The sequence below is a fragment of the Romboutsia sp. 1001285H_161024_C4 genome (genome assembly GCF_015550185.1).
In the GTDB taxonomy this organism is placed as follows: domain Bacteria; phylum Bacillota; class Clostridia; order Peptostreptococcales; family Peptostreptococcaceae; genus Romboutsia_C; species Romboutsia_C hominis.
Genome location: NZ_JADNAJ010000012.1, coordinates 1 through 49,971 on the forward strand (window position 1 = coordinate 1; position 49,971 = coordinate 49,971).

A 49,971-nucleotide genomic window follows, 5' to 3' on the forward strand; every position below is an offset into this window, starting at 1 on the left:
AATTTTAGATTTTCTTCATGATTTTTATTTATCTTACCATCGTAATGATTTAAACATTTATCTACAAATAAACATATATGACCATCTAAATTATTATTCTTTACACTATCCCAATTAGTTCCCTTACCATATCCATTTGATCTATTGTTAATTTCTTTCCTAAACGGTTCATCATCTCTTCCCGCATGACCTACCATAAAAGAAGATGCTATGAAACTTCTCCCATTCTCAAATAGAATTATTACTGGTCTAGTCTTTCCCCTTCCATCTTTTACCGCCTTTTTCATATTTTCTGTAGATTGAGCATCCACAGGCTCTATATCTGCATGATTACCTCCACCCATTCTACTTACTACGAAGTATCTGCCAGAGTAATAGTCAATTATTATTATATTTTCATCGTATCCAAACATATCATCAAATGTTTCCCATTGAACTACTTCAGACTGCGAAATTAAAGTTTCTCTTTGATAATCATTTATTTTATAATCTTCACTTGCAAATGAAGTGGTAGGAACTGATAGCATTAGTGTTATAAGTAGTATACTTATAATTTTTTTACAATACTTTATAGCTATTTGTATTAATTTCATAATCTACCTCCTCCTTTATAAAAAAGCTATTATTAAAGCTACGACAAGCGATAAACTAATCCATTTGGTTGTATCTTTAAAACCTATAAATTTTAGAATTATTAATATTGTAAGGATAACTAGCAAAACATCAGGTGCAATTCCTTGCATCTTATCTACTAAAAAACTAGGATCCGTAAAGCAATTTGTTATAAATTTAAAAATCGAAGAACATCCTCTAAAAAAACTACTTATCATATTATATAAACTATTCCAGTTATCTAACGCTAGTTGTACACCCTCTAATTTCTTTTCTGGCATACTTCCCATTGTGCTCTCTATAACGTTTTTAGCATCTTCTAGAGTCTTAGGGTTTATAAATAACATCTTAGTTACCCCCTAGCGTAAATATTAAATCTATAGCTTTAGGTAAAAACTTTATCATTAATCCAAAACTTATATATTTTACTGCTACTTTACCTAACTGGTCTACTGTTCCAGATACAACACATTTAATACCTTCTGTTGCTGCCCCTAATAAGCAAATTACATAACATGCACTTTTTAAATATCTATATATCTCTAAACCTACTCCGATTATGCTATCATTAGCAAATACTTGTAATGTTGTGCTAGGTATTAATAAAGCTAATAGTGTAACTAATCTAATGTAACATCTTTTATTTCTTTTTATATGTCCTATAAATTTATCTAAAGTTTTAAATTCTTCTATCTCTACTTGCTTTCTTCTTAACTCTAGTTTCTCTGTAATTGTATATCCATTTATTAATAATTTCATGTATAAACCCCTCCCTATTAGGTAATAATATTCTTATAATTTTTATCTTTGGAGGTATTTGCTATGTCTCAATGTGCTATACACTTCCTAAAAATGATTGGTTGGCTAGGATGCGCCTGGTTGATTAAACAATTACCTTAAAGTTTAAAGGAATGTGTAATTTAATATAGAATATATCAGAGAATTATATTTTTATAATTCTTCTATCTTTTGAGCTGTACGGTTGTGGCGACCTGCAGCTCTTTTATTTATTCTTTATTTCTCTTTTTCATGTCTTCTAATATAAGCATCTTTATATATGTGCTTATTCCAATTTCGTCTTTTATTACATTTACTAAAAAGTTATATATCTCTAAATCTCGTATATTTTCTTTAAAAGATAGCGCTAATTTTAATGACTGTTTTTTACTCATAAATATATACACCTCCATACATCTTCATATCTCTTATTAATTTCTTAATACAATGTATGAAGAAATTAATAAGAACTTGCCTGTCCTAATAAAATTTTTTAATATTGTAGTAGGTATTTTTAATTTTTGTAAGTATTTTTAATAAGCTATCTCTAGCAACATCAATATCTAAAAACCTTTTAATATGTATTGGAGAAATATGAGGAGAGTAACATAAAACCCTACAGTAGTTATAATTAAATTAGTCAAATATATCATGTATAAACTGGAGGTGATATGTTTGACTAAATATAAAACTACTACAATTAGATTGAAACAAACTGATTATAATATATTAAAAGATGATGCCGTAAAAGAGGAGAGAAGTGTAAATTATATAATCAATCGGATTTTAACAGAATATATTAAATACGGTGTAGTTACAAATGAAAAAACTCTAATAATAGATGATATCTTTTAATTTCTCATTAATACATTATATATCTTAAATGTAAAAATATTGTATAATTATATTTACGATATAAAAAGGGAAGTATTGGAGGTATCAGATATAATGAACAAAGATTTTTATGTATACGATGGAGTAAATGAGTACAATCAAATCGAATGGGTTAAAGAAAAAATTGAAAATATATTAAATGATATTTTAATAGAACTAAAATATGGATCAAATGAATACAAAAATAAGTCTAATTATAATGGTGAAGGGTTACGTGAAGCTTTCTTTGATACACTTAAATTATATGCATTCTTTAATCAAATAAAATTGAATGATGATATTTACAGATTCATATATGATTATAACTTAGATGGATTAGATCATGTTAAGTACATCTTAGGTATTTCAAATAAGAAAGATATTTTTACAGTTAAAATTGAATGTAGAAAAGAAGTTTTAGGGTTTATAAGTGAATATAATCATAGGACTGAGCTTCATAATATTATACAAAGGTATAAATCAAAGTACCCTAATTTTATTAATCAGGATAAATGGTTTAACACTATATATGATGACTTAGAAGATGTATCGAATGGTGAAAAAGCGTGGAGTTGGTTTTATAATAAGCATAAAAATGATCATAAGGATAATAAATTATTTAATATACCAACTTTAGAAAGTGTCATTTCAATCGAAAAGACTAGAGATTAATCTAGTCTTTTTATTTTAAATATTTATTCATTAATTTTTTAACGTAAAATGGCATATATAATAACCAGATACAGAAAGCTATATTAGCAATACAAAAAATAATTATTTGAAACTTAGTATAAATAAAAATCACCTCTATCTAGTCTATTGACTAATCAGAAGTGATTTATACTCTAAGATTTATTTTTAACCGTAATTCTAACATATTTACTACAATGTAATTGGGCATCTTTAGTTATGCAGTAAACTTTACATAATTCTTTACATTCATTACAAGTTCCGGATATATACAGTTTTTCATCTAATTCTTCGAAATATAATTGTATTCCCTGCATAGCATCCCCCCCCTAATTTATTACTTTTTTATAACTTTCAAACAACATCTTTGCTTTTTCAGAGCCTAAATCTATATTATGTTTATTTAATAGAGATACAAATTTATTAAAATCTCTATCATAAATTATTGTAGTTTTATTCATTATTATACTTCCTCCTTGAATTTCATATCCAAATGAAGTATAATCTTACTTGCGAAGGTAAGGGCATACTCCATTATTGGATGTGCTCTTTTTTTATTTAATTTTATTGAGCTAAGTATCCTATAGCATTTGCATAGAATTGCTTATCATCTTTAATTTTTATTTCATTACTTATTTCATTCTTTATCATACGGTTGAAAGTCTTATATCCACCGCCAACACCTATAACAACATATCTGTCTAATTGTCCAAACTTATTAGTTATCTTATTTAACATACTATTTGTAGTCGGAACTATAGTTTGAAGATAATCAGCTAGTCTATATTCAGTGTCTTTATATTCTATATGGTCTAAGTTATTTTTTAATACTTGATCTATGTTATCTTTGGTAACATCTGCGCTATTCTTTTCATTGAAATATGCTGCTATTTCTTCACAGAAATCAATTACTCCTGTTGGTATTGTATCAACTTCATCAGGATAGTACATTCTATCTTCATAATCATATTTATAACTACATAAGTCAGTAGTACCTCCACCAACATCTATACTTAATAAATCTTGTTTAGTATCTATATCATCTACAACTGATACAAAACCACTGTATCCTTCTACAAAGACTTCAACACTATTGAAATCAACTTTCTTAGATACTCCATTGATAGAGAATTCGAATCTTTCATTTACTGGGAATAAATTTTTAAATTCATTTAGATACGCATCGTTAAAATATTGCTTCGGAGGTAATCCAAGTCTTAAATCTACAGATAATTCTGCATCATCTGGATATAATTCATTTATCATAACTAGTACTTGATCTAATAAGTTCTTTCTTGTATGCTTTAAAATATTGTTATTTAAGTCTCCCACACCTAAATATATTGTTTGATTATTTCTAACTATCACTCTAGCTTTAGGATTTATAGTTTTATTGTATTGTAATTTGTTAGGTAACTTCTTTAAGACTAATTTACCATCTACGAAAGTTGCACCTTTTAGCATACTATTTCCTAAGTCTACGGCTGCTTTAACTATTTTCATACTACACTCTCCCTTATTTTAAATATTACTTACGTCCAAAACCTCCAACTTTTTTAGCATTATTTATTAATTTATCTTCATCATTACTAGATTTGTCAGTAGTGTTGGAGATTTTAGATATCATATTACTTATTTCTGAGAACTTACTTTCAATAAGTTGCTCTAAATGTGATAAATCAACATTGTTATTGCTCGCATTATCTTTATTTTGTTCATAAAATCTAACCGCATCACATAGATAATCTGTTATTTTAACCTTATCTGATTTCTTAAGTTCATCTAAATGCGCTTGTACATCTTTGTTCTTTTTTGAAAATGTTAGAGTATATCCACCACCTTGTTTAACAGCTGGCACAATTATCACCTCTCTTTATACCTAAATTATACCTAAATTGTAAATATAAGTCAATAGTATTTATACCTAAAATATACCTAAATTATATTTTTATACCTATAACTTAGGTATATTCAAATTTATAGATAATTTGCTATTTAAAAATTTACTTTTAGCATTATATCTCCATATCTTATATATCCCTAGAAAGTCATAGATTACCATTTATAGCTTTTAAAATCATATCTTAGTATATTTTATCATTTGATGTATGATTTTATCTCTAAGAGGATTTAAAACCCTCTTAGTTCTTGTATTTTTTTATTTATTTCATCTGCCCAGTATTTATCATTAGGATTAACAGTCAAAACAGTTTCTGCTTGTAATATTTCTATAGCTTTTTCCCTTAAGTCTATATAGTTGTTCTCATGCGTTTTGTCTGTTCCAAATTTAGCTACTTGACTTTTAGCTATAATTTCATCAAGTTCTTCAATTGAATAATTATCCATACTTTGACTGAAGTTATGAAAATTTGTTTTAGGATATCCTTCACTACTTGTATTTTTAGATTTCTTACTAGCTTGTCTAAATTGTTTTCCATATTCTATCAGAGATTCTTTATATGCATCTAGTGTATAAATACCTTTTTTTATTTGTATTTTTATAGTTTTTTCTAACCATGCTTTTGGATCAGATTTACTATTAGATTTTTCTTTTAGTGTTTCAAATAATTCATGTGTTATATTTTTTCCTTCGCTAGAAGTACATACATACATAGAATATAAGTTATTAGTAGATGTATTTATTGGACATTTTTGTCCAGTAGTAACTGGTGGACATTTTTGTCCAGTAATTGGTGGACATTTTTGTCCAGTAGTAACTGGAGAATTATCCACAGGGTTATCAACAGTTTTTTCATCGGTATTTGTATAGATTCCATAAGAGTCAGATACTAAAAATTTAAAAGTTAGACTATTTACACAAAGATAAACTTTAGAGTCAATTTTACTTTGACCTTTAGGGTTGATAGTTTTTTCTCTATCTATATCTCTAGTTATTACCTTATTTAAATTTCCACTTAACATTCTTTGTAATTTTTTCTTACATGCGTTTATCCAATTTTTATTAAGTTTTTTCTTCTCATCAACTGAAAGTGTAGAATAATTTTCATTAGACATATGCGGTGGAGTTGAAAATAATATAGGAAGTTCTTTGATCACATATTTGTAGCTAACCCAGTATCCCATATCATTTATATTAGGAATGTATTTCTTTTGCATATCACTAGTTTCTTTGAAATCTATGAACCATCTTAAAAAAACTAAATCCTCTGTATTTAAATTCATCGCTATTGCGTTTCTTTGATTAAAACCTTCTATAGTGTATTTCATTTTTATTTATCCTCCTGTTAATTAAAAAACCTTGATATTTTTATATATCAAGGTTTAGAGGACAAATTTATGTACAAAAACTTATTATATGTATTGAAATATCAGAGCATATATGCTAGAATATTTACATATAATAAATATTGTAAAAAACAAGTCTACAAACTACTTGATATCTCATCCATATCATGTGGTGGTTAAACTAAGAGTTGGCGCTCTTACTTAACCAGTAGGCTTTTTTTATTTTCAATTTTAAGATAATGATAAACTTAAAAATCGTTTTTGTCAATTATAAAAAGAGACTAGGTAAATTAAATACCTAGCCAATTATAAATATCTTTGATATTAGTCCTATCCATCAGATAGTCTACACTCACATTAAAAAAGTCAGCTATATCATTTAAAAGCTGTTCATCAGGAAAGGTTTCACCCGTTTCTAACCTAGATAATGATCTCTGTGTTATAGATAAAATTTCACCCAGTTGAGACTGAGATAAGTTTTTTTCTTTTCGTAATGCAACTAATCTGTCCTTAAACATAATTCCCTCTCATCTTTATTCCTTAAATTAAGTTTATAATAAAAAAAGTGGAAAATGGGAAAAAATGGGAAAATAGACGTTATACGTCTAAATGGTATATGTGCCATATTTTTTAAAATATACAAATATAGTCTGAAATATATTGTAACAAAGCGATTAATAGAAAAAAGTCGAAAAAGGTCGGATGATTTCAAAAACATTCGTTCGTAAAAATATTGAAAAGTAAAACGTTTGAGTGTAAAATGGGAGTAAAGATTTCTTATTTATTAAGGGGGATTTATCGTGAAAAGTGAAGTAAATGAAATAATAATAAAGTTAAAAGAAATTAGAAAAAATGATACGGTAAAATTTAAGAAATTAAAGCATAAATTACTTGAACTAAAAAATAACGAGTAGATTATCCTACTCGTTATCTAAATCACTTAACATTAAATCTTTATATTTTTGGCGTTTTTCAATAGGTAACTCCAAATACAATTTAGCTAGTTCCTTTAACTCAGCATCTAAATCAAAATCTTCTAATAGATCCTTATTCATTTCCCCATTACCAGTTATAAACCAATCTTCATTAATTCCAAACTTATCGCAAACTTCTTTAACAGTTCTTTCTGGTATATTTCTATGACCTGTCTCATAACTTCCAATTTGACCTTGACTTATGTTCAATCTATCACCAAATGCTTTCTGAGACAATTTTCTTGATTTACGAACTTCCTTAATTCGCTTAACTAATTGTTTCTGGAATTCTTTATCTGAATAATCAATCATAGTTTTAAAACTCCTTTCTAAACTCTTATATAAAGAGTATAGTATGTTTTTAATCGCAATGCAATAATAATATGGGATTTTTATCGCACTTTAAAAATTTTCAAAAACTTATTGCATTGCGATATTTTTTAACCTATAATTAAATTAAGATAATCGCAATGCGATATACATAAGAAAAAGGGGGACATGATATGAGTGAAGCTGAAGAAAAAAAAGACCTATTAGAATTTATTCAAGCAGCAGAAATATTAAGAAAAAATGACATTCTAAAATTCGAAAGGTATAAGGGGAGACTAGAAGAAGCAGTGAGTATATATGAAGAAAGAAAAACAATCTAAGAAAGAGGGAGATTAAATGATTTCATTATACCCACATCAAAAAGACGTACTAGATAAAACAGAAGATAAAAATAGAGTAGCTTATTACTTGGACATGGGATTAGGTAAAACATTCGTCGGCTCTGAAAAGTTAAAAGCATTAAATGAATCAGCAAACATACTAATATGTCAAAAGTCAAAAATAGATGATTGGTACAAGCACTTTAAAACTTACTACCCAGAATATGAGGTAATTAAGTATAACAAGAAAATAGAAATACCTAATAAATCTATTATCATTATAAACTATGACTTGGTTTGGAGAAGACCGGAGTTAAGTGGTTTGGAAGGTTTTACATTAATGTTGGACGAGTCAAGTATGATAAAAAATACTACGGCCGAAAGAACTAAATTCATACTAAAGTTAAAAGCTAAGAATGTAATACTCCTAAGTGGTACACCCGTAGGTGGTAAATACGAAGAGTTATATAGTCAATGTAAGCTATTAGGTTGGAACATCACTAAGAAAGCATTTTGGAATACATATGTAGACTTTGTAAACATGAATATAGGTGGTTTTCCGATGAAAAAAGTAATTGGTTATAAAAATATAGATAGGTTAAAACAAAAGCTTAGAGATCATGGAGCAATATTTATGAAAACTGAGGAAGTTATAAACCTTCCTGAACAAAACTTCATAGATATAAAAGTTCCAATAACTTCAGAGTATAAGAAGTTTAGAAGAAATAGAGTTATAACTATCAATGATACAGAATTGGTTGGCGACACTTCACTAACTAAATTACTTTATTTGAGACAACTAGCAGGACAATATAATAAGCATAAATTAGCAGCACTTAAAGATTTATTAGAATCTACAAATGACAGAATTATCATATTCTATAACTTTAAAGCAGAGTATGAAGCGATACAAAGCATCTGTAACAAATTAGAACGACCAATAAGTGCAGTGAATGGTGATTTAAAGGATTTAACTGCTTATGAGGAACAAGATAACAGCGTTACATTAGTTCAGTACCAAGCAGGAGCTATGGGGATTAACTTACAAAAGTCTAATAAGTTAGTTTATTACACATTACCTCTTAGCTCAGAGTTATTTGAACAAAGTAAAAAAAGGATACATCGTCTAGGACAAGCTAACAGTTGTTTTTACTATTATATGCTAACTGAAAATAGTATAGAACAAGATATTTTAGAAGTTTTAAATACTAGAAGAGATTTCACAGATAAACTATTTGAAGAAATTGAAGGGGGATTATTTTAGATGAAATGCAAGTACTTTGAAAAAACTAAAGATGGAGTTTGTGTAAACTACACAGGAAACTCAAAGCTTAAAGAGAGTTGTTCTTATAAGTGCAAAAAGATAGAAAATAAAGGAACAATTCCTAAAGATAGTATGGAGCTCATAGTGGAGTAAAGTGAGATGCGAATGATTAATATAAGGGGGAATTAAAAATGAAAGTGGCTATAAATTCAAGTTTGTTTAATGACTTTGTTAAGCAATCTAAAATAGTATCAGATACATTTGAAGGGATATTAATAGATGCTACAAATGAGAATGTAGAGTTAGTTAAATGTGACTTAGATAATCAAATAACAACTAAGATGCAAGCAGACATAGAAGAACCAGGAAGTGTGATTTTACCTAAAGAGGTGTTTCCCCTGGTAAAGGACAATTCGCTAATGACAATACTAGATGATAGATTGATAATCGGATCTAGAGTAATTAAATTGGACCTTAAGAGTGGGAAAAATTATCCAACTATAAACGGTGATTTTGAACATGAAATATTTGAAATGTCACATAAAGAGTTAAAACAACTTTTACAAGTTGAACATGCAATATCTAAAGATGCAACTAAACCAATTCTAAATGGAATTAGAATAGATAAAGATAGATTTATAGCCATAGATGGATATAAATTAGCTGAAAGAACTGGAAATTTTAAATCAGATATACCAATTACAATTAGTAATTATAAGATGTTGAAAGCATTAAAAGGTAATATAAAAGCTACAGCTAGTACTAAATATATAAAGTATCAAGTTGGAGAATATAACTTCTATAACAGGCTCATAGAGGGTGATTTCATAGAAGTAGATTACTTGAAACCTAAAGAATATAATACTAAATTTAAGATAAATAAAAAAGATATATTAGAAATACTGAAAAGTATGGAGAAAATATCAGCAACTCATAAAAATCAACTAGTCATGTTTACTATAACAAATAATGTAATACATATAAGCGCTAAAGATGACAAGATATCACTTGAAGATAGTGTCATATGTGAAACTGAAGAGCATCTAGAGGATGTGAGCATGGGATTTAATTGTAAATATTTGATAGATTCAATTAAAAATATGGATGATGTATTCTCAGTAGAGCTTACAACTAATGTTAATCCAATAATTTTAAAATCACCTGGGAAGTACGATTTAATATTACCAGTAAGGGTGGCGAAGATATGATTAAGATAATGACTAGTAAGAAATATGAGGAATTAATGAATGCTAAAGAGGTCGAACATGCTAGAGCATTAAAAGAGTTATCAGATAAGTATGAAGAGTGTATAAATAGAGTAAGTGATGATAATTTTGACTTAAGAATGGAAATTAACTCTTTGAAAAGAGATTTAAATAGTTTAGATAACGATAAAGTTAGATATTTGAAAATGATAGAAAATAAGCGATATAAGGGGAAAAGACTTAGAAAAAAACAATATGATAAGTTAATAAAAACAATAAATATATTATTTGGAGGGGAATTTAATGAAATTTAATGAGTTTACTAAGGTTGAGTTTTTAGAAGAATACTCACATGATAGTTGTCCTAATGAAGTTGGCTTACCAATATTACCAATCTGTAAAGAAGGAGATTTATCTGAAGAATGTAAAAAATGCTGGGAACTTGCTACACAAAAGGTAGAGTTTAAAAATCCAATAGAGGTGTTTAGAGAGAAGAATATATCCGTATTAGACGATCTTAGAATAGTTGAAGAACAGTATAACATGTTAAAAGAAGGTAGAGAAAAGCTTAAAGAAGATATATTAAAGCAAATGGAGTTGTATGGAATAGAAAAGTTTGAAAATGATAATATGAGTATCACTTATGTAAAAGGTAGTACGGGTACTAAATTTGATTCTACTAAGTTTAAGAAGGAACAACCTGAGTTATTTGGAGCATACCAAGTACCAGCTATTAGAGCAGCAAGTATAAGGTTTAAGGTGAAGTAATGGCTGCTGAAAAAGACTTTGAAAATAAAATTAAGAGATACTTAGATAAATTGCCAAAGTGTTGGTACTTTAAAGTATGGGCAGGACCTTATAGTAAAAGTGGCATTCCAGATATTATAGCATTGATAAATGGTAAATTCGTGGCGATAGAAGTTAAAGCTCCAAATGGTAAAGCATCGGAGTTACAAAAGAGGAATATAGATTTGATAAACAAGTGTGGGGGATATGGAGTCATATTATATCCTAAAAATTTTGAGGAATTCAAAAGGGAGATTGAAAAAATATGTGGATTCGAACACAAGATAAAAAAGAGTTAATAAATACTGAACATATTGCAGTTGAAAAGAAAAGAATATGCTCTCAACATACGACTTTAGGAGAATATGAATCAGAGCAAAGAGCCATAGAAGTACTGGATGAAATACAAAAAGAATTATTTCATGGAATAAAGTTAGATTATATAACGTCAGGTGGAGTACGACATTATAGAGATAAAATATTTGAAATGCCGACAGAATAGGGGGTGTAAGTTGTGGACGTAAAAGAAAGAATAGACAGGAAGATAGATAACATATTAGATATAAAAGATAAGATGGAAATATTACAAATGGAGTTAGACAGTGAAAAAGAGACACTACTTCAAATTATGAAGTCAAATAATTTATGGGAGTGTCAATCTGAATATGGATCAGCTAAGATAATAGCATTTGATAGAGAGAGTCTAATTAAAGATGATGTATTAGTAACTATAGATAAAGTAAATAGAGGGCTTCAAAAGGAAAGAATAAACGTAAATAAACTAATGAAAAAGAGTAAGGTATGCTTCGTATTAGTTAGGGGGTTAGAGTAATGAAAGGTTTACTAATAACAACTAAAGATAAATTCAAAATAGTAGAAGTTGATAAGTTAGAAACCCTAGTAGATGGAAATATTGAGGTTGTAAGACCTACTGCAGGATATACAGATAAGTTACTACTTAAAGATAATATATTCGTTTGCGATGAGGAGGGGCATTGTAAAGAAAAGAAAAACAATTATTTTGGAACACTGTTATATAACGGATTATATGGTCCAAAGACTATATATCCAATAGCAGGTGACATCGTAATAATAGGAGAAACTGAAGAAGATTTTAGAGGACTCACCGAGGATGAAATATCATACTACACTCAAATTTTAAGGTTACTTAGATTAAAAGAGGTAGGTGATTAAAATACAAGCCTCATATAGTAGAATAAGTTGTTTTAAACACTGTAAACAGCAATACAAATACAGGTACATTGATAAATTAAAACTAATACAAGATGCTACTCCTGACAACGCATTGATTGTAGGAAATACAGTTCATTTAGCCATGGAAACTAATATAGAGGAAGCTAGAGAGTTTTATTATTCACAATATCCTATCATTACAGATAGACACATTGAAGAAATGATGAAGATAGAAATAGTAATACCTAAAGTCAAAGATATTCTAAAAGACTTAAACATATACTCAAATGAACTTAGAATATCCAATCGTAGGTTCATAGGTATAGTAGACTTAATAATAAGAAATGACGATGGAACAGTTGATGTATTTGACTTTAAATACTCAAACAATATAAAAAACTACTTGGAATCAGGACAACTTCATATCTATAAATACTTTCTAGAGCAAATGGGATTTAAAGTTAGAAAATTAGGATTTATATTTGTACCTAAATGTAACATAAGACAAAAGAAAACCGAAACATTATATCAATTCAGACAAAGACTAATCGAAGAAACTAATAAGTTAGAAGTTAAAATAGCAGAAATAAAATATGATCCAAATAAGGTTATAGAATTCCTTAGTGACATCATAGATGTTACAGAATGTAAAGAATATGAAAAAAATATTACTAAATTATGTGATTGGTGTGATTACCAAAATTACTGTTTAAAAGGAGAAGATTATATGATATTACCAAGTTCAGAACGTAGAGAATTAGCGAAAGTTAGTAAGAGAAAAATATGGATATATGGACCTTCATTTAGTGGAAAAACAACAATGCTTGATGATGCTCCAAATCCTTTAAACTTAAATACAGATGGAAATATCGAGTTTGTAACAATGCCATATGTTCCAATAAAGGATGAAGTTACAGTTGAAGGTAGAGTTACTAGAAGGAAATTAGCTTGGGAAGTATTTAAAGATACTATATCTGAGTTAGAGAAAAAACAAAATGATTTTAAAACTATAATAATTGATTTATTAGAAGATACTAGAGAAATGTGTAGGGTCTACAAATACGATGAACTAGGTATACAACATGAATCAGATAGTGGATTCGGTAAAGGTTGGGACATAATAAAAACTGAGTATTTATCTACAATGAGAAGATTCTTTAACTTAGATTATGAAAACATAGTAGTTATATCACATGAAGATGTATCTAAAGATATAACTAAAAAGAATGGTCAAAATATAACTAGAATAGCTCCAAATATACAAGAAGCTATAGCTACGAAGATTGCAGGAATGGTTGATATAGTAGCTAGAGTCGTAGTTGAAGACGATGGAACTAGAACACTTAATTTTAAGACTAATGAGGTTGTGTTTGGTGGTGGTAGATTAAAAGGAATAAAGACAAATACAATACCTCTATCATGGGATGAACTAATGAAAGTATACGATGAAGCTAATAAAGGCAAAGTAGAAAAGAAAATAGAAGAAATCGAAGATGAACCTAAAAAAGAAGAAGTAAAGGAAGAAGCTGTAGAAGGTAAACCTAAAGAGGAAACTACACAAGAAGAAGCTGAAAAAAATACTCGTAGACGTAGAAAGAAAAGTGAGTAATATGAAGGTTGAGATAAACAATATAGATGAATTATTTCAAGCAATCGGAAATTATAATGTTCCGACTAATGTGGTTCTGGATGTTAATAGTAGAATAAAAGATTGGTTAGTATCAGGTGGAAATGAAAGTGATAACTACATACTGAATCAATGTAAGTATGTTGAAAAAATAATAAATAAAATGTTAGGAGAGATGTAAATATGGCAGATATATGGGATAAGTTCGATAACACAGTGGATGTAGAAGGATTAAAAAAAGATCTAAAAGATGCTGAAGAAAATGGCGGAGGAAACTATAAGGAAGTTCCAGTAGGTACTTATGAGGTTGAAGTTGATAAACTAGAGTTAAAAGAAACGAAAAAAGGTGATCCAATGCTTAGTTGTTGGATGAAAGTGTTAGAAGGTGAGTTTAAAGGTTCAATAATATTCTATAATCAAGTATTAACAACGGGATATGGAATACATAATGCTAATGAATTTTTAAGAAGTTTAGATTCGGGAGTTGAAGTTGACTTCGAAAATTTCAAACAATACAATTCAGTATTGCTAGATGTATATGAAGCGATAAATGGAAAATTAGCATATGCATTAGAGTATGGAAAAAATAATAAAGACTTTAATACTTATAAAATAGTTGATGTATTTGAAGAATAATTTCCTAGTGGGAAGGGAAATTTTTAGAGTGGGGGAATTAAAACCCTACTCTAACTAATAGGGGGGGATGATAATTGACTAACACTGAAAAGCAGATATGTTATAGAATATCAAGTTCAATAAAAGAAAGTTTTGAAGAAAGTGGTTTTTTAAGAAAAGATGAACTTTTAGATTATATAAAGCAAACAGTTGATCTTGAGGTATCATATAAACCACGTGATATGAGAACTGAAATAGTAAATTTTATATATGAATCAATTTTAAAAAATAAACTTTATAAAGAGTTTTTAAGTGGAAAAACATTAATGTGTAGTAAATGCATTAGTATAAAACCAATGAGTAGATTTAACACTTATAAACATAATGGAGAAACAATAAAAAAAACTATTTGCAAAAAGTGTGAGTACGATAATCATAAAACCTGGATTAAAAATAATAAAGAGAAACAAAAAGAATATGATAAGAAAAAATATATCAAGAATAGACAACGATATTTAGATAATTATAAAATTTGGCAAAAGAATAATAAAAGTACTCATAATTTATATAACAGACAATATAAAGCGCGATTATATGTAATTAAAAAGATAGGTAGAGATTTAAGTGATAAGGAGCATAAGTTAATAAATAACTTAGTTAAAAACGAAGGTTTAACAGGTTTAAAAATATATAAAAGTGGAGTGATAAGTTGATGTTAGATGAGTTAAAAAGTATATTGGGGAACCTTTTTGAACAACATGGACTTACAGATGATATTTTAAGACTATCGCAAGTTATAGATAATTTATTAGGGGAAGTGAAGTAAATTGAAAAATTATTTAAGTTTAAATGAAAGAAATACATGGTTATTATCAATGACATTGGCAATTTACAATGAAGATATAATAGACACTTGGGGAAAGAATTTAACTAAAGAAGAAAGTAAGAAACTTAAGACATCAATAACGATGACTAAAAATGCTTTGAAAAGCATGTCAGATAGAATGCCGCCAAATGAAAGAAAACGAATATTAAAGCATTCAAGAGATTTTGAAGTTAGGGTACTGAATCAAACCAGTGCGAGGGTAATTGAGAATAGAGCAGATAAAGATAATGAAACAGTTGAAATAGATAGATTGGAATTTGAAAAAGTTATAAATGAATTTATGAAAGTTAAATGTGCTAATTGTACTACTAATTGTAATGAATGTAGCATATATGACTTCTTAATAGATACATCAGTTCCTAGATATGAATTAATAGAAAATTGTCCGTATGCATTCAGACATAAAACTTATGATGATGTTAAGAAAAAAACTAGAAAAGAAAAAAAGACTAAAAATAGATTTGACGATGAAGGTAATGATTATGAGTATAATTTTAAACCTTCCAATAAAAAGAAGGTGGTATAAATGTTATTTTATGACTTTGAAGTATTTAAATACGACTGGCTAGTAGTTATAAAAGATACTGATACTAAAATTACAACAACTATAGTAAATGATCCAGAACATTTGAAAAGATTTTATGAAGCACACAAAAATGACATATGGGCGGGATATAATTCTCGCTCGTACGATGCATATATACTAAAAGCTATACTATGTGACTTTAATCCTAAAGAAGTAAATGATTATATAATTGTAAAGAAAATGGGAGGATGGCAATATTCTAGCTTATTTCATAAAATACAGTTTTACAATTATGATGTAATGGTAAATAAAGCATATGGATTAAAGCAACTGGAAGGATTCATGGGGAATGACATAAGAGAAACAACTGTATCATTTAACATAGATAGAAAGCTCACTAGTAAAGAGCTAGAAGAAGTAATTTTTTACTGTAATCACGATGTAGAACAAACAATGCAAGTCTTTTTAAATCAGATAGAAGAATTTAATGCACACCTGGGGTTAATAAAAACATTCGACTTACCACTTAAATATATAAATAAGACAAAAGCTCAATTAAGTGCAATAATACTTGGAGCTAGTAAAAAAGAATACGATGATGAATTTGATTACCAAATAGTAGATACTATAAAGATTGATAAATACAAATATATTTTAGAATGGTATAAAAATCCACTAAACAAAGATTACAATAAAAAACTAGAAATAGATATATCAGGTGTACCTCATGTATTCGCTTGGGGTGGCTTGCATGGAGCAATTCCAAAATATGTAGGTGAAGGTATATTCGTAAACTCAGATGTAGGTAGTTTTTATCCGAGTTTGATGTTAGAGTATGACTTCCAATCTAGGAGTATAAGAGATAAATTAAAGTACCAAAACATCTATGATACTAGAATGAAACTTAAACATGAAGGTAAGAAGAAAGAGCAGCAACCATTAAAAATCGTACTTAACGCTACTTTTGGTGCTATGAAAGATAAATACAATCCTTTATGCGACCCAAGACAGGCCAACAATGTATGTATCAATGGTCAGCTTATGTTACTTGATTTAATAGAAAAATTAGAAGAAAAATATACATTAATTCAAAGTAATACAGATGGTGTAATGTTCAAGCTTAATAGTCTGGATGACCTAGTAGACTATGAGAAAATATGCGATGAATGGTGTAAAAGAACAAGAATGACATTAGAGCATGACATAATTAAAAAAGTAGTTCAAAAGGATGTAAACAACTACTTAATAGTTATGGACAATGGAAAAGTAAAATCTAAAGGTGCATATGTGAAAGAGCTTAATGATCTTGATAATGATTTAGCTATAGTCAATAAAGCAGTTAAAGATTATTTTACAAAGGATATACCAGTTGAAGAAACTATATTAAACTGTAATGATTTAAAAGAATTTCAGAAAGTATCAAAGGTTTCTAGTAAATATAGTTATGCGTTACATGGAGATAAGAAACTATCTGAAAAGGTCCTAAGAGTATTTGCATCTAGGTCCAGGTTGGACAAGGGAGTATTTAAAGTTAAAACTGAAGATAGAGTTGAAAAGATATCAAATACTCCGGAGAAGTGCTTTATAGAAAATGGAAATATAGACAATAAGAAGGTACCTAGAAAGCTAGACAAACAATGGTATATAGACTTAGCAAATAAGAGAATAAGTGATTTTATAGGAGATTATAATTAATGAGTATATTTGGAATGGAACAAGAAATAGAATGGGTCAAAAATAAATTAAAAAACTTAAGAATTGAAGTTGATGAAATAGATAACTATGATTTAACATCAGCATTTGAAGAATTTGATAGTTCATTAGATGATTTAATAGAAGAATGCGAAGATACAATTTCAAGTGTTCGAGATTTATAGGAGGGGAAACAATGTATAAACATTACATGGATGCTATAAAAGTAGATAAGGATTTATGTTCATTAATAACGATGGAGGAGTGTTCTGAGCTAACTAAAGCAGTGAGTAAGGCTAAGAGGGGTAAGTTAGACAAAGATAATATGGCTGAAGAAATAGCAGACGTATTAATAGGTATTAATTGGATTAAAAAAATATATGGAATAACAAATGAAGAAATTGATATATGGAAAAAGATGAAAAGTAATAGAGTTGTAGATAGATTAAATTCAAATGAGTTTAAGTAAGTTAGGGGGAAATTATGAAGTGTAAAATACAAGTAGAAACAACAAGCGGAGGATATTACATATATGTTGCTTATATTGGAGACGGAAGGGTTATACACAGAGATTTAATAAAAAAATATGAAGCCTATCCAAGACCAGAGCCAGCAATTAGAGATGTTACAAGAAATATATTTAAATATAAATCTCTAGGGATTGGTGTTGAGGTTGACAAAAGTAGAGATATAAATAATATGTGTAATTTAGATAAACTATTGGAAGCATTACAATTTTAAAAAAGATAAAATAATGATTTGAGGTGAGTATATAAATGAAAAATACATTAGGGGATTTAAATAACCACCTATTTGCGCAATTAGAAAGATTAAGTGATGAAGATGTGAAAGGTGAGGAGTTAAAAGAGGAAATAGAAAGAGCAAGGACAGTATCTTTAGTAGCTAAGCAAATAGTGGAAAATGCTTCACTTGTATTAGAAAGTCAAAAGTTTGCTACTGAATACATAAAAGAAACTCCTAAGATGCTAGAGGGATAATCATGGCTGGTAGACCAAAAGGAACAAAAAATAGTGAACTTCATATATGGAGTAGTGAAGAAAAAGAATACTTAAGTGAAATTACACCAGGTAGAAGTCATAAAGAGATACTCGAACTTATGAATAGTAAGTTTGAGTATCAATTCTCACTCAATCAAATAAAGGGAGCGATAAAAAGATATAAGTTAAACACAGGGAGAACGGGACAATTTGAAAAGGGGCAAGCATCGTGGAATAAGGGTACAAAAGGGCTAACTAAAGCAAATAAAACATCATTCAAAAAAGGTAATAGACCATCTAATTATAAGCCTGTAGGTAGTGAGAGGGTAAATATTGAAGGATATGTTGAGATAAAAGTAGCGGAACCTAGGAAATGGAAGTTAAAGCATAGAGTTGTTTGGGAAGAACATAATGGACAAATTCCTAAGGGTTATAATGTTATATTTGCAGATGGAGACAAGAGTAATATATGTATAGAAAATTTATTATTAGTAACTAGAAAGCAGTTATTGACGTTAAATCAATATGGATTAATAAAACAAGATCCAGAGCTAACTAAGACAGGGATTAATATTGCAAATGTAATTGGTAAAATAAATGAAGTTAAAAAGCGAAAGTAAAAGATGGGTTTTAATAGATAAATATAATTTTTTATTTAGAAAAGGAGATAGAATATGAAATTAATAGAAACAGTAGAAATGATGAATAGTGCAGACTATAAAGAGAGATTTAGAGCAGAATATTTTCAATTAAAAATAAGAATTGAAGGTTTAGATGCAATGTTAAAAAAATATAAAGAAGGAACATTATCATTTACACCATCATGTAGTTATGACTTGTTGAACAATCAACTGATTGCCATGGAAACATACCGCAATTACTTAACAGAGAGAGCAGAGATTGAAAATATTTGCTTAATAATGAAATAATTTATTTATTGAGGTTAAAAGAGGAGTTTTATGTGATGGAGGATAGAGAAAAATTAGAAAACCTAAAAAGAATGCTAGATACATTGATAAGTACTTGTGAAAGTGAAATATCAATAATAGATAAAATATTATCTAAAACTAGGAACACTAAAGAAATAAGCAAGTTGCAAAAAGAGAAAGCATTTTGGCAAGGTAAATTAGAAGTAGCAAAGTATTCAAGATATTTTGCAGAATAAATAGGTGATGTAGATTTGAAAGAAAATATAAAAGGATTTTGGAATTTACTGTGGTTAATAGTAAGTTGTCAAATATGTATAGCAATACCTGGAGAAATATTAAGTCTATTAGTAAAAGAAGAATATTTATTAAGTATCCTAATTTTAGCATTAGGAACATGGGCTTTCTGTATAGGGATAGATACTTATGGAGAAATAAAAACTCAATTTAAAAAATAGGTGGTGGAGATTATGAATAAAAAAACTTATAAGGCTGGGGAACTAATAGTAAATGAGAAAGATTTTGAAATAGAAACTGTGCTAACTAAGACTAAAAAAACAATTAAAGCAGGAGATAAGGCTGTTGTAACAAGTAAAGGACACATTCAATATATAACAGGAGAAGCAATAGGCATGAGGCAAGCACTAGGGATAGAAGTTAAAGGATATGACCACAGAAGTATATCTAAAAGGATATTACAAAGGCTTAATGATGTATATGGTTTAGAGGATTTTATAGAAGATGAAGAAATTAGTATTTCTGAACTGCTTGATGAAATGGAAGATGTACTAATGGATATATTATAAAACCATATGGCCGAGGTCAGCAAAATGGTATTGGCCAATAAAAATCGGATTTTAAATTATAAATGAGGCGGAACAAATGAATGGAAAAATAGAGAATATAAAAAATTTACTTAAAGGTCTTAATGAAGAGGTAGAAAATGGTGCATGTTTTACAGATAAAGAAAAAATGGAATATGTGTATGATATAGCACAGGAATTGGCAAATGAGCTTGAACCTGATTATTGGTTTTGGTTAAAGCAAGATAAGGAAAATAGGAATATAGAATAAAAATTGTATTTTAATTGAATGAAGGTGATGATATGAAATCTAATATGTCAAGTGATGAAAAAATGCTGCTAGGAATAATATTGCCATTTGTCGCATTTTTCGGGATGATACTATTAAATATATTTGCAATGTGGTTTATAAGTAGATAAAAAACATATTTTAAAATGATGAGGTGACTAAATTATGAAGGTTGATGTATACGAAGGTAATAGAAGATGGATAAATGCAGATGGCGTACAAGTACAATGTGAGAAAATATACAGTTGGTTTTGCCCTAATTGTAATCATTATAATGCGCATGATTATAAATTTAAAGACGTGGATATCGAATGTGAAATTTGCAATGAAATGTTTATTGCCAACTACAAATAAAAGGTACATTTATTAAGCAGGGTAGCCTAGAGTTACCCTGATAAATTAGGAGGGTAATTATGAGGAAATTTAGAATATGGGATAAAAATAATAAAGAAATGATAACACCTGATGATATGGGGTTAAGTAAATACCAAATAGCCCTAACTATGAATGGAAACATAGTAGTATACCATAAGTTATTCAAGAATATTCCTCAAATTATGGATAATGTGGAAGTTAATTTTTACACAGGAGTTATGGACATAAATGGTAAGGAAATATGTGAAAATGATATATGTATCCATAGAAGAGGAGATGAAATACTAAGATATGTAAAAATAGTATACAGTCTAGGCAAATTTGTTGGATGTAACCTTGAGTACAACGACTCTAAAGCACATTTAGGACATCTGTTACAAGGTGAATGTACATTAGAAGTTGTAAACAACATTTACGAAGATGAAATTGAAGATAATGAAATTATAAAAAGAATAGATAAGATTGTTTTAGATGATGAGTTTAGATTAAAAGGTATTACGTTAGAAGAATTTAAGAAAAGAAGAAGGGAAGGGGTTTTATATGGTATTTAAAATAATATGTAGTAAATGTGGTAATGAGGATATTATAGACGAAGAATATAGATGTGAAAAAGAAACTAAGTTTGATTTTGATACTCTTGATACAGATATTTTTATCGAATGTAAAGAGTGTCACAAGGAAATTAGAGTTTAAAAAGGAGATTTAGATTGAATAAAAGTACACTTGATTTATTTATTGAAGTAAAAGAAAGTTGGATAAAACTTATTTTAATTATTGGAGAAAAGTTAAGATTAGATAAACTTATAAGATTTATAGATAAAAAAGTTAGTAAATAAAACAATAATTTTAGGATATGAAAAGTGTTAACAAATGTTAGTACCAAAAATAGATGATAAAATGTTGTTAACATGTGTATTTTACTAGTGTTAACAGAGGTTAATATAGCTTATTAATATACAAATTCTGTTAACAGAATTTTAGGGGATGATATAGCATTGATAAATTGGAATAGATGTATAAGGTGCGGATCAGTTGTAGAGAAAGATAAACAATATTGTAAGAAATGTGAAGGAATACTAAAGAGAAGAAAAAAATCTAAAAATATGAGAAATAAAAGCATAACTAATGATAAATAATTTCCTAGTAGTTATAATATAAGGGAGGAGGGGTTATTATGTTTAAAGGATATATACCAACAGATGGGAAAAAACCAACGGAAGAATATAAGAATAGAACTGAATTTTATCAATTATCAGATGTAGAAAGATTAAATAGCTATGGTGGAGTATTAAACGATGACATAATACAAATTGATATAGATGATTATGAGCAATCTGAAATACTTTTAAATATAATACAGGGTGAAAATATAAAATGTAATATATTAAAAACGTCTAGGGGGAAACATTTTTATTTTATAAACACAAACATAGAAAGAAGAAAGCAAGGGTATACAACAGCATTAGGAGTTAAGGTAGACGTTGGACTAGGTTCACAAAATGCCGTAATACCTCTTAAAGTTGATGGCGAAGTAAGAGAGTGGTTAAATGAGGTTGATGATTTAGACTATCTCCCTCCATTCTTAATACCATTAGATAAAAAATCAATAAGCTTTACTAAGATGGAAGAGGGAGACGGGAGAAATCAAACATTATTCAATTATATATTAAGACTTCAAGCTGCAGGTTTATCCAAGGAACAAATAAAAGAGTCTATAAGAATAATTAATAAATATGTATTAAAGCAACCATTAGCGGATAATGAAATAAACACTATATTACGAGACGAAGCATTTTTAAAAGAATCATTCTATATAAAAGGAAAGCTTCAATATGAGAAGTTAGCTAAGTATCTTATAAATAATGAAAACATAATAAAGATAAATAACAATTTACATATATACAAAGATGGTTATTATTCGGATGAAATAATAGACATAGAAAAGATATTATTAAAGTATATACAAAACTCTACAAAGACACCTAGAGGGGAAGTTATAAGATATTTGGAGTTATTAACTAATAATTCAAAGTCATCTAATACTAAATATATAGTAGTTAACAATGGAGTGTTAGATTTAGAAACTAAGGAAATAGTAGACTTTTCTCCAAAGTTTATTATTAAGAATAAGATACCTGTTAATTATAATCCAGCCGCATATGATCCATTAATGGATAAGACTTTAGATAAAATATGTTGTCACGACAAAAGGCTAAGATATGTAATAGAAGAAATGATAGGTTATTGCTTATTAAGACGTAATGAGTTAGGTAAATCATTCATACTTACTGGAAATGGAGCTAATGGTAAATCAACATTATTAGAGTTAATCCAGGAGTTAATAGGAGAAGATAATATATCATCAGTTGCATTAAAAGAATTATCAGATAGGTTTAAGACTTTCCAATTAGATGGAAAGTTAGCTAATATCGGTGATGATATATCTAATGAATATATACCAGATAACTCTACATTTAAAAAATTAGTTACAGGTGAAAAAGTCAATGTAGAGCGTAAAGGTAAGGACCCATTTGATTTTAAAAACTATTCTAAACTTATATTTAGTGCTAATGAGCTGCCACGTATAAATGACTTATCAGGTGGACTTAAGAGACGTTTGGTATTTATACCATTCAATGCAACGTTTAGTAAATATGACGATGACTATGATCCATTTATAAAAGATAAGCTAACTACACCAGGAGCTATGGAATATCTTTTAAAATTAGCTTTAGAGGGATTATATAGGATATTGGAAAATAATAGCATAACTTACTGTAAAGCATGTGATGACGTATGGTCAGAATACGAGGCCGTAAACAATCCAGTAGTGGCATTCGTTGATGAATATAAGGTAGAAAATGAACCTGTTAACGATGTATATAGAAAATATAGTGTTTGGTGTGCTGAGTCAGGCCTAAAGCCATTATCAAAAATAGTATTTGGAAAAGAAGTAAGAAAGCAAGGCTACGATAGTAGCAAGACAGTAAAAATAGAAGGTAAAGTAACTAAAATATATACGTTAATCTAAGGTATATGAATATATACAATTAAAAGGTAACTGAAAGTAACTAAAATTTTTAAATTTGGTTACCTATTGAATCACAGTAATAGCAATAGTTGTATTGGTTTAGGTAACTAAAAAACTGAAAATAAATTTATTAGAATATTAAAGTAAAAATATAACTTATATATTATATATAAAGAAATTATATATAATAGTTACCGTTTTTAGTTACCTTTTACATTATTAAAGTATTAAAATTAAGCCATTTATAAAGGTAACCGAAATATTTTAAAAGTAGTTACTTTTTAGTTACCGAAATCATTAAAATAGGGGTGAGTATATGACTGATTTCGAAAAAGTAGAAAAATTACTTGAAGAATATCGCAATATTAACATAGATATTAAAGGTATTGAGTTAGATATAAAGGAACAAGGACTAAAAGGTGCATCATATAGTGACATGCCAGGTGCGCCATTACCTAGTAATATTTCAGTAGTAGAGATGTCACAATTAAAAATAGAAAAGTTAAAGAGTGAAAAAATAGCTTTAGAAATAAAAAAGGAAAAGATAGATAATATGCTACATGCTTTAAATAATATTGAACTTAAAATAATTAAGTATAGATATATAGATAAGCTTATATTTAAAGAGATAGGATATAAAGTAAATATGAATTCAGACTACTTAGTTACAAAAAATAAAAGTATTATAGAAAAGTTAGTACCTTATGCGATAAGATTTAAATTAATATAAGGAATATATAATATAAATCTTAGAAACATGTTAGATTGACCTTAGATTTTATATGTTAATATATTATTATAGAGATAGTATAGATAAGTGATATTTAATTGTATCACTTATTTTTTATGTGTAAGTGTATAAGGAGGTGTGAGTGACGTGAGTAATCTACCAGATATATTAACTAGAGAACAAAATGATATGATAACATACATCATAAATGGCGAAAGTATAACGGATATAGCTAAGATTTTAAATGTAAATAGAAAGACAATATATAACTGGTTAAATAAGGATTATGTTAAGGTTGAGTTGGACAAACGTCGCCAAGAACTCACACGCCAGGGAAATGCTATCATATTAAAAGATTTAGCTACTTATATAAGAAACATTCAAGCATTGGCCAATGATCCAAGTGATAAGAGAACGGCATTAGCTGCTAACCAGTATTTAATAAATAGAATATATGGTAATCCAAAAGATCAAATAGATGTTGGACAAGATAATGATGATAATAAATCAGAAGATGTAAATATATTATCTATTAAGTTAAGTAAGTATAGAAAAAAATAGGTAGTGCCATAATTTTAAAATTGACACCACTTAATTTAATGTAGTATAATCAATATATAGAGAAGTGTCATAAATAGGTGACATAAATATTGATTAAAAATAAGGGGTGTTTAATATGATTTATGGATATGCACGTGTTAGTACTAAGAGTCAAGAGGATAATACAAGTTTAAATAGTCAAATTGAATTATTAAAGCAAAATGGATGTGGTGAAGTATACCATGAAGTATTTACAGGCGCTACTATGGATAGACCGAAGTTTAATGAGTTATTATCTGTATTAAAAGAAGGAGATACATTAGTAGTAACTAAATTAGATAGATTTACTAGAAGTACTCAGGAAGGTATTAAAGCTATTAAAGATCTAACTGATAAAGGAATAAAAGTAAATATATTAAACATGGGTATAGTGGATTTAAGTAATGCTATGGGTAACATGATGTTTACTATATTAACAGCATTTGCAGAATACGAAAGAAACTGCATAAATGAAAGAACTAAAGAAGGCAAGCAAATTAAGATGTCTAAAGATGAAGATGCAACAATGGGAAGACCAAAGAAATATAAAAGAGCTCAAAGAGAAATGGCACTGAAATTATTAAGCGAAGGTAAAAGCTATAATCAAGTTGCAGACATGACTGGGATAAGTAGACGTACTCTAATAAGATATAAGAAAGAACAAGAACAACAAGACTAGTATTCATACTAGTCTTTTTTATGTGTCTAATACACTTTACTACTTAATTATCCAGTAAGACGAGTGTCGATGTAGTAGGGGTACCTTCTATTTTAGAAGGTGTCGATAATCGCGAAAATGAGTAACACAATTTTTTATAAAATTTTTAATAACCAGGATTTGAAAGTATAAAAATATCAATGATAAAAATAAAAAATTTTGCCATGGTCCTCCTCTCATAAATCATTGATATTTTTATATCTTCAAGTCTTAATTTAAAGGGGTGAAGATATATTGAAACAAACGGAACATGATAATCTTGAATTATTATTTAAATACTTAGTATCTCAGTTTATAAAAGAGGGCGCGGATGAAGAAGAAGCCGAAAAAGAAGCAGAAATTGTGATATTAGAAAACTCAAATAATTTATTCGGAGAGCATGGCCTAGCTTATCAATTAGGAGCTATAAATTTCGAGTATTTCTGTATGTATTTCCTCCAGGATACATTTGTACCTAAAGAAAATAATGCGGCTCGTGAATTATCAGTGTCACATCGTAAATTATGGAATACCCTTAGTAAAATGTTTATTGAAGATGAGTTTGATAAGTTGACACTGGTTGCTCCTCGTGGATGGGCTAAGACTACTGTTTGTGACTTTGCTTTGACAATGTGGTTACATTGTTATAAAAAATCAGTTTATACTCTAGTATGTGGACGTACTGAGTCAGATGCAACTGAATTTATTGCGCAGATGAGACAAAACTTCGAAGAAAATGAGTTTATTATATCCGCATTTGGTAATTTACTAGATATTAAAAATTTTACTGTTAATAAACTTGAGTTAGAATTAACTAATAGAACTAAAATACAGGCGATATCATCCACTTCATCAATGAGAGGTAAAAAATACAATGGATCAAGACCATCGTGTATAATAGCGGATGACTATCAAGGTAAAGCTGACATAATAACTGAGGAAGCTAGGGATAAAAAGTTTAGAACATGGGAAGAAGATTCAAAGTTCGCAGGAGATAAAGCTGTATTTAGAAATGGTAAAAAGATAAGACAGTCAACAAAGTTCATTGTATTAGGAACTATACTTCATAGTGATTGTTTTATGAGTAGATTACTTAAAAAAAATGAATATGAAAAAATTCTATATAGAGTATGTGACTTCAATGTTGATGAATATTTTAATAGTGGATTGTGGTTAGAATTTAAAAAAATATATTTTAATCATAAGTTAAAGGATCCGTCTGCTATTGCTAAAGAATTTTATTATCAACATGAAGAGGATATGCAATATGAAACTATATGGCCAGATAAATTTGATTGCTTAGAAACTGCTATAGACTATTTTGAAAACCCAGTAGCATTTAAGCAAGAATTACAAAATGATGCTGAAAATATAGGTGAGAAGTGGTTTAAATCAATTCGAACTGTATCAAGGAGTGAAATTGAAGAACATAATTTCATAAAGACAATGTTATTAATAGACCCTGCGTCTACAAGTAAGACTACATCGGACTATAGTGCATTTCTAGTTGGAAGTTTAGCTGACAATGGATTTAAATATGCTAGATGGGCTGAATTAGCTAAAATAAATGCTCGTACAGAATTTGATAAATATATAAATCATATGATTCATTTAATCAAAGAATATCCAGATATAACTCATATATATATTGAAAAAAATACATTCAATGGTGCTGATGCTAATCAACTTGAAAATAAAATTAAAGCTGATCAAGCACTAAGATATAGAAATTTAACAATTATAAATGAGCAACAAAAGAAAAATAAGGATGATAAGATATCAACTATAATTCCTGAAATCAATAAAGGTCAGATTATATTTGCAGATGAAGATGATGGATTTGTTAGTCAAATATTAGATTTTGCAGGTCAGCAATATAGTATTCATGACGATGCTCCAGATATAACATCCGAATTTGCAAACAGAATAGATAATATAAAAGTTCCAGTTAAAGTAAGTACACTTTCAAGAAGTGTACTTTTTTAATGCAAAAAGTGAGGTGATTATATGGAGAATATTAAAAGAGCTCACAACTTATTTAAAAAAGAAAAGTCCGAATATGATAAAGCATATGAGTATTATCGTGGTAATACAGATGCAATCTCAAATTATAAAATGGTTACAGAAAGAAGTAATATAAAAATAAATGTGAACTTCCTAAAAAAATTTATAAAAGAAGAAGTATCTTATTCGGTAGGAAATGATATTACATATATAAGTAAATCAGGTGATGTGAACGTTACTAATGATATAGATTATTACCTGGATCATTGGGATGAAGATCATGATAGTAAATTAATGAAGGCTATGATTTTATATGGTATAGCTTACGAACTATATTATATAGATGGTGAAGAAAATAATCTCAATGCTAGAGTTTTAACACCTAGAAATTCATACGTTGTTTATGATAATGAAGGTTATATCACACATTTTGTATATGTATATTCTGAATATAAAGATAACAAGCAGGAAAGTTTCTTCAAAGTGTATGATAAAAATAACATTAACTTATATAATCAAAACTTTGAACTCATTTCATCAACACCTCATACTTTTGGAATGGTACCGGTTGGAATTGCAAAGTTATCAGATGAATTAATATACGACACATTATTTAAAGATATAAAAGGACTTCAAGACGCTCTTGAAACTAACCTATCAGACATTTCTAATGAAATATCTGACTTTAGAAATGCTTATTTAACATTTACAGGATGTGAATTGGAAGAAGAAAAAGCTAAAGAAATGAAAAAGAACGGAATTATCCAAATTCCAATAGCTGAGGGTAAGGTTGCATGGTTGATAAAAAATATAAACGATACTTTTATACAGAATACACTGTCTACGATAGAAGATAAAATGTATCAAATTACATCTCATATAAATCATAATGAAAGGATGCAGAGTAATGTATCTGGTATTGCACTACGAAGTAAGTTAGTATCACTTGAGGAAAAGTGTAAATTAAATCAAAAAGCACTTTCTAATTGTATAAAAACCAGGCTTAAGATTTTATTTAAATACCTAAAGGCTATCAATGATGAAAATTATGATTATAGAGATATTAAAATTAAGTTTACACCGAATATACCACAAGATGACCTTGCAACAGCTCAGATGATTTCACAATTAGGCGATAGATTGTCAACTGAAACTGCATTATCATTACTATCATTTGTTGAAAATCCATCACTAGAAGCAACTAAAGCAAATTCAGAATTAATAAGTGCTATAGAAAATGATGGAGATATGGGTAATGAGTAAATTCCATGATGATTTTGAAAAACTATCTCTAGAATCCAATGAGAGAGATTATAGTTACAATATTGATGAATTGCATGATAATGAAGAAGAAACGCTTAAAATGCTTTTAAATGAGATTTCAAGCATTTTATTAATTTATAATATAAAAGATGCTCATCTAAAGCTTAATAAGGGTGAAAAATTATTATTATCTAAAAAAATCAATAAAATTTTGTCTAAATCATTTGAGACTCAAGTTTTTATAGAACAAAAATTATTAAAAGAAATATTAAACTCAAATGTAATCAGTAATTATTATAGACAAGTATATATCTTGTCTTTAGGAGATAAAAGTGTTCAGGTAAAGAAATTAAGTGAGAGTATAATATCTGAAATAATTAATGAATCTGTTGAAGGTAAGATGTGGAAAGATAGAATACTGAATAATAAAAAATCTATGAAAACTATATTGAAAAAAGATATTCGTAAATTTTTAAATGGTGATATTTCAGTGAATCATATTGAACAAATTATAAAATCTAGGTTTCGCACTAATAGCTACGTTAGTAAGAGATTGATAGAAACTGAAATTGCTAGATGTCAAAGTAGAATTAATGAGCATTTTGCTAAGGAATACGGAATTGAAAATCAGGTATTTAGAGCAACACTAGACAATAGAACAACAGAAACATGTAGGTCATATGACGGAATGAGGTTTAAAACTAATGATGTCAACAAGCCAATTCCACCACTACATATATTATGTAGATCATGTCTAGTGAACATTCCTAATGGAAATTGGAAGTTAAATGCGTATAGGTGGGATTTTGATACTTGGTATGAAAATAATATAGGAGGTAAGTTATGACAAAAAGTGAATTGTTAAATCTTATAGATAATCTGGGCGATGATGCTGACATAGATGAAGTTGTGTCACCCAGATTTCTTAATATGGAAGTGATAAAAGAATATGTAAGTTCAAATAAGGATGCGAAGTCATGGTTTGATTCAGAAAAAGATATTCATGCAACTAAATATAACGAAACATGGAAGAAAAATCACCTAGATAAATTAATAGAGGATGAAATGAAGAAAAGAAATCCAAATAAGACCCCAGAGCAGTTGGAAATAGAAAAACTAAAACTAGAAATAGAGACAGATAGAGCAGCTAGGAAAAAAGCAGAGTTGGTGTCAAAGTATAAGGATGTATTATCCGAAAAGAAAATAGATTTAAAACTTATAGATTTATTTATGTCTGATGATGAAGATGTAATAAATTCTAGGATAAATTTATTTGAAAGCGGAATGGGTACATATATAGATTCTAAAGTAAATGAAAGGTTAGGTGCAAGTAAAGACCCTCAACCAAAAGGTAATTTAGCAGATGAGCCTACATTAGGAGAGAGATTAGCATCGAAATCTTTAGAATCAAAAAAATATAATTATTTTGGAGGGAATGAATAATGTCAAAGATAAGAGTTACAAATTACTCAAACACGAAAGAAATACTAAAGTATGACCATTATGTAGCTGAAGCTATATTATTGACTCAAGATAATGCAACTACTGTAGGTCAAAAGAAAATAGTTAAAGCTGGAACTATTTTACCTGCTAATGATACAACTGCTAAAGGTGTAGTTTTATATGATGTAGATGTTACAAATGGTGATGAAACTGGAGCTTTGGTTGTACATGGATTTATAGATAAATCGAAAATACCAACTCAGCCAGAAGAAGCTGCAATTACAGCTTTACCAATGATAAAGTTTATATAATTTAGGGAGGGATTTTGATATGCCAACAATATATGATGTAGTAAAAGCGAAAGAAATAAGTACATATTATAATACAATGCAAAAGGATAGAGCTCCATATATAGGAGAAACTTTATTTCCTATTAATAAGAAATTAGGACTTGATTTAAAATGGATAAAAGGATCAAAAGGTATTCCTGTAGCTTTAAAAGCTAGTGCATTTGATACTAAGGCTGAAATAAGGGATAGAATAGGTTTTTCAGATGTACAAACTGAAATGCCATTTTTCAAAGAATCTATGTTAGTTAAAGAATCAGACAGACAGGAGTTAAATAAATTACAAGGTAATCCTCAAAATCAACCATATATAGATTTAATAACTAAAAATATATATGATGACGTTACAACTTTAATTGAAGGTGCTGATGTGCAACTTGAAAGAATGAGGATGCAATTGTTAAGTGAGGGAAAAATATCTATAATGGTTAAAGGCGTAGATGGGATAGCTAAACCTATGGATTATGACTATAATTTAGCTTCTGAGCAGAAAGTATCTACTGATTGGTCATTAAGCAATGCAGATATAATTGGGGATATAGAAAAATGGTTAAATGAAGCTGAAAATAGAACAGGTGAAAGACCTACTAGAGCAATATGTAACTCTACCACTTTTGGATATATGGTTAAAAATGCAGGTATAATAAATGCAATAAAAGGTGCAAATGCAGGTATTGCGATAACTAAGAAAAAAGTTAAAGAATTCGTAGAAAGTGAATTGGAAATACAAATAGCTATAAACTCTAAGAAATATAAGTCAGAAGCGGGTGTTGTAAGTGATTACTTTAAAAATGATATATTTACATTACTACCTTCGGGTGAATTAGGAAACACTTGGTTAGGTACAACTCCAGAAGAATCTGATTTAATGAGTGGAGCTACTGATGCAGAGGTTCAACTAGTTAAAGAAGGTATAGCTATAACTACTACTAAAAAGACTGACCCAGTAAATGTAGATACTAAAGTATCAATGATAGCATTACCTTCATTTGAAAATGCTGATAATATAGTTATAGCTACTGTTAAACCCAGCTAAGGCCCTTATTGAAGAGGGCGATTCTAACGAATTAAGCCAAATGACTGTAGAAGATTTAAAAAAGTTAGCTAAAGAAAGAAATATAGAAGGTTATTCTTCTATGAAAAAATCTGAATTGATAAAAAGACTAGGTTAATACCTGGTCTTTTTTATTTAAGGTGATTATTATGTTTGAAAATATAAAATTAGTGCTTAATCTTACTGATGATAGTCATGATGAATTGATAATGTATTATATAAATAAATTTACGAATATAGTCTTGGAATATTGTAATAGAGATGATTTAAATAATTCACTTGAATCATTTATAGAAGATAAAGTTATTGAAGTCATCAATCATCAGAAATCTTCAACTAATTTAAATGGCATCAAATCAATTTCACGTGGAGATACGAAAATTGAATATGGAACTAATAGTAATAATTATATAAATACATCAAACTTATCTAATGATGATAAAAAAATCATAAGTAGATTTGCGAGGGTTAAATTATGCTAAATGAAGCTGATATACTAGAAAACACATATTTTGATAAATGTGATATTATAAGAAATACAAAAATAATTAATGAATCAACTGGAATCACCGAATTTTTAGATGTGATTATTTATGAAGATATTAAATGCGCAGTATCTATGAAGGAAAGCTTAAAAGAAAATTTAAATGGTGATGTTCCTTCTATTGCAGTTCTTAATAAAATATTCTTACATCCAAAATATGATATACAACTGGGAGATACTATAGTGGTAACTTTTCACAATGGAAAAAAAGATAGCTATTTAGCAGCATCTAAACCGTTTTATTACCATAGTCATAGTGAAACACCTATTACATCAAAGGAACGATCATAATGAATTTTACTATAGATGGTTTGGATCAACTTATAGATCAATTCGAACGAGCTGAGAAGAATGTTCCTCATGAGATAAGCAAACTCACAGCTATCTTAGGTTCAGATTTATTAAGTAGGGTCAAGGATAAAACACCAGTTGATACAGGTGCTCTTAAGAATGATTGGAAAATGAAACCGTTAGATCCGTTCTCAATAGTTGTGTATAATACTATAAAATATGCCAATTTGATAGAATACGGCCATAGAACTAGAAATGGGTATGGGTATGTAGATGGAGTATACATGTTGAAAAAATCAGTTGATGAATTAATGACGGATAGAGAATTATATGATTATTTTAATTATATTATAGAAAGCTTTTGGAAGTAGGTGAATAAATGCTTACTTACACTGAAATAATCGAAGAATTTACTAGAACCTTGAGGCGTGAGTTTGGATATGATATTTTTACTTCTAGTATAAATCAAGGGTTTGATAGTAAGTGTTTTTATGTAAGTTTAATAGATCCAAAGATTGAAAGAATATCTAGAACACTAGTAAGTCACAATTTAACTATATCAATAAAATATTTCAATAATGGAGAAAAAATGAACTTATATGATGTTGGGAATAGACTTCAAGACTTATTCAACCAAACTATAAAAATTAAAGATAGAGTGATCACATTATCTAATAACGAACTTACTTTTTTACGAGATGAAGTAGGTGAATTATTAGATTTTTTATTGCCTATAAGTTATACGGATAAATTGAAAAAAACAAAAGAACAAGTTGAATATGAGGATTCATTGGAATTTATGAAAGAAATAAAAATAAATAGTGAGGTGATACAGTGAGTATAGGATTACCACAAATTAAAATATACTTCAAAGAAGCTATAAGAAGAACTACTTTAAAAGCTGGACGTGGAATAGTTGCAATAATTCTTGACGACACAAGTGCAAATGGAATTCATAATATATATGACTTAAATGATATACCTAGTGATTTAACAGAAAAAAATAAAAAGTATTTAATGTGGGTGCTAGAAGGTTTTGGTGCTAAACCTTCTAAAGTTATAGCCTACATAAAAGGACCTGAAGATGATGTAGATGATGCTCTAGCTTATTTCGAAGGAACTGTATTTAATGTAATGACAGCTCCATACTTAGATAATGAAGGTTTAGTAAAACTTGAATCTCATATAAATAAATTATGTGCTCTAGGTATAGAAGTATGGGGTGTGTTAGGAACTAAAACTTTAAAACCAACAACTGAAAATATAATATATGTTACTTTTGAAAATGCTTCGATTGAATTAGAAACACTAACTCCTTCTGAATTAGCTGTAATAGTAACTGGTATGTTGGCAGGGTGTCCTAATCCATTATCCTTGACTTTCGCTACAGTTCCATTTATAACTGATATACCTAAATTAGATAGGGATACTTTAAATACTAGAATTGGTAAAGGTGAAATAGTTTTATTAAAAGAAGCTGGAGATATAAGAATAGCTAGAGGTGTAACTTCTTTTACGGAGGAAACTGAAACTAAAGGTTATGCTTATAAAAAAATAAAAACTGTAGATACAATGAAGTTGATAAAAAATGATATAAGACTTAACTTAGTGAAAAATTATATAGGTAAAGTCCCAAACTCTTATGATAATAAAATACTTTTATGTGGACTTATATCAGAGTATTTACTTGAGTTATCTGAAATTCAATTAATAGAAAAATCTTTTAGCGTATCGATAGATTTTGATGCTCAAAAGAAATTCTTAAAAGAAACTTTAGGTGACAAGGTAAATGCAATGACTGAAAAGGAAATTTTAGAAGCTAATACAAAAGATAAAGTATTTTTAGCTATAACATTAAAATTACTAGATTCAATAGAAGATGTAGATATAGTTGTGAATATATAAACATTTAATTAGACACTTTTTAAAGTGTCTTTTTTTATTATTCGAAAGAAGGTGTTTAAATGAAAAACTTTGACTTTAGAAATGTAATAAATGGTTCTCATGGGATGTTATGGCTTGATGGAGATGAAATGGCAGAAGTAATAGCTTTTCAAGCCAAAGACACATATGACAAAGAAGAAATTAGAAAAGCAAGAAGTATGATTACAGGTTATAAGATAACCGGTATAAAACGTAAAGGCTCTATAAAAATGCATCACGTTGATTCAACACTCATACGCAAGATTGCTAAAGTAGTTGAAAGTGGTAAGACTCCTGTTTTTACAATAGTATCTAAACTTGATGATCCTGATGCTTTAGGAAATGAACATGTTCAATTGGGAGGAGTAGTCTTTGATGAATTGACTATAGCTGATTGGGAAAATGGAGTAAATGGTACAATTGAAGCACCTTTCACATATGAAACGTATACACCATTGAACTTAATATAGTGGACTAGAATTTTTTCTAGTCTTTATTTTATATAAAATTTAGGAGGTAGTCAAATGACTAATAAAAATGAAGTTATACAAACAGTTGAATTAAATGCAGTTGAATTATTATTATCAATGGATATAAATGAGATAGAAGTACCTAAATCAATATACAAAATGTATTGTAAAAAATTAAAAAAAGAAATTGCATTTGAAATTGAAGCTGTTCCACCTCAAAAAATGTTAGAGATTCAACAAAAAACAATGAAATTTGATAATAAAGGTGGTTTAGAAATTAATAATGTATTTTTATCTAAAGCTAGAACAATTACAGAAGGTTGTAAAATGTTCAAAGATATGAACTTAGTTAAACATTTCGGTTGTGCAACTCCTCATCAATTAATAGAAAAAATACTTGTAACTGGTGAAATAACTGAATTATCTAATGCAATTACTAGTTTATCCGAAGTAGAAAAAATAAGTGATGATGAAATAAAAAACTAATAGATACAGATACAGAAGTTAAACTTATGTATCTGTTATTTAGAGAAAAAAACATGATGCCTATGGATTATTTCAAGCGTACATTAGGTGAGAAGTTAATAATACGTAACTTTATGGAGTATGAACTCAAAGAAAATCAGGAAGCGTATGAAGAAATAAATAGCAACTTCTGAGAAAGGAGGTTGATTTATGCAAGATAAGCAGTTACAAGCAATACTAAAACTTAAAGATGAAATGAGTAAGACTCTTAAAACAGTTAATAGTAATTTAAAAGATTTTAGGAGAGAAGCTGAAAATGTAAAAAAAGCTAATAATAATTTATCTGAAAGTATGAAAAGTACAAGTAAAGCTACACTTAAGATCGGTGCAACTATAAGTGCTATAACTGGCGGTGTATTAATTGGAGCAGCCAATGCTGCTATCAATTTTGAAAGTGCATTTGCCGGTGTCATCAAAACTGTAGATGCAACTGATACTCAACTTGAAGTACTTAGACAAGGTATTTTAGATATGTCATCAAAGATGCCCCAGGCAGCAACAGATATAGCGGCTGTTGCTGAAGTGGCTGGTCAACTAGGAATTCAAACTGATAATATTCTAGGATTCACGGAAGCTATGATTATGCTTGGAGATTCAACAAATATGTCTAGTGAAACGGCAGCTATGGAATTAGCTAGATTCGCTAATATAACTAAAATGAGTCAAAATGATTTCGATAAGTTAGGTTCAACTATAGTTGATCTAGGTAATAACCTAGCAACAACTGAAAGTGATATCTCTTCAATGGCATTAAGATTAGCTGGAGCAGGTACGCAAGTTGGGTTAACAGAAGCTCAAATATTATCATTTGCAGGTGCATTAAGTTCTGTAGGTATTGAAGCTGAGATGGGTGGTAGTGCATTTTCTAAGGTAATGGTTGAAATTCAAAGTGCCGTTGAAGGCGGTGGAGAAGCGTTAAGTGACTTCGCCAACGTTGCTGGTATGAGTTCAAAAGAATTTTCTAATGCTTTCAAAACTAATGCAGCTGGTGCATTAATAGCATTTTTAAAAGGTATTCAAGATACTGAAAGGCATGGTAAATCGGCCATTGGTGTATTAAATGACTTAGGTGTCGAAGAAGTTAGATTGAGAGATACTCTATTAAGAGCATCTAGTGCTCATGATCTATTTAATAATGCAATAGACATAGGTACAAATGCTTGGAAAGAAAATAATGCACTTATGAAAGAAGCGAGCCAAAGATATGGTACTACAGAAAGTCAACTGGCCATGATGAGAAATCAAATAACGAATGCTGGTATAGATATTGGTACTGCTCTTTTACCAGTCATACGAGATGGGATAGAGTTAATTGCTGGACTAGCTAGAAAATTTAATGAGTTAGATCCTAATGTTAAAAAGGCTATATCTTATACTTTATTACTAGTTGCGGGTATTGGTATAGCACTCACAGTAGTAGGTGCGTTAGGGTTAGCTATAAGTGGATGTAGTATCGTTTTAGGTGCATTTGGCGCAATAGTAGGCTTCATATGTAGTCCACTTGGACTTATAGTCTTAGGTGTAACTGCAGTTCATGGAGCAGTATTCTTACTTAAGCAGGCATGGGATAATAACTGGAATGGTATTAAAGATAAAACTTTAGAAATATGTGATAAAGTTAAAAATGCATGGAATGGTTTAAAAGAATGGTTTTTCAATAATCCAATCGTTGCGACTGTAACTGAAACATGGAATAAGGTTACAGGTAAAAATAAAAGTAAAGATCCTAGAAATGCATTTGGTAGTGGTAGGATTGCTAGAAATGACGAGCTTAGAAGACTTCATGAGGGTGAGAAAGTCCTATCAAGAGGAGAGGCTGATAGATACGAGAAGGGTCTCGGTCAATCAAGTAGTGTAGTTGTTCATGTAAACGGATTGACAGTGAGAGAAGAAGCTGACATAGATAGAATAGCAAATGCTTTTGTTAGAAAATTAAACCAAGGAAGAATAGTAGTTGGAGGTGGAGTAGGATAATGGAAATATGGTTGAGAAATGATAGGCTTAAATTTCAATTACCTGTGAATCCTCCAAATTTCGCATTGGAGGGAAATGCTAAAATAAATGGTGAAGGAATAGTGAGATATGGAGATATATCAATTTACGGTGGTAGAGGTCTAAGAAAGATAGAAATATCAAGTATTTTCCCAAATCATGAGTATACCTTCGTAGAATATAAAAATTTTCCTAAACCCTATGAATGCGTAGATAATATAAATTCTTGGTTTAGGCGTGGATCTCCGATACTCTTTACTATAACTGGTACTAATATAAATATGAATATGACAATCACTGACTTTACATATGGTGAGCAAGATGGTACTGGAGACGTTTATTATTCTATAAACTTAATCGAATATGTTGATACACAAGTTAATCAATCTAGTTCTAATAATAATTCCAACAAAAGACCTAATGAAAATACTGGTTCTAGTAGTAATAAACAAAAAGTTCATAAAGTTGTTAAAGGCGATAATCTTTGGGATATAGCTCATAAATACTATGGTAAAGGTAGTGATTATCCTAAGATTAAAAATGCCAACAAAGAAAAATATCCATCTTTAAAGAAGAATAACATAATCTATGTTAACTGGGAGTTGATAATCCCATGATATCTGAAGAAGTAAAAATATTAATTACAAATAGAACTAATGATACTACTGACATAACTAATTTAGTTACTAAAATCGTATGGAGTGGTGACTATAAACAAGCAGCAAGGACTTTAGAGTTTGATATCTTAGGAACTAACTTAGACACAAACTTAAGAGAGATAAGAATATGCGAGGGATTTAGCGTTCAGTTTTTTGAAAAAGGCAAAGAGTTATTCCGTGGCTGGGTATATGGTCAAACTAGAAATTCAAGTTCTAATACTATAACATATACTGCTTTCGATTGGGGAACTAAGTTAATAGATATAAAAGATGCTTTTAACTTTAAAAATCAAACTCCAGAATTGATTGCAAAAACTATATTCAATAAATATAATTTAGAAATCGGAAATATTGCTGCTACTGGAGTAAATTATTCTAAAATATTTATCGATGTAAGTTTATACGATATTATAATGAGTGCATATACTCATGCTAATGCTAGTAATAATAAAAATTATATGCTTATAACTAGAGGTAGTAAGTTTTATGTAGAGGAGAAAGGTAAGATTACTTTGAAATTATCTTTTGAAGAATCTAAGAACATAACTTCAAATAGTTATAGCAGCAGTATTACGAATATGGTAAATAAAGTCATTGTAGTAGACGAAAATGGAAACAGACAATCTATAGTTGAAAATAAGAATGATCAAAGTTTATATGGACTATTTCAAAGAGTTGTTCAAGTTCAGGAAGGTAGAAATACTCAATTAGAAGCTAAAAAACTTTTAAGCGGAATAGAACAAACTGCAAGTTTAAGTGGCTTTGGAGATAGTACCTGTATAACTGGTACTGCGGTGACAGTAAAAGATGGATATACTGGTATGACTGGTTTATTTTATATAGATGGTGATAGACATACTTGGGAAGACTTTAAACATACAGTTGACTTAAACTTATCATTTAAAAACATTATGAACGAAGTTAACGCTGGTCAAGATGAACAATCATCAACTGATAAAGGTAGTTCTTATGCAACGAGTGGCACTGCAATATTAAATGGTAAAGAGGTAAAAGCACTATTTACAGCATATTATCCCGCTAACAATAGTCTTCAAGGTGGTTTTTATGATGCACAAGGAAATAGACTTGACCCAAGTAAAAGAACTTGCGCTGCTCCTAAGAGTGTTCCATTTGGTACAAAAATACAAATACAAGGTACTGGTACATCAAAAGACGGTCAAACTTATACTGTAACTGATAGAGGTGGTGCTATAAAAGTACGTGATGGAGTATATCAATTCGATTTACTTATGTCGAGTAAAAATGAAGCTTATAGTTGGGGGAGAAAAAATGGTAGAGCAATTATAGGAGATGGTACCGGCTATAAAAATAATGATTATAGCAGTTCTAGTAGTGGCTCGATGACTACCAAACAACGCGATGTAGTAACATTAGCTGAAAGTAAAGTTGGTAAAAAATATGTATGGGGAGCAACCGGTCCTAATTCGTTTGATTGTTCAGGTTTAACATCCTGGTGTTACAAACAACTAGGTATTACAATCCCTAGAACTTCAAGTCAGCAATCAACTTATGGTAAATCAGTTTCTAAATCTAATTTACAACCAGGAGATTTACTATTCTTTAGTACTAACGGTACGGGGAGAGTAAGTCATGTTGGTATGTATATTGGTGGCGGTAAAATGGTTCATGCTGCTAACCCTTCTAAAGGTGTTAGATATGATGATATAAATTCTAGCTATTATAGTAAAACATACACAAACGCAAGGAGGGTATTATAAATGGAGAGAAATGCATTTAATGATTTTTTAGGGATAATAAGAGAAGAAGCTGAAAAAGTATATTTTTCTCCAATTTTAACAGGGATAGTTAAATCCGAATTACCTAATATTGAAATTGAGACAAATGGAATAGTAATAGATCAAGATAATTTAGAAATAGACAAATGGTTATTAGATAGGCATAATAGTTTAATTACTAAAAGCTCACAAGAACATACACATGAAAGTGAAAGCTATAAAGATAAATTAAATATTGGTGATAAGGTGGTTTTGTTAAGACAAGGCGACCTTTTTTTAATTTTAAGTAAGGTGGTGAAATTACACAATGAATAGTTTGTATCCATTCATTTCACCCGTTGTGAATGACGTAGAGTCAAATAATGAATCATTACCTATTTTTTATGAGGTAGGATGGGATTTTGAAAGAGAAATGCCTTTAATCGAAAATGGTGATTTCAAGATAGTTAAAGAAAATGAAGCCTTAAAAGTATGGATATGGCACTGTTTGAAAGTTAATAGATTTGAACATTCAATATATTCTTGGGATTTTGGAAATGAAATTAAATCATTATTTGGAAAAGGCTATACAATAGAACTTACTAAATGTGAGCTTGAGAGATATATAAAAGAAGCATTGGGACTTATAAGAGATAATGAACCTTCCGTTTTAAATCCTTACATATTGAGTTGTAATGTGCTTGAGACATCATTCGATAGAGATAAGTTAAGTGCAAAAATTGAAGTTGAAACAATATATGAAGGGGGTGTTACTTTAAATGTCTAATAGCTATGAATCTATAATAAAAAGAACATTAAATAGAATAGATAGTCCTTTAACTAAGATAGAAGGTTCATTTACTTATAATACAATAGCTGGTTGTAGTGAAGAAATTGCAAAAGCTTATTTAAACATGGATGATATTTTAAAACTAGGATTCATACAGGATAGTTTCTATGATTTCCTTGATACTAGAGTAAACGAATTTGGTGTTTATAGAAAACAAGGTACAAAAGCTATTGGTGAGTTAATTGTTACTGGTGAAGATGGAACTGTCATATCAAACGGTACAATATTAATTTGTAACGGATTAGATTATGTTGTTTTAAATGATATAATCCTTCCAACTGATGAAAAACTATTCATAGAATCTTTAGAAGTTGGTTATAAGTATAAGCAAAATAAAGGTAGTAGATTTTATCCTTTGGAAGAAATAGATGGCTTAGAATCACTTGTAGCTGATAAGGACTTAACTGGTGGTACTGATATAGAAACGGATGAAGAATTAGTGGAAAGATTTCAAAAAACTGTATCCAATCCTTCAACAAGTGGAAATGTTCATCATTATGAACAATGGGCTTTAGAATGTGAAGGTATCGGAAAAGCGAAAGTTTACCCTCTTTGGGATGGTAACGGTACAGTGAAAGTAATGGTAACTGGAAATAATAACAAACCTGTAGATGAAGAATTAGTTACTAAATGTAAAGAACATATAGAAACTGAAATGCCTATCGGTTGCCGTTTAACAGTTACTACTCCAACTTTATTAAATGTAACAATTATAACTAAAGTAGAGTTAAATGAAGGATTTACATTAGAAGAAATTCAGGAAGAATTTAAACTTGGACTAGATGATTATTTAAAAACTGTTGATGTTGAATTAGTTTATTCAAAAATATATGGTATTTTAGCTAAGATACAAGGTGTAAATGATTTAACGGAACTTAAATTGAATGATAATACTATAAATATAACAATATCAGAAGATAAAATAATAAATATATCAGATATACAAATAAGTGAGGTGGTTTAATTGTCTTTAATGGATAAACTACCTTATTTTTATGATAATTTATACATTAAACCTATACAAGATTCATTAGATACTGAAGTAAAATCTATGAATAAGGCTGTATCTGATACGTTAGATCAATTTTTCGTTGAAAAAGCTACTTATGGACTTGATTTATGGGAAAATATGCTCGGTATAAAGAAAAATACTTTGGATATCCATACTCGAAGAGAAAATATAAAAGCTAAAATGAGAACCAGGGGAACTTCGACCATATCAGTTATAAAAAATATTTGTGAAGCTTATTCGAATGGTGAAGTAGAAATTGAAATAGATCATGCTAATTATTTCTTTTGGATTATATTTGTAGGATCCATTGGTGTTCCTGCGGCATTTGAGGAACTTGATAAGACGATAAATGATATTAAACCAGCACATTTGGCTCATGATTATAAATTTACATATAACAATCATAATGATTTAGCTAAGTTTACTCACGAAGAGCTATCTAAATTTACTCATGAAGAATTAAGAACTTCTCAAGAAATAAGGGGTGATAATAATGGCTAAAAAGAAATATATAAAAGATGAAAATGGAAAAGTTAGGGCATTGTCTACTAGTGAACTAGGTCTTGAAAAGCCACTCGGTAATGAAAACTATGACGTAAATGTATTTAACAGGAATATGGATAAAGTTGATAGTGCTATCAAAAAAGTAAAAAGTGATTTAAGTAACATAGATCTTACAGCTGAAAGAGTTGAATATAGCAAAAATGAATGTACTAATGTTGATGAAGCATTAGATAAACTATTTCAAGCAGATTCAGAGCACAAAACAAGTATTTTATCTTTAGAGGAAGATGCTGGAGATTTAACAACTTTACAAACAACTAATAAAACTAATTTAGTAAATGCAATAAATGAGGTTTTTCAAAATGCCAATAACGGTAAAGATATAATCGCTAACGCTATTGGCTCTCCTTTAGTAAATAGCGATACTTTTAGTACTATGGGTACTAAGATAGATACACTTACACAAACTTTTCAAAATACATTAAAAGAAAAAGGTGTAGAGGTGATGCCTAGTGATAAGACGTCAAGTTTGATATCTAAAGTTGATTCATTACCAAGTGTTATCAATAATAAAAGGATGAAGTTATTCGCTACTGATATACGTAAACATGGAATACATGAGTTGAACTCAAATCTAGGCATAACTAGGACAAATGTTCTTTCTCATGACTTTGATGGAATTGAAGCTATTAATGACAAGGGGGTTCTTAGATTATACGCTTGCGACTATGCTAAAGCTGGAACTAAAGTGCATGAAATATCTCCAAGTACATTAACTATAATTAAGTCAGTCGATATAGGTAATACTTTATATGGAGTAGGTGGGGATTTTGACGGGACTAATGCAAGGCTTTTTTTATCATCTAATGATAAGAAAGTCCATGAATTAGATATTGATACTCTAGCTATAAAACAAACGAGTAATGTTAATTACACTTATAATCTAGGCGTGGGAGGTTTCTATGATGGCAATAAGTTAAGATTATTTACTAATGGAAGATACGAACTTAATGAATTAGATCCTAATACTCTTGCAATTATAAAAACTAAAACATATACAAGTTCGGAAAGTGGTTATATGTATGGTTTAGGTGGGGCATATGATGGAAAAGTTGGAAGATTATTTGCAGCTAATTCAGAATACTTTTTCGAACTTGATACTACCAACTTTAATATTATAAGATCAGTAAAAGTTCCAGATATTTATAATATGATGATATCTGGAATTGGTGGTTCTTTTGAAAATTATATAACACTTCAATATGAAGGTAAAATATACAAATAAGGAGAAAATTATGATATATACAAATCAAGATTTGATAGATTTACTTCCGCTTAGGGATAAAGAATTTTTAGAATGTGGGATAGATGAAAATGCAACTCAGATTTTTGCAAATGGCTTAGTTCATTCATTTTTAACAGTAATAGATAGAGATTTATTTAATTCTGTTGATAAAGGACAATATGAAGAACTGACAAAAGAACAAGCTAATCTAAAAATAGAAGAATTAAGAGCAATAGAAAAACAAGAGCAAGAAGAAGCATACAAACAAACTGATGCTTATAAAATATCCATTTTAGAAGGTGAACAAGAAACACAAAATGAAGAAATATTATCTAATATGTTAGCAACAACAGAAGTATTTGAAATGATATTAACGATGTCTACACCAATGAGTGTTGATATAGAAAATAAAAATAAAAATAAAAATTTAGGAGGTAATAGTATGGTAGAAGTATATGTAACATTAATATTAAAAGGAGCTAAGACAATAGATCAAGTTCCAGCGATAATAAGGGATCAAGTTCAAGCACAATTAGATTTATTAACTAAGTAGGACCATAGCGGGTTCTTTTTTTATGCATAGAACAATTAATTTGTTCTATGCAGTTATAAATTATTATTCACGATTATATCATCTAGTACAAGCAAAGGTGGAGAATTGATTTATGGAAAAAGAAGTTGTAAAAATTGATGGACAAATCAATCAACAAAATATGTTAGCTTATCAAATGTATAAAGGACACAATGAATTGAAGGGGTTATCTCATAAAACTATTCGTGGCTATGAGTATGATTTATTCCAGTGGTTTAGGTTTCTTTATTCCTACCAGGAAGACAAAACTTATAAAGATGTTACCTCAGAGGATATAGAAGAATACTTAATGTATTGTAAGTCTAAAGGTAATGAAGTTAGCAGGTTACAAAGAAGAGTAGCTTGTATTAGTAGTTTTTATATTTTCCTTAGGAAGAAGAAAAAAGTAACTATTAACCCAGCGTTAGATATTGAGAGACCTAGAAAAAAGACTTTCGTAAGAGAGAAACACTTTCTTAAAATGGAGCAAGTAGAGGAAATGAAATCTAGAATAACTGAGTTAAATAATATAGTAGCAGAAACCTTAGTGTTACTTGCTATTAATACTGCAGCTAGAAGAAATGCTTTACTCAACATTAAATGGAGTGATATAGACTTTGAAGAAAGGGAAATAGATGTCATTGAGAAAGGTCCAAAAGAAGTTACTTTGTACATTTCAATTGATATTAGAGATAGACTATTGAAATTAAAAGAGTATTACAAGGAAAATAACATAGAATCTAAATATGTTTTTCTTTCATATTATCATGGAGAATTTAAACAAGCAGGTAATTCGGCCATATCGAATTGGGTAAGAAATGCAGGTAAACTTATAGGTATCGATAATTTAACACCTCATAGTCTTCGTAGAACTGCTGCTACTTTGTTATATCATAATGGAGTTGATTTATTAACAGTATCTAATATACTAAATCATAATTCTACTCAGACAACGCAAATATATTTACAAGCTAACAAGAAAAAACTTAAAAACATTAAAGATAGTGTTAATTTATAAAAATTAAGGACTAGGTATTTACCTGGTCCTTTTATTATGGAGGTGTAAATGAATTTATATGACGAAAGGTTAAGTGCAATTATAGCTTTATCAGGAACTACATTCACATGGTTATTTGGTGGATGGGATATAGCTCTACAAGTTCTTATAAGCTTTATGGCTATGGATTATATTACAGGTCTATTAAGGGGGTTTATAACTAATAAATGGTCAAGTGACAAAGGATTTAAGGGGATTGCTAGAAAATCAGTAATACTTATAATCTTAATGTTATCAGTCATGTTAGATAGGTTAATAAACAATGGACAATGGATATTTAGGACCCTAATTTGTTATTTTTACATAGCAAATGAAGGTCTTAGTATATTGGAGAATGTTGTAGCTATAGGATTACCTATACCTCCAAGAATTAAAGAAGCTTTGGAACAGTTAAAAGAAGGTAATAAAAAATCTAGAATTTAAGGAGATGTTAATATGAGTAAGTATATAGTAGTAAATGATTATGGGCATGGTGGAACAGATTCAGGAGCAGTTAGTGGTAAGCATATAGAAAAAATATATAATTATGATACAGGAAAGGCAACGACAGATGAATTAAGACGACACGGTGTTGAAGTTATTGAAACTAGAAAAAAAGACGAAACTTTAAGTATCACTCAAAGATGTAATATAGCTAAGAAATATAAAGCTGATTATATGGTTAGCATACATCACAATGCAGGCGGTGGAGATAGGGGTGAAGCTATACATAGTATATTTGGAACTAAGGGAGAGCAATTAGCTAAAAAAATATCTACCGAATTGAAGGGTGTTGGTCAATCTACAGTTAAGGTTTATGATAGAGAGTACAATGGAACTGACTATTACGGAATGATAAGAGGAACTACAATACCTACTGTAATAGTCGAAGTTGCTTTCTTAGATAATGCTAATGATGTTACTATTTGTGATACTTTAGAAGAACGTAAAAGAAACGGTATAGCTATAGCACACGGAATATTAAAGCAATTAGGGGTAGCGATAAAGTCTTTAACTGAAAATAAACCACCTCAAAATAACAAACAAGATGTATGGTATAGAGCAGTTAGTGGAAGTTTTAAAGATACACATAAAGCTAATCAAAGGATGTCAGAGCTTAAAGTAAATGGATTTAGTGGTGTTTTTTTAGATAACTATGTTAAAGATGGTGTTACGTATAAGAGAGTAATTGCTGGTAGCTTTAAAAGTAAAAGTAATGCAGAACAAAGAATTAAAGATATGAAGAATAAAGGTTTTGACGGTGGATTTGTAGTTGCATTTGAAAAATAAGATTAGGGATTAATCCCTAATCTTATTTTTTGCCATCATAGTATATTCAATTTTCCCTATTTTATATTTTTTGCCACATTCATGGCAACTTAGAGTGTATTTCCCGCCGAATGCTACTATTAAAAATGCTATAAAAAATAATACTGTCCCAATACCGAATAATGGAAATGCTATCAGTCCTATAAAAGGAATTACTGTAGATATGCACATGCTAAGAAAACATATTAATAAACCAACACCTATTTTCATCCCTATTTCATTAGATGCTGATGTATTTTTACTTTCACAATTAGGACACGCTACTGCTCCTTTCATAATATTCCCTTTTGGTTTTACTTCTTTAAATTTGCTCATACTTTATCCCCCCTTTTTTATAATAATATATTTTTTGCTTAATTTATATAAAATTCATATACTTAACTTCCTCAGTAAACTTCGTTTAGTTAAGTATATGAAAGTTTGTATAAAAAATGTTCCTATTTTTCCAAAAAAATCAAAAAGAGATAGTTTTTAAAATCATCCCTTTTTTGATTTTTCTATATATAAATTTTTTCACGAACTCATCCTTTGCGAAAATTCTATAATTTTAGACTTGCTCTCTATATCTTTTTCTTCCTCCTGGTGTAGTAGAGTAGTAGATTTAAGTTCTGGCGGCAGATGAGTTATAAATGGTCTTAGCACCCCTTTTTCATCCGGAATCAAATTAAGACTGTAAAAACGCTCCAAATTCTTTAAATCATCTACTTCATATGGATGTAATTCTTCTTTTAATAAATTGTAATTAACCTTATCCGAACCAGCTAAAAGCATATAAGAGAATCCCGCTGATTTCATATCGTCTTGTATATTCTCCAATTGTAGTAAAGATTGTGTTGCAAATACAGGCTTCAATCTAAATTTACGCATTTGAGGTAATTCTGGGCTTAGCAAATTGGTAACTTGAGGTACTTGATGAGGTTCATCTATTAACAAATGTACCCTTCTTAACTCTTCCTCTTCACTAGCCTTAGACTTTCTATTTATAATGGATATCCAAACCTTAGTTGTAAAGAACAAAGATAGCATATTTTTAATATGCTTAGCTCCAAATAGATCTTGTCGCATTTTTATAAGTATAACTTTTCCTTCTTTAAAACATTCCTCAAAGTTTATATTATCTTCTGGTGATTTATTAAACATATACTTAGTACGCATGGACTCTCTCATGACACTTATACGGTCTAATATCCTATCTATCTTACCTTCGTTGGTTTCTCCATTGTCTTGTCCTTTTAAATCCCCTTTAGTGTACTTATCATTTAATTTAAGAAGGTTATTAACATCATCTTCAAATACATCTTTAAATTCACTAGGTATATTTGCTATAAAGTTCATTCTAGTATTATATATCTCTAAGCAATCTATAATATCTTTAAAACTAGCAAATTGATTTACAGCATAAGTTACATTTGCTGCACTCATAAAGAATCGCCTCATTGCACTTGTTAAGTCTTGACCTACTGATATAGCATTAATTAATTCCGCCGAGTATTGTGACTTAGAACCTATTATATCTAATTTATCCATAGTATCCATATCCTCTGTATAGTATAACTCATTGTATGCTAGTGCCTGCAACCCATCTCTTTTAGATAAATCTAATACTACTAGTTTATCCTTTGAAACTACTTTTTCTACTGTAGATGCCAAATCATTATTAGCTATATAATCTAATACTACTAAACTATCATTGTGCTTTATACAACTGTTAGAGTAGTTTTTAAGATACTCTGTTTTACCGCTACCCTGCTTACCTACTACAACTAGGCCTGTATCTTGATCTGGATTAGGATTAAGGTATGCTTTATCCACTTTTCCCTTCTTAGTTATTGTTCCAGTGCTTATATATCCCTCTTTACATATTCGTGGGGCATCTTCTTCATTTATACTATTAGCCTTTATATTATGCTTTTTTATAATTTCTTTACCTGGTTGGCTTATTAAACTGCCTACTTCTTCTACACTCATATCGTTACTTGCTATAGGAAGTTTAGTCTTATCTAAGTCTATTTTCCTTTTTATATTTATAATTTTAGGTCTTAATTCATTGTCTCCATCCAATACATTAAATGACTGTGCTAAAGAGCGTATATTAGTTTTCTCATGATCCTTGTTACTTGACTCACTCATTAATAATATTTGAGTTGAGATAATATCTAACTGTGATTTTTCTTTTGTATGTTTACTTAAGTCTTTCTTTTGTAAAATTCCTAATGACTTATTTATAATATTCATATCAGTTGATGTTTTTCTTTTTTCTCCTAGAATCTCCGCTAATCCTTTCATAATCTCTTCTCCAGTTAAAACTATCGTTCTTAGTAAAAACTTTCTTAATGTTTTCATATCAACCTTAATTTTATCTATACTTTTACCATCTTTTATTTTTTCCATTGTTTTGTTATATTTTTCTTTAAAACCACGTTGCAAATATTCACTTTTGTAATTGAAATTATAGTATATACCTACATTTTCACCATCATGCATCATATCAATTATATTTAATTGATTGTAGAGTATATCATTAGACTTTTTATCAATAATATTTAAACTTAGTGCATCATCTCTAGTATATTCCATACTGATTTTGCTGCATTCATCGCTAAATCTAGGTATATCATTTACCTTTTTAACTTCTACTTTATCCCAACTAATAGATAGTTTTTCAAGGAACATTTTTGCATATACAGTAGGAACTATTAAATAAAACTCTATCCCTTTATTTTTAGATACATAAGTATAGTAAGCAACCTTTGTTGGTGACTTATATTCAAAATCATATTTAAAATCTTTTTCCAACTTAACAATTCTCTTTGATATATCACTATAGCAACTATTTATAACTTTAGCAATTTCAACACTTTTATAGTTTCGAGTTGATTGATGAGGTATTATTTGATAATATGATAAGTCTTGTTTTATATTATTAATCTCTATAAAATCAGATAATTTTATAGACTTTACTTTATTTAAAAAAGTCATGTTCTTTTGCAATCTCCTTCCTCTCTTTTAAGAATTTTAGATTTTCTTCATGATTTTTATTTATCTTACCATCGTAATGATTTAAACATTTATCTACAAATAAACATAT

Annotated in this window: 77 protein-coding genes; 64 read left to right on the top strand and 13 right to left on the bottom strand. The window is 29.0% G+C overall.

The window, feature by feature from the left end; translation table 11 throughout:
- The 4 genes from I1959_RS13635 to I1959_RS13650 all read right to left on the bottom strand — a co-directional run.
- The coding region (locus I1959_RS13635) for a hypothetical protein (protein ID WP_330615187.1) at positions 1-593 on the bottom strand (593 nt) is incomplete at its 3' end.
- A gap of 15 nt (positions 594-608) precedes the next feature.
- Entirely contained in the window at positions 609-959 is a 351-nt protein-coding gene (locus tag I1959_RS13640) for a hypothetical protein (protein WP_195238578.1), read from the bottom strand.
- A 1-nt stretch (position 960) separates the two neighbouring features.
- Positions 961-1,371 carry a hypothetical protein gene (locus tag I1959_RS13645; RefSeq protein WP_195238580.1) on the bottom strand — a complete coding sequence of 137 codons (411 nt, stop codon included), beginning with the start codon at positions 1,369-1,371 and terminating at the stop codon, positions 961-963.
- 248 nt (positions 1,372-1,619) lie between these two features.
- Positions 1,620-1,784: a hypothetical protein gene (locus tag I1959_RS13650; RefSeq protein WP_195238582.1), complete on the bottom strand. Its 165-nt coding sequence runs from the start codon at positions 1,782-1,784 to the stop codon at positions 1,620-1,622.
- A gap of 280 nt (positions 1,785-2,064) precedes the next feature.
- Between I1959_RS13650 and I1959_RS13655 the strand changes: the two genes are divergently transcribed.
- A complete protein-coding gene (locus I1959_RS13655; RefSeq protein ID WP_195238584.1) occupies positions 2,065-2,244 on the top strand; it encodes a hypothetical protein in 180 nt (59 codons plus the stop codon).
- A 93-nt stretch (positions 2,245-2,337) separates the two neighbouring features.
- Positions 2,338-2,934 carry a hypothetical protein gene (locus I1959_RS13660; RefSeq protein WP_195238586.1) on the top strand — a complete coding sequence of 199 codons (597 nt, stop codon included), beginning with the start codon at positions 2,338-2,340 and terminating at the stop codon, positions 2,932-2,934.
- A 173-nt stretch (positions 2,935-3,107) separates the two neighbouring features.
- Here the strand turns inward: I1959_RS13660 and I1959_RS13665 are convergent, their stop codons facing one another.
- The 7 genes from I1959_RS13665 to I1959_RS13690 form a co-directional block, all read right to left on the bottom strand.
- Positions 3,108-3,269, bottom strand: a complete 162-nt coding sequence (locus I1959_RS13665) for a hypothetical protein (protein ID WP_195238588.1) — start codon at positions 3,267-3,269, stop codon at positions 3,108-3,110.
- Positions 3,270-3,281: 12 nt separating this feature from the next.
- Complete coding sequence (locus I1959_RS15685) at positions 3,282-3,413, bottom strand: hypothetical protein (protein ID WP_279309990.1); 132 nt, start codon at positions 3,411-3,413, stop codon at positions 3,282-3,284.
- Between the two features lie 103 nt (positions 3,414-3,516).
- The gene (locus I1959_RS13670) at positions 3,517-4,455 is read right to left on the bottom strand and encodes a ParM/StbA family protein (protein ID WP_195238590.1); all 939 of its coding nucleotides are present in this window, start codon (positions 4,453-4,455) and stop codon (positions 3,517-3,519) included.
- Between the two features lie 25 nt (positions 4,456-4,480).
- Entirely contained in the window at positions 4,481-4,810 is a 330-nt protein-coding gene (locus tag I1959_RS13675) for a hypothetical protein (protein ID WP_195238592.1), read from the bottom strand.
- Between the two features lie 272 nt (positions 4,811-5,082).
- On the bottom strand, positions 5,083-6,180 hold the full coding sequence (locus I1959_RS13680) for a hypothetical protein (RefSeq protein WP_195238594.1): 1,098 nt from the start codon (positions 6,178-6,180) through the stop codon (positions 5,083-5,085).
- Positions 6,181-6,488: 308 nt separating this feature from the next.
- Positions 6,489-6,716 (bottom strand): helix-turn-helix domain-containing protein, encoded by a 228-nt coding sequence (locus tag I1959_RS13685; RefSeq protein WP_207733598.1) that lies wholly within the window; start codon positions 6,714-6,716, stop codon positions 6,489-6,491.
- A gap of 402 nt (positions 6,717-7,118) precedes the next feature.
- A complete protein-coding gene (locus tag I1959_RS13690) occupies positions 7,119-7,484 on the bottom strand; it encodes a helix-turn-helix domain-containing protein (RefSeq protein ID WP_279309991.1) in 366 nt (121 codons plus the stop codon).
- A 191-nt stretch (positions 7,485-7,675) separates the two neighbouring features.
- Between I1959_RS13690 and I1959_RS13695 the strand changes: the two genes are divergently transcribed.
- The 62 genes from I1959_RS13695 (at position 7,676) to I1959_RS13995 (ending at position 46,844) form a co-directional block, all read left to right on the top strand.
- Positions 7,676-7,822, top strand: coding sequence for a hypothetical protein (locus I1959_RS13695; protein WP_195238598.1), 147 nt, complete (start codon positions 7,676-7,678; stop codon positions 7,820-7,822).
- Positions 7,823-7,838: 16 nt separating this feature from the next.
- Positions 7,839-9,086: an SNF2-related protein gene (locus tag I1959_RS13700; RefSeq protein ID WP_195238600.1), complete on the top strand. Its 1,248-nt coding sequence runs from the start codon at positions 7,839-7,841 to the stop codon at positions 9,084-9,086.
- Positions 9,087-9,239, top strand: a complete 153-nt coding sequence (locus tag I1959_RS13705) for a hypothetical protein (protein WP_195238602.1) — start codon at positions 9,087-9,089, stop codon at positions 9,237-9,239.
- Positions 9,240-9,277: 38 nt separating this feature from the next.
- The gene (locus I1959_RS13710) at positions 9,278-10,294 is read left to right on the top strand and encodes a DNA polymerase III subunit beta (protein ID WP_195238604.1); all 1,017 of its coding nucleotides are present in this window, start codon (positions 9,278-9,280) and stop codon (positions 10,292-10,294) included.
- Complete coding sequence (locus I1959_RS13715; RefSeq protein WP_195238606.1) at positions 10,291-10,605, top strand: hypothetical protein; 315 nt, start codon at positions 10,291-10,293, stop codon at positions 10,603-10,605. The genes I1959_RS13710 and I1959_RS13715 overlap by 4 nt, the downstream gene beginning before the upstream one ends.
- Complete coding sequence (locus I1959_RS13720) at positions 10,595-11,059, top strand: hypothetical protein (RefSeq protein ID WP_195238608.1); 465 nt, start codon at positions 10,595-10,597, stop codon at positions 11,057-11,059. The genes I1959_RS13715 and I1959_RS13720 overlap by 11 nt, the downstream gene beginning before the upstream one ends.
- On the top strand, positions 11,059-11,376 hold the full coding sequence (locus I1959_RS13725; RefSeq protein ID WP_195238610.1) for a VRR-NUC domain-containing protein: 318 nt from the start codon (positions 11,059-11,061) through the stop codon (positions 11,374-11,376). The genes I1959_RS13720 and I1959_RS13725 overlap by 1 nt, the downstream gene beginning before the upstream one ends.
- On the top strand, positions 11,343-11,579 hold the full coding sequence (locus tag I1959_RS13730; protein WP_195238612.1) for a hypothetical protein: 237 nt from the start codon (positions 11,343-11,345) through the stop codon (positions 11,577-11,579). The genes I1959_RS13725 and I1959_RS13730 overlap by 34 nt, the downstream gene beginning before the upstream one ends.
- A 12-nt stretch (positions 11,580-11,591) precedes the next feature.
- On the top strand, positions 11,592-11,909 hold the full coding sequence (locus tag I1959_RS13735; protein ID WP_195238614.1) for a hypothetical protein: 318 nt from the start codon (positions 11,592-11,594) through the stop codon (positions 11,907-11,909).
- Positions 11,909-12,271 (top strand): DUF3846 domain-containing protein, encoded by a 363-nt coding sequence (locus tag I1959_RS13740; protein ID WP_195238616.1) that lies wholly within the window; start codon positions 11,909-11,911, stop codon positions 12,269-12,271. The genes I1959_RS13735 and I1959_RS13740 overlap by 1 nt, the downstream gene beginning before the upstream one ends.
- Positions 12,264-13,880 carry an AAA family ATPase gene (locus I1959_RS15810; RefSeq protein WP_330615188.1) on the top strand — a complete coding sequence of 539 codons (1,617 nt, stop codon included), beginning with the start codon at positions 12,264-12,266 and terminating at the stop codon, positions 13,878-13,880. Before I1959_RS13740 ends, I1959_RS15810 begins: the two co-directional genes overlap by 8 nt.
- A 1-nt stretch (position 13,881) precedes the next feature.
- Positions 13,882-14,079, top strand: a complete 198-nt coding sequence (locus I1959_RS13750; RefSeq protein ID WP_195238618.1) for a DUF6877 family protein — start codon at positions 13,882-13,884, stop codon at positions 14,077-14,079.
- Between the two features lie 2 nt (positions 14,080-14,081).
- Positions 14,082-14,534 carry a DUF669 domain-containing protein gene (locus tag I1959_RS13755; RefSeq protein ID WP_195238620.1) on the top strand — a complete coding sequence of 151 codons (453 nt, stop codon included), beginning with the start codon at positions 14,082-14,084 and terminating at the stop codon, positions 14,532-14,534.
- Positions 14,535-14,608: 74 nt separating this feature from the next.
- Positions 14,609-15,226, top strand: a complete 618-nt coding sequence (locus tag I1959_RS13760; RefSeq protein WP_195238622.1) for a hypothetical protein — start codon at positions 14,609-14,611, stop codon at positions 15,224-15,226.
- Between the two features lie 114 nt (positions 15,227-15,340).
- Positions 15,341-15,925 carry a DUF5651 domain-containing protein gene (locus tag I1959_RS13765; RefSeq protein ID WP_195238624.1) on the top strand — a complete coding sequence of 195 codons (585 nt, stop codon included), beginning with the start codon at positions 15,341-15,343 and terminating at the stop codon, positions 15,923-15,925.
- Positions 15,926-17,620, top strand: a complete 1,695-nt coding sequence (locus tag I1959_RS13770) for a hypothetical protein (RefSeq protein ID WP_195238626.1) — start codon at positions 15,926-15,928, stop codon at positions 17,618-17,620.
- Entirely contained in the window at positions 17,620-17,802 is a 183-nt protein-coding gene (locus tag I1959_RS13775; RefSeq protein WP_195238628.1) for a hypothetical protein, read from the top strand. The genes I1959_RS13770 and I1959_RS13775 overlap by 1 nt, the downstream gene beginning before the upstream one ends.
- 11 nt (positions 17,803-17,813) lie before the next feature.
- Positions 17,814-18,086 (top strand): MazG nucleotide pyrophosphohydrolase domain-containing protein, encoded by a 273-nt coding sequence (locus I1959_RS13780; protein ID WP_195238630.1) that lies wholly within the window; start codon positions 17,814-17,816, stop codon positions 18,084-18,086.
- Positions 18,087-18,100: 14 nt separating this feature from the next.
- Positions 18,101-18,358 carry a hypothetical protein gene (locus I1959_RS13785; RefSeq protein WP_195238631.1) on the top strand — a complete coding sequence of 86 codons (258 nt, stop codon included), beginning with the start codon at positions 18,101-18,103 and terminating at the stop codon, positions 18,356-18,358.
- A gap of 35 nt (positions 18,359-18,393) precedes the next feature.
- A complete protein-coding gene (locus I1959_RS13790; RefSeq protein ID WP_195238633.1) occupies positions 18,394-18,615 on the top strand; it encodes a hypothetical protein in 222 nt (73 codons plus the stop codon).
- A 2-nt stretch (positions 18,616-18,617) separates the two neighbouring features.
- Positions 18,618-19,235, top strand: a complete 618-nt coding sequence (locus I1959_RS13795) for an HNH endonuclease signature motif containing protein (protein ID WP_195238635.1) — start codon at positions 18,618-18,620, stop codon at positions 19,233-19,235.
- 54 nt (positions 19,236-19,289) lie between these two features.
- The gene (locus I1959_RS13800; protein ID WP_195238637.1) at positions 19,290-19,544 is read left to right on the top strand and encodes a crAss001_48 related protein; all 255 of its coding nucleotides are present in this window, start codon (positions 19,290-19,292) and stop codon (positions 19,542-19,544) included.
- A gap of 35 nt (positions 19,545-19,579) precedes the next feature.
- Positions 19,580-19,780: a hypothetical protein gene (locus I1959_RS13805; RefSeq protein ID WP_195238639.1), complete on the top strand. Its 201-nt coding sequence runs from the start codon at positions 19,580-19,582 to the stop codon at positions 19,778-19,780.
- Between the two features lie 15 nt (positions 19,781-19,795).
- Positions 19,796-19,999 (top strand): hypothetical protein, encoded by a 204-nt coding sequence (locus I1959_RS13810; protein ID WP_195238640.1) that lies wholly within the window; start codon positions 19,796-19,798, stop codon positions 19,997-19,999.
- Positions 20,000-20,011: 12 nt separating this feature from the next.
- Entirely contained in the window at positions 20,012-20,347 is a 336-nt protein-coding gene (locus I1959_RS13815) for a hypothetical protein (RefSeq protein ID WP_195238641.1), read from the top strand.
- A 76-nt stretch (positions 20,348-20,423) separates the two neighbouring features.
- The gene (locus I1959_RS13820) at positions 20,424-20,615 is read left to right on the top strand and encodes a hypothetical protein (RefSeq protein WP_195238642.1); all 192 of its coding nucleotides are present in this window, start codon (positions 20,424-20,426) and stop codon (positions 20,613-20,615) included.
- Between the two features lie 183 nt (positions 20,616-20,798).
- On the top strand, positions 20,799-20,987 hold the full coding sequence (locus tag I1959_RS13825; RefSeq protein ID WP_195238643.1) for a hypothetical protein: 189 nt from the start codon (positions 20,799-20,801) through the stop codon (positions 20,985-20,987).
- A gap of 59 nt (positions 20,988-21,046) precedes the next feature.
- Positions 21,047-21,559 (top strand): YopX family protein, encoded by a 513-nt coding sequence (locus I1959_RS13830; RefSeq protein WP_195238644.1) that lies wholly within the window; start codon positions 21,047-21,049, stop codon positions 21,557-21,559.
- Positions 21,549-21,701 (top strand): hypothetical protein, encoded by a 153-nt coding sequence (locus I1959_RS13835; RefSeq protein ID WP_195238645.1) that lies wholly within the window; start codon positions 21,549-21,551, stop codon positions 21,699-21,701. Before I1959_RS13830 ends, I1959_RS13835 begins: the two co-directional genes overlap by 11 nt.
- 14 nt (positions 21,702-21,715) lie before the next feature.
- Positions 21,716-21,844, top strand: a complete 129-nt coding sequence (locus I1959_RS15690) for a hypothetical protein (protein WP_279309992.1) — start codon at positions 21,716-21,718, stop codon at positions 21,842-21,844.
- A gap of 159 nt (positions 21,845-22,003) precedes the next feature.
- On the top strand, positions 22,004-22,144 hold the full coding sequence (locus I1959_RS13840) for a hypothetical protein (RefSeq protein WP_195238647.1): 141 nt from the start codon (positions 22,004-22,006) through the stop codon (positions 22,142-22,144).
- A gap of 38 nt (positions 22,145-22,182) precedes the next feature.
- The gene (locus I1959_RS13845; RefSeq protein WP_195238648.1) at positions 22,183-24,039 is read left to right on the top strand and encodes a phage/plasmid primase, P4 family; all 1,857 of its coding nucleotides are present in this window, start codon (positions 22,183-22,185) and stop codon (positions 24,037-24,039) included.
- Positions 24,040-24,355: 316 nt separating this feature from the next.
- Positions 24,356-24,769: a hypothetical protein gene (locus tag I1959_RS13850; RefSeq protein WP_195238650.1), complete on the top strand. Its 414-nt coding sequence runs from the start codon at positions 24,356-24,358 to the stop codon at positions 24,767-24,769.
- A gap of 147 nt (positions 24,770-24,916) precedes the next feature.
- Positions 24,917-25,330 carry a helix-turn-helix domain-containing protein gene (locus tag I1959_RS13855; protein WP_330615189.1) on the top strand — a complete coding sequence of 138 codons (414 nt, stop codon included), beginning with the start codon at positions 24,917-24,919 and terminating at the stop codon, positions 25,328-25,330.
- A gap of 115 nt (positions 25,331-25,445) precedes the next feature.
- Positions 25,446-26,027 (top strand): recombinase family protein, encoded by a 582-nt coding sequence (locus I1959_RS13860; protein ID WP_195238652.1) that lies wholly within the window; start codon positions 25,446-25,448, stop codon positions 26,025-26,027.
- Positions 26,028-26,300: 273 nt separating this feature from the next.
- Positions 26,301-28,031, top strand: a complete 1,731-nt coding sequence (locus I1959_RS13865) for a hypothetical protein (RefSeq protein ID WP_195238654.1) — start codon at positions 26,301-26,303, stop codon at positions 28,029-28,031.
- Between the two features lie 21 nt (positions 28,032-28,052).
- A complete protein-coding gene (locus I1959_RS13870; RefSeq protein ID WP_195238656.1) occupies positions 28,053-29,312 on the top strand; it encodes a phage portal protein in 1,260 nt (419 codons plus the stop codon).
- The gene (locus I1959_RS13875; protein WP_195238658.1) at positions 29,305-30,159 is read left to right on the top strand and encodes a minor capsid protein; all 855 of its coding nucleotides are present in this window, start codon (positions 29,305-29,307) and stop codon (positions 30,157-30,159) included. The genes I1959_RS13870 and I1959_RS13875 overlap by 8 nt, the downstream gene beginning before the upstream one ends.
- Positions 30,156-30,755: a DUF4355 domain-containing protein gene (locus I1959_RS13880; RefSeq protein WP_195238660.1), complete on the top strand. Its 600-nt coding sequence runs from the start codon at positions 30,156-30,158 to the stop codon at positions 30,753-30,755. Before I1959_RS13875 ends, I1959_RS13880 begins: the two co-directional genes overlap by 4 nt.
- Complete coding sequence (locus I1959_RS13885; protein WP_195238662.1) at positions 30,755-31,066, top strand: hypothetical protein; 312 nt, start codon at positions 30,755-30,757, stop codon at positions 31,064-31,066. Before I1959_RS13880 ends, I1959_RS13885 begins: the two co-directional genes overlap by 1 nt.
- 19 nt (positions 31,067-31,085) lie before the next feature.
- Positions 31,086-32,138 (top strand): major capsid protein, encoded by a 1,053-nt coding sequence (locus I1959_RS13890; RefSeq protein WP_195238664.1) that lies wholly within the window; start codon positions 31,086-31,088, stop codon positions 32,136-32,138.
- 40 nt (positions 32,139-32,178) lie between these two features.
- Complete coding sequence (locus tag I1959_RS13895; protein ID WP_195238665.1) at positions 32,179-32,274, top strand: Rho termination factor N-terminal domain-containing protein; 96 nt, start codon at positions 32,179-32,181, stop codon at positions 32,272-32,274.
- Positions 32,275-32,305: 31 nt separating this feature from the next.
- Complete coding sequence (locus tag I1959_RS13900; RefSeq protein ID WP_195238666.1) at positions 32,306-32,638, top strand: phage head-tail connector protein; 333 nt, start codon at positions 32,306-32,308, stop codon at positions 32,636-32,638.
- On the top strand, positions 32,632-32,991 hold the full coding sequence (locus I1959_RS13905) for a hypothetical protein (RefSeq protein ID WP_195238667.1): 360 nt from the start codon (positions 32,632-32,634) through the stop codon (positions 32,989-32,991). Before I1959_RS13900 ends, I1959_RS13905 begins: the two co-directional genes overlap by 7 nt.
- Positions 32,991-33,362 (top strand): HK97 gp10 family phage protein, encoded by a 372-nt coding sequence (locus I1959_RS13910; RefSeq protein WP_195238668.1) that lies wholly within the window; start codon positions 32,991-32,993, stop codon positions 33,360-33,362. Before I1959_RS13905 ends, I1959_RS13910 begins: the two co-directional genes overlap by 1 nt.
- A gap of 8 nt (positions 33,363-33,370) precedes the next feature.
- Complete coding sequence (locus I1959_RS13915; protein ID WP_195238669.1) at positions 33,371-33,829, top strand: phage tail terminator family protein; 459 nt, start codon at positions 33,371-33,373, stop codon at positions 33,827-33,829.
- Positions 33,826-34,896 carry a phage tail sheath C-terminal domain-containing protein gene (locus I1959_RS15815; protein WP_195238670.1) on the top strand — a complete coding sequence of 357 codons (1,071 nt, stop codon included), beginning with the start codon at positions 33,826-33,828 and terminating at the stop codon, positions 34,894-34,896. The genes I1959_RS13915 and I1959_RS15815 overlap by 4 nt, the downstream gene beginning before the upstream one ends.
- A gap of 59 nt (positions 34,897-34,955) precedes the next feature.
- The gene (locus I1959_RS13925) at positions 34,956-35,384 is read left to right on the top strand and encodes a phage tail tube protein (RefSeq protein WP_195238672.1); all 429 of its coding nucleotides are present in this window, start codon (positions 34,956-34,958) and stop codon (positions 35,382-35,384) included.
- A 54-nt stretch (positions 35,385-35,438) separates the two neighbouring features.
- Entirely contained in the window at positions 35,439-35,870 is a 432-nt protein-coding gene (locus I1959_RS13930) for a phage tail assembly chaperone (RefSeq protein WP_195238674.1), read from the top strand.
- Positions 35,871-35,896: 26 nt separating this feature from the next.
- On the top strand, positions 35,897-36,043 hold the full coding sequence (locus I1959_RS13935) for a hypothetical protein (protein WP_195238677.1): 147 nt from the start codon (positions 35,897-35,899) through the stop codon (positions 36,041-36,043).
- 16 nt (positions 36,044-36,059) lie between these two features.
- Positions 36,060-37,883 carry a phage tail tape measure protein gene (locus tag I1959_RS13940; RefSeq protein WP_243240049.1) on the top strand — a complete coding sequence of 608 codons (1,824 nt, stop codon included), beginning with the start codon at positions 36,060-36,062 and terminating at the stop codon, positions 37,881-37,883.
- Positions 37,883-38,518: a LysM peptidoglycan-binding domain-containing protein gene (locus tag I1959_RS13945; RefSeq protein ID WP_195238678.1), complete on the top strand. Its 636-nt coding sequence runs from the start codon at positions 37,883-37,885 to the stop codon at positions 38,516-38,518. Before I1959_RS13940 ends, I1959_RS13945 begins: the two co-directional genes overlap by 1 nt.
- Positions 38,515-40,299, top strand: a complete 1,785-nt coding sequence (locus tag I1959_RS13950) for a C40 family peptidase (RefSeq protein ID WP_195238679.1) — start codon at positions 38,515-38,517, stop codon at positions 40,297-40,299. The genes I1959_RS13945 and I1959_RS13950 overlap by 4 nt, the downstream gene beginning before the upstream one ends.
- Complete coding sequence (locus I1959_RS13955) at positions 40,300-40,632, top strand: DUF2577 family protein (protein WP_195238680.1); 333 nt, start codon at positions 40,300-40,302, stop codon at positions 40,630-40,632.
- Positions 40,625-41,083 carry a DUF2634 domain-containing protein gene (locus I1959_RS13960; protein ID WP_195238681.1) on the top strand — a complete coding sequence of 153 codons (459 nt, stop codon included), beginning with the start codon at positions 40,625-40,627 and terminating at the stop codon, positions 41,081-41,083. Before I1959_RS13955 ends, I1959_RS13960 begins: the two co-directional genes overlap by 8 nt.
- Positions 41,076-42,110, top strand: coding sequence for a baseplate J/gp47 family protein (locus tag I1959_RS13965; protein ID WP_195238682.1), 1,035 nt, complete (start codon positions 41,076-41,078; stop codon positions 42,108-42,110). Before I1959_RS13960 ends, I1959_RS13965 begins: the two co-directional genes overlap by 8 nt.
- 9 nt (positions 42,111-42,119) lie before the next feature.
- On the top strand, positions 42,120-42,659 hold the full coding sequence (locus I1959_RS13970) for a putative phage tail protein (RefSeq protein ID WP_243240052.1): 540 nt from the start codon (positions 42,120-42,122) through the stop codon (positions 42,657-42,659).
- Entirely contained in the window at positions 42,652-43,947 is a 1,296-nt protein-coding gene (locus tag I1959_RS13975; protein WP_195238684.1) for a hypothetical protein, read from the top strand. The genes I1959_RS13970 and I1959_RS13975 overlap by 8 nt, the downstream gene beginning before the upstream one ends.
- Before the next feature lie 10 nt (positions 43,948-43,957).
- Positions 43,958-44,500, top strand: a complete 543-nt coding sequence (locus I1959_RS13980) for a CD1375 family protein (RefSeq protein ID WP_195238700.1) — start codon at positions 43,958-43,960, stop codon at positions 44,498-44,500.
- Between the two features lie 160 nt (positions 44,501-44,660).
- Complete coding sequence (locus I1959_RS13985; protein WP_195238685.1) at positions 44,661-45,536, top strand: tyrosine-type recombinase/integrase; 876 nt, start codon at positions 44,661-44,663, stop codon at positions 45,534-45,536.
- A gap of 48 nt (positions 45,537-45,584) precedes the next feature.
- On the top strand, positions 45,585-45,998 hold the full coding sequence (locus I1959_RS13990) for a phage holin family protein (protein WP_195238686.1): 414 nt from the start codon (positions 45,585-45,587) through the stop codon (positions 45,996-45,998).
- 12 nt (positions 45,999-46,010) lie between these two features.
- Positions 46,011-46,844: an N-acetylmuramoyl-L-alanine amidase gene (locus I1959_RS13995; RefSeq protein WP_195238688.1), complete on the top strand. Its 834-nt coding sequence runs from the start codon at positions 46,011-46,013 to the stop codon at positions 46,842-46,844.
- Between the two features lie 9 nt (positions 46,845-46,853).
- Here I1959_RS13995 and I1959_RS14000 read toward each other — a convergent pair whose 3' ends face one another.
- Together I1959_RS14000 and I1959_RS14005 are read right to left on the bottom strand one after the other, a co-directional pair.
- Complete coding sequence (locus I1959_RS14000; RefSeq protein WP_195238690.1) at positions 46,854-47,198, bottom strand: hypothetical protein; 345 nt, start codon at positions 47,196-47,198, stop codon at positions 46,854-46,856.
- Between the two features lie 198 nt (positions 47,199-47,396).
- On the bottom strand, positions 47,397-49,862 hold the full coding sequence (locus tag I1959_RS14005; RefSeq protein ID WP_207733599.1) for a hypothetical protein: 2,466 nt from the start codon (positions 49,860-49,862) through the stop codon (positions 47,397-47,399).
- Between the last annotated feature and the right edge of the window lie 109 nt (positions 49,863-49,971).

Bases quoted from the DNA above. Each gene is read 5' to 3' on its own strand.
- I1959_RS13755 (WP_195238620.1), top strand. From the start codon at position 14,082: ATGGCAGATATATGGGATAAGTTCGATAACACAGTGGATGTAGAAGGA.
- I1959_RS13850 (WP_195238650.1), top strand. From the start codon at position 24,356: ATGACTGATTTCGAAAAAGTAGAAAAATTACTTGAAGAATATCGCAAT.
- I1959_RS13950 (WP_195238679.1), top strand. From the start codon at position 38,515: ATGATATCTGAAGAAGTAAAAATATTAATTACAAATAGAACTAATGAT.
- I1959_RS13785 (WP_195238631.1), top strand. From the start codon at position 18,101: ATGAAGTGTAAAATACAAGTAGAAACAACAAGCGGAGGATATTACATA.
- I1959_RS13845 (WP_195238648.1), top strand. From the start codon at position 22,183: ATGTTTAAAGGATATATACCAACAGATGGGAAAAAACCAACGGAAGAA.
- I1959_RS15685 (WP_279309990.1), bottom strand. From the start codon at position 3,413: ATGAATAAAACTACAATAATTTATGATAGAGATTTTAATAAATTTGTA.
- I1959_RS13885 (WP_195238662.1), top strand. From the start codon at position 30,755: ATGTCAAAGATAAGAGTTACAAATTACTCAAACACGAAAGAAATACTA.
- I1959_RS13790 (WP_195238633.1), top strand. From the start codon at position 18,394: ATGAAAAATACATTAGGGGATTTAAATAACCACCTATTTGCGCAATTA.
- I1959_RS13650 (WP_195238582.1), bottom strand. From the start codon at position 1,784: ATGAGTAAAAAACAGTCATTAAAATTAGCGCTATCTTTTAAAGAAAAT.
- I1959_RS13975 (WP_195238684.1), top strand. From the start codon at position 42,652: ATGGCTAAAAAGAAATATATAAAAGATGAAAATGGAAAAGTTAGGGCA.
- I1959_RS13935 (WP_195238677.1), top strand. From the start codon at position 35,897: ATGTATCTGTTATTTAGAGAAAAAAACATGATGCCTATGGATTATTTC.
- I1959_RS13960 (WP_195238681.1), top strand. From the start codon at position 40,625: ATGAATAGTTTGTATCCATTCATTTCACCCGTTGTGAATGACGTAGAG.
- I1959_RS14000 (WP_195238690.1), bottom strand. From the start codon at position 47,198: ATGAGCAAATTTAAAGAAGTAAAACCAAAAGGGAATATTATGAAAGGA.
- I1959_RS13685 (WP_207733598.1), bottom strand. From the start codon at position 6,716: ATGTTTAAGGACAGATTAGTTGCATTACGAAAAGAAAAAAACTTATCT.
- I1959_RS13875 (WP_195238658.1), top strand. From the start codon at position 29,305: ATGAGTAAATTCCATGATGATTTTGAAAAACTATCTCTAGAATCCAAT.
- I1959_RS13990 (WP_195238686.1), top strand. From the start codon at position 45,585: ATGAATTTATATGACGAAAGGTTAAGTGCAATTATAGCTTTATCAGGA.
- I1959_RS13985 (WP_195238685.1), top strand. From the start codon at position 44,661: ATGTTAGCTTATCAAATGTATAAAGGACACAATGAATTGAAGGGGTTA.
- I1959_RS13660 (WP_195238586.1), top strand. From the start codon at position 2,338: ATGAACAAAGATTTTTATGTATACGATGGAGTAAATGAGTACAATCAA.
- I1959_RS13725 (WP_195238610.1), top strand. From the start codon at position 11,059: ATGGCTGCTGAAAAAGACTTTGAAAATAAAATTAAGAGATACTTAGAT.
- I1959_RS13925 (WP_195238672.1), top strand. From the start codon at position 34,956: ATGAAAAACTTTGACTTTAGAAATGTAATAAATGGTTCTCATGGGATG.
- I1959_RS13720 (WP_195238608.1), top strand. From the start codon at position 10,595: ATGAAATTTAATGAGTTTACTAAGGTTGAGTTTTTAGAAGAATACTCA.
- I1959_RS13980 (WP_195238700.1), top strand. From the start codon at position 43,958: ATGATATATACAAATCAAGATTTGATAGATTTACTTCCGCTTAGGGAT.
- I1959_RS13695 (WP_195238598.1), top strand. From the start codon at position 7,676: ATGAGTGAAGCTGAAGAAAAAAAAGACCTATTAGAATTTATTCAAGCA.
- I1959_RS13665 (WP_195238588.1), bottom strand. From the start codon at position 3,269: ATGCAGGGAATACAATTATATTTCGAAGAATTAGATGAAAAACTGTAT.
- I1959_RS13750 (WP_195238618.1), top strand. From the start codon at position 13,882: ATGAAGGTTGAGATAAACAATATAGATGAATTATTTCAAGCAATCGGA.
- I1959_RS13830 (WP_195238644.1), top strand. From the start codon at position 21,047: ATGAGGAAATTTAGAATATGGGATAAAAATAATAAAGAAATGATAACA.
- I1959_RS13645 (WP_195238580.1), bottom strand. From the start codon at position 1,371: ATGAAATTATTAATAAATGGATATACAATTACAGAGAAACTAGAGTTA.
- I1959_RS13965 (WP_195238682.1), top strand. From the start codon at position 41,076: ATGTCTAATAGCTATGAATCTATAATAAAAAGAACATTAAATAGAATA.
- I1959_RS14005 (WP_207733599.1), bottom strand. From the start codon at position 49,862: ATGACTTTTTTAAATAAAGTAAAGTCTATAAAATTATCTGATTTTATA.
- I1959_RS13710 (WP_195238604.1), top strand. From the start codon at position 9,278: ATGAAAGTGGCTATAAATTCAAGTTTGTTTAATGACTTTGTTAAGCAA.
- I1959_RS13815 (WP_195238641.1), top strand. From the start codon at position 20,012: ATGAATAAAAAAACTTATAAGGCTGGGGAACTAATAGTAAATGAGAAA.
- I1959_RS13680 (WP_195238594.1), bottom strand. From the start codon at position 6,180: ATGAAATACACTATAGAAGGTTTTAATCAAAGAAACGCAATAGCGATG.
- I1959_RS13740 (WP_195238616.1), top strand. From the start codon at position 11,909: ATGAAAGGTTTACTAATAACAACTAAAGATAAATTCAAAATAGTAGAA.
- I1959_RS13870 (WP_195238656.1), top strand. From the start codon at position 28,053: ATGGAGAATATTAAAAGAGCTCACAACTTATTTAAAAAAGAAAAGTCC.
- I1959_RS13915 (WP_195238669.1), top strand. From the start codon at position 33,371: ATGCTTACTTACACTGAAATAATCGAAGAATTTACTAGAACCTTGAGG.
- I1959_RS13940 (WP_243240049.1), top strand. From the start codon at position 36,060: ATGCAAGATAAGCAGTTACAAGCAATACTAAAACTTAAAGATGAAATG.
- I1959_RS13900 (WP_195238666.1), top strand. From the start codon at position 32,306: ATGTTTGAAAATATAAAATTAGTGCTTAATCTTACTGATGATAGTCAT.
- I1959_RS13895 (WP_195238665.1), top strand. From the start codon at position 32,179: ATGACTGTAGAAGATTTAAAAAAGTTAGCTAAAGAAAGAAATATAGAA.
- I1959_RS13800 (WP_195238637.1), top strand. From the start codon at position 19,290: ATGAAATTAATAGAAACAGTAGAAATGATGAATAGTGCAGACTATAAA.
- I1959_RS13835 (WP_195238645.1), top strand. From the start codon at position 21,549: ATGGTATTTAAAATAATATGTAGTAAATGTGGTAATGAGGATATTATA.
- I1959_RS13770 (WP_195238626.1), top strand. From the start codon at position 15,926: ATGTTATTTTATGACTTTGAAGTATTTAAATACGACTGGCTAGTAGTT.
- I1959_RS13775 (WP_195238628.1), top strand. From the start codon at position 17,620: ATGAGTATATTTGGAATGGAACAAGAAATAGAATGGGTCAAAAATAAA.
- I1959_RS13690 (WP_279309991.1), bottom strand. From the start codon at position 7,484: ATGATTGATTATTCAGATAAAGAATTCCAGAAACAATTAGTTAAGCGA.
- I1959_RS13700 (WP_195238600.1), top strand. From the start codon at position 7,839: ATGATTTCATTATACCCACATCAAAAAGACGTACTAGATAAAACAGAA.
- I1959_RS13640 (WP_195238578.1), bottom strand. From the start codon at position 959: ATGTTATTTATAAACCCTAAGACTCTAGAAGATGCTAAAAACGTTATA.
- I1959_RS13970 (WP_243240052.1), top strand. From the start codon at position 42,120: ATGGATAAACTACCTTATTTTTATGATAATTTATACATTAAACCTATA.
- I1959_RS13995 (WP_195238688.1), top strand. From the start codon at position 46,011: ATGAGTAAGTATATAGTAGTAAATGATTATGGGCATGGTGGAACAGAT.
- I1959_RS13860 (WP_195238652.1), top strand. From the start codon at position 25,446: ATGATTTATGGATATGCACGTGTTAGTACTAAGAGTCAAGAGGATAAT.
- I1959_RS13945 (WP_195238678.1), top strand. From the start codon at position 37,883: ATGGAAATATGGTTGAGAAATGATAGGCTTAAATTTCAATTACCTGTG.
- I1959_RS13880 (WP_195238660.1), top strand. From the start codon at position 30,156: ATGACAAAAAGTGAATTGTTAAATCTTATAGATAATCTGGGCGATGAT.
- I1959_RS13890 (WP_195238664.1), top strand. From the start codon at position 31,086: ATGCCAACAATATATGATGTAGTAAAAGCGAAAGAAATAAGTACATAT.
- I1959_RS13715 (WP_195238606.1), top strand. From the start codon at position 10,291: ATGATTAAGATAATGACTAGTAAGAAATATGAGGAATTAATGAATGCT.
- I1959_RS13905 (WP_195238667.1), top strand. From the start codon at position 32,632: ATGCTAAATGAAGCTGATATACTAGAAAACACATATTTTGATAAATGT.
- I1959_RS13820 (WP_195238642.1), top strand. From the start codon at position 20,424: ATGAATGGAAAAATAGAGAATATAAAAAATTTACTTAAAGGTCTTAAT.
- I1959_RS13910 (WP_195238668.1), top strand. From the start codon at position 32,991: ATGAATTTTACTATAGATGGTTTGGATCAACTTATAGATCAATTCGAA.
- I1959_RS13780 (WP_195238630.1), top strand. From the start codon at position 17,814: ATGTATAAACATTACATGGATGCTATAAAAGTAGATAAGGATTTATGT.
- I1959_RS13670 (WP_195238590.1), bottom strand. From the start codon at position 4,455: ATGAAAATAGTTAAAGCAGCCGTAGACTTAGGAAATAGTATGCTAAAA.
- I1959_RS13825 (WP_195238643.1), top strand. From the start codon at position 20,799: ATGAAGGTTGATGTATACGAAGGTAATAGAAGATGGATAAATGCAGAT.
- I1959_RS13805 (WP_195238639.1), top strand. From the start codon at position 19,580: ATGGAGGATAGAGAAAAATTAGAAAACCTAAAAAGAATGCTAGATACA.
- I1959_RS13795 (WP_195238635.1), top strand. From the start codon at position 18,618: ATGGCTGGTAGACCAAAAGGAACAAAAAATAGTGAACTTCATATATGG.
- I1959_RS13730 (WP_195238612.1), top strand. From the start codon at position 11,343: ATGTGGATTCGAACACAAGATAAAAAAGAGTTAATAAATACTGAACAT.
- I1959_RS13930 (WP_195238674.1), top strand. From the start codon at position 35,439: ATGACTAATAAAAATGAAGTTATACAAACAGTTGAATTAAATGCAGTT.
- I1959_RS13705 (WP_195238602.1), top strand. From the start codon at position 9,087: ATGAAATGCAAGTACTTTGAAAAAACTAAAGATGGAGTTTGTGTAAAC.
- I1959_RS13955 (WP_195238680.1), top strand. From the start codon at position 40,300: ATGGAGAGAAATGCATTTAATGATTTTTTAGGGATAATAAGAGAAGAA.